The organism is Streptomyces sp. NPDC001617 (assembly GCF_053596855.1).
Window position 1 is genome coordinate 1 of the sequence record NZ_JBSFHA010000034.1, and the last position, 57,671, is coordinate 57,671.

The window sequence follows — 57,671 nt, forward strand, 5'->3', positions numbered from 1 at the left end:
GCAGCTGTCCGTCTGACGTGATCCAGTCGACCCCTGCTGCTCGGGCTCGTCTACACGCTCAAGGTCTTCGACATCATCTGGATCATGACCAAGGGCGGCCCGGCCGACTCCTCCACCACCTTCGCCACCTGGTCCTACCAGCTCGGCTTCGGCAACCTGCTGCCCGCCTTCGGCCCCGGAGCGGCCGTCGGCAACCTGCTCGTCGTCGCCGCCCTCGTCTTCGGACTGGTCTACGTCCGAGTCCAGCGAAAGCAGGCACTGGCATGACGAGTGCACAGACAGTCCTGAACCGACGCCGCCGGACCTGGGGGAAGACGGCCACCGGCCTCCTGCTGACCGCGATCATGCTCTTCCCGGTCTACTGGATGCTCAACGTGTCCTTCACCCGCGACCAGGACATGCGCAAGAGTCCGCCGGACCTGTTCCCCGCCCACGCCACCCTGGAGGGCTACCGGGCCGTAGTCGACCAGCAGTTGCCCTTCCTCGGCACCAGCCTCGTCATCGGCCTGGGCACCGTCGCCCTCACGGTGGCGCTGGCCGCACCCGCCGGCTACGCGCTGGCCAAGCTGCGCCCACGCGGCGGCGGCATCCTGAGCTTCATCCTGCTGGCCGCCCAGATGATCCCCGGCATCATCATGGCGATGGGCTTCTACGCCATCTACCTCCAACTCGGCCTGCTCCAGTCCGTGCCCGGACTGATCGTCGCCGACTCCACCCTGGCCGTCCCCTTCGCCGTCCTCATCTTCACCGCGTTCATGTCCGGCATCCCCGGCGAACTGCTCCAGGCCGCCCAGATGGACGGCGCCGGACCCGCACGCACCTTCCGGTCGATCGTGCTGCCGATGAGCCGCAACGCCGTCGTCACCGTCTCCCTGTTCGCCTTCCTGTGGTCCTGGTCCGACTTCGTCCTCGCCAACACCCTCGCCAACGGCGGAACCCACGAGCCGATCACCCTCGGCATCTACCACTACATCGGCAACAACAACCAGCAGTGGAACGCCATCATGGCCACCGCCGTCGTCGCCTCCCTGCCCGCCACGGTGATCCTCGTCCTCGCCCAGCGCTATGTCGCCGCCGGCGTGAGCGCCGGTGCCGTCAAGGACTGACACCGGACCGCCCGCACGCAGCCGCGCTCTCCATGAGCCGCCGCGCGAGCGCCGTCGACCCGCCCGGCAGACCGCCGACCGCCCCCGCTCAAGAAATGAGTCCCGCTTCATGACCGCCGCCCCAACCGGCCCGCCCTTCTCCGTTCACGACATCCCCTTCAGCGCGCACGGATCCTGGTTCGGCATCTCTCCCGTGCTGGCGGAGAAGACACGCGCCGAGGACCTCCACCTCGTCTCGCACCAGAACGGCATGCACGCCGTCCTGCGCCTGGTCCCCCTGGACCCGGCGACGCGCGACCGCGCCGAGACCCGCGTCGAGGCGACCCCGGGCCTGCTCAGCTGGACCGGCACGGACGGGCGCATCGACCTGGCCTACGAGTCGCCGGACACCGTACGCGTGCACGGCACCGGTCTCGGGTTCGGTATCACCGCGACGGCACACGCCCTGACCCCCTTCAGCGGGACGTATTTCTACCGCGACCCGGTGGACGACGCGCATGTGTTCACTTCCTACGAGACCGGGCGCCGCTACCGGATCACCGTGCTGTCCGGCACGGTTTCCGAGGTGTCCGGCGCCCAGGCCCTGGGCCCCGTTGACCGCGGTCTCACGGTCACCGCCGGGGCCAACGGCTCGTGGGAGGTCGCGGTCGAGGAACTCGACAGTGCGCGACTGCCCTTCCGCTCGTCGTCGACGTTCGGCGAGGTCATGGAGGCCGCGCGGCAGTCGTTCGCCGAGTGCGTCGACACGGTCGCCCCGTGGCGCTCGACCGCCACCCCGGCCGCCCAACTCGCCGCCTATGTGGTGTGGTCAGCGACCGTGCGCCCGGCGGGACTGGTCCCCCGGCCCGCCGTGCTGATGTCCAAGCACTGGATGGACAAGGTCTGGAGCTGGGACCACTGCTTCAACGCCCTCGCCCTGGCGCCCGGCTGCCCCGGCCTTGCGTGGGACCAGTTCTCGCTGCCCTTCGACCACCAGGACGACAGCGGCGCGCTGCCCGACTCCGTCACCCACTCCGAGGTCCTCTACAACTTCGTCAAACCACCCATCCACGGCTGGGCCTTCGGCCAGCTGCGCCGACGGCTCCCCGAGCCGCTCACGCCGGCGCAACTGACCGAGGCGTACGACAGGCTGACCCGCTGGACGGACTTCTGGCTCACCGCGCGGCGCGCACCCGGCGCCGCCCTGCCCCACTACCAGCACGGCAACGACAGCGGCTGGGACAACGCCACCACCTTCGACCCCGGCCGCCTCGCCGTCACCGCCGACCTCGCCGCGATACTGATTCTCCAGCTCGACGAACTGGCCCGGCTGGCCGGCGAACTGGGCTTCCCGGACGACGCCCGGCGCCGCACCGAGACAGCCGACGCCATCCAGGCCGCTCTGCTGGACGAGCTGTGGGACGGCGAACGGTTCCTGAGCCGCCCGGCGCACGGCGGCGCCCTCTCCCCGAGCGCGAGCCTGCTCGACCTGATGCCGATCGTGCTCGGCGCCCGCCTGCCCGCCAAGGTCCGCGACCGGCTGGCCGAACGGATCGAGACCCACCTCACCGCGTTCGGCCTGGCGACCGAACACCCCGGCTCCCCTCACTACGAGCCCGACGGCTACTGGCGCGGCCCGATCTGGGCCCCCGCCACCGTCCTCGTCGAGGACGGCCTGCGCCGCGCCGGACACGAACACCTCGCGGACGAGATCAGCGCCCGCTTCCGCGCCCTGTGCGAAACCTCCGGCTTCGCCGAGAACTTCGACGCCCTGACCGGTCAAGGGCTACGCGACCGCGCCTACACCTGGACCGCCAGCAGCTATCTGCTGCTCGCCCGCGACCACCTTCACCGCGCGGACACCGGGGCGAGACACCACCGCCCGCCGGCCCGCGGGCAACACCCCATCCAGACGTCCGGCACGGGGGCCGGCGCAGCAACAACCAGCCTTATCCCTGAAGGGAGATAAGCACATGCCAAGACTCGGGCAAAGACGCTCGACCACGAGACACCTTCTCCACGGCATCGCCAAGTCGCTGCTCTCGCTGACCGTCATAGCGGGCGTCACCACCGTGATGGCGACGCCTGCCTCCGCCGCCACCCCCGCCCTCACCGTCGACCTGGGCACCACCACCGGAGCCTTCCGGGGCGGCGCCTCAGGGGCGCTGTACGGCCTCTACGGTCAGGACGTGCCGACCAACAACCTCATCGAGGGGATGGGGCTGAAGACCACCAACACCAAGTACCAGGACGGTCAGCAGCACCCCGGCTCGGACGCCCTGGAGATCGCCAAGCCCTTCGTGGACAGCGGCGGCGGGGACGAGTTCATCTACATGACGGACGTGTACCGCGCGAACTACGAACGCACGAGCTACGCGGCCTACCAGGACACCATGAGGACCCAGGTCCAGCAGGCGATGGCCAGCCCGTACGCGAGCCACATCGTCTTCATCCCCTACAACGAGCCTGACCTCAACTGGTTCAGCGGCATGCGCAGCAACTCGACCACGCTGGCCAACTTCAACTCCGAGTGGCGCCAGACCTACAACTTCATCAAGGGCATCTGGCCCGCGGCGCGGCTGGCAGGGCCCAACCTCTCCAGCTACAGCTCCTTCGCCTTCAACGGCTTCCTCAGTTACTGCAAGGCCAACAACTGCCTGCCCGACGTCACGACCTGGCACACCCTGGGCAGTCCGGCGGACGTGCGCAGCACCGTCGACACCTACCGTGCCGCGGAGACCGCCGCGGGGATCACCTCCCCGATCCCCGTCAACCTCAACGAGTACGCCCACCGCTACCACCTGACCGACCCCGGCCAGATGGTCCAGTGGATCGGGGCGATCGAGGACGAGAAGGTCGACGGCAACCTGCCGTACTGGAACATCAACGGCAACCTGGGTGACTCCGCAGCCGCCCAGAACACGCCCAACGCCCAGTGGTGGCTGTACAACTGGTACAGCTCCATGAAGGGCGGCAACACCGTCAAGGTCACCAGCACCGGGGCCAACGCCGCCTACACCCTGCAGGGCCTGGCGAGTCTGGACACGGCCAAGAAGCAGGCCCGTGTCATCCTCGCCGGCGGGGGCACCAGCGGTGCCTCCGACACGGTCATCAAGAACATCGACCCGGCCGTCTTCGGAAGCACCGTGCACGTCAGCGTCTTCCAGGACCGCTACAGCGGCTACATCGGCGCGGCATCCACCCCGACCCGGCTCTCCGACGCCGACGTCACCGTGGGCTCGGACGGCTCGATCACCGTGCCCATCACCCTCGACGCGATGTCCGCGTACGAGGTGATCGTCTCCCCGGGCGGCACCGGCAGCAGCACCGCCTCCGACAGCACCTGGCGGGCCACGTACGAGGCCGAGACTGCCACGCTCAGCGGCAGCGGCTACAACATCAACACCGAGGGCACGACCGGCAACGTCGGCAAGTTCGCCACCTCGGGCACCAAGGACGTCGGGGGCCTGCGGACCGGCTCGACCACGGTGATCTCCTTCAACGTCTCCGTCCCCACCACTGGCGACTACAACCTGTCGGTGTTCGGCAACAGCTACGCCAAGGACGCCGACGTCACGGGCCCGACGAACATCTACGCGCGGGTCGACGGCGGCGCCTCCACCAGGATCGACATCCCGGTGGGCTTCCAGTGGGTGGTGTGGGGACATGATGACGCCACCGTGCACCTCACCGCGGGCAGCCACACCATCAGCCTGGCCACCACCGGTGACAACGGCGCGACGACCGTCGGCGACGCGATCATCGACAAGATCGACCTGCAGTACAAGGACGCCTCCGTCCAGGGCACCACGCTCTACGAGGCCGAGCAGGCCAACCTCTCCGACAGCGCCACCGCCACCTACACCGCCCAGGGCCAGTCCGGCGCCGGCGCGGTGAACCTCACCTCCGGCAAGTCCGCCACCTTCTGGGTCTACTCCGCACGGGACGGCTACGCGGACCTGACCGCCCGCTTCCGCAACACCGGCCAGGCCGACCTCACCGTCAACGGCAAGACCGTCAACGACCAGACCCTCTCCGGCGCGACGACCGGCGCCTGGTCCACCTCCACCAACCGGGTGTACCTGAACGGCGGCATCAACAAGGTCAAGGTGACCGGCACCAGCGGCACCCTCGCCCTGGACGACCTGGCCGTCACCCCGTTCAGCGCCACCGACCCCATCACCACCGGCAACGTCGTCACCTACCAGGCCGAGAACGGCACCCTCACCGGTACCGCGGCCGTGGACAACACCTACACCCAGGCCAACGGTGGCGTCGTCAAGGGCATCGGCAACGGAACCGCCAACTCCCTCACCCTCAACGTCAACGCGCCCACGGCCGGCACCTACGCCATGACCATGCGCTACGCCAACGCCGAGGAACTGCCCTCCAACCACTACAACCCCGACCTGTACGCCGAGCACGCAGACGTCAGCGTCAACGGCGGCACCGCCACCCGCGTCAACTTCGCCAGCACCCTGCACTGGAACCAGTTCCAGAACTACACCGTCCCCGTGACCCTCACCAAGGGCGCCAACACCGTTAAGTTCACCGCCTCACAGCTGTACAACTGGGACGGCACCACCATCGGCGTGGTCTACTCGGGCGGCGGCAGCGACATCGGACAGCCCATGCGGTCCAGCTCCGCGCCCCACCTCGACCAGGTCTCCCTCGCACCGACGAGCCTGCACATCGGTGCCTCGACCGGGTTCTCCTCCACGGCCGTCGCCCAGCACAGCGGGCTCTGCCTCGAAGACCCCGGTCAGTCGACCGCCAACGGCACCCAGTACCAGCAGAACACCTGCGGCAGCGGCCAGGAGCAGGTCTTCGACTTCCACCCCGTCACCGGCACGACCGACACCTACACCGTCGTCAACCACTTCAGCGGCAAGTGCCTGGACGTCGCGAATCTCTCGACGGCCGACGGCGCCATCGTCGAGCAGTGGACCTGCAACGACGGCAACAACCAGCGGTTCACCCTGCGCGCGGTGACCGCGCTCGGCAACAGCCACGACTACCAGCTCGTCGCCGTCCACAGCGGCAAGTGCGTCGACGTCAGCGACATCTCCACCGCACCGGGCGCCCTCGTCCACCAATGGACGTGCGACACCGGCAGCACGCTGACCACCAAGAAGAACCAGATCTGGCGGCTCACCGGAAAGGACTGACCAGCAGCGGATCCCCCTGAGCCTTCCGGCCAGGCCGGCAGAGACAGACCGCGCTCCCCTGCAGGACCCCGTGAGAGGGCCACGCCCCCCAGTCGTGGCCCTCTCCACGTGCGGACCAGAGCCCCCAGCCCGAGGGGACTGTCCAGCAGCATCTGGCGCGGTGCCCTTACTGCCGGGTCGCCGCCGACCAACTCGAGCATTTCGAAGGCGGGTTGGGAGTCCTGCTCGCCGACGCGGTCCTCGGCCGGGGAGGCCGCCGCCATCTGGCTACGCGCCCCGGCCGGGGCGGCCCCGAGGAATGGGCACCCCCACAGGAACGGGGGACGACGGGTCCGACCGCAGGCGTCCGGCACCGCACCGCTACCGAGAAGAGGCATCGCGCAGCCGCCGCCGTGGCTCTGACCTCTCTCGCCCTGCTGGTGGCCGTCCTGGCCGCCCACAACTGGTCCGACGACAGCGGTCAGCCCGGCTCGGTCACCCCCACCTGGGGTATTCCCGCCAACAGTTCCTCCAGCCCCACCACGCCACCCGGCACCGCGTCCGGGCCCTCCGCCTCACCGGGTGAGCCCGGCACCCATGCCCAGGGCGTCATACGAGTTCGACGGTCTGCTGCGCAGCGATGCCGCCCCCTCCCTCTGCCTGACCGCCGATCCCCAGACCCGGAACGTCCAGCTCGCGCTGTGCGTCGTGCACTCCCGCGAAGTGTCGTACACCCATCGCGGGGCGTGGGGAACTCCTGCTCCGCGGCCGCCAGGACCTCGCTCTGGCGCCGGGCCGGGGCGGCAGGTCCACGGAGGTGGTCGTGGCGGACCGTGACGAGTCGGACAGACAGCGATGGACGCTTGAGGCTGCGGAAACGGGGCGTGCGCGGCGCCATCCAGGCGGTGCCGGCGTTGCATGTGGCGACAGTCCCACGCCTCAGCGCAGGGTGAAGAAGACCATGGGGTTGTCCCTGCTGTCCCGGGGAGGGTGGCCCCCCGTGCGCACGGATTGCACCAATGATGTTCCAGGTGATTGACGCGCGCATGGCCACGCCCTACCTTCTGACCGATTCACCGAACCATGTTCGGTATATCGATCGACGCTTGCTGAATTTATGGGCCGCACACCCCCCTTGGAGCACGCATGACCACCTCCCGCCGCCAATTCCTCGGCATGGCCGCAGCAACCCCCCTGGCCATGTCCGGCGCACTGGCCCTCGGTGCCGGGACCGCCTACGCCGCCGACTCGGCCTACGTGATGTGCTACTTCACCGAGTCGACCAACCTCGGCGACGGCACCGACTACGGCCTGCACCTGGCCGTCAGCCCCGACGCGCTCGAGTGGACGCCGCTCAACCAGAACAACCCGGTGGTCACCCCCACCGCGGGCGACCTCGGCCTGCGTGACCCCTTCATCCTGCGCAAGCAGGACGGCACCTTCGTGGTGCTCGCCACGGACCTCAAGGGCACCGACTGGACCTACGTCAGTCAGTACATCCACGTCTGGGACTCCCCCGACCTGCGCACGTTCACCGGTTACCGGCGGATGAAGCTGCACGACATGAACACCCACAGCTGGGCGCCCGAGGCCTTCTGGGACGCGGGCCGCGGTCAGTACGGCGTGATCTACTCGGCCGTGAACAGCAGCGGGCACAACGTAATCATGATCAACTACACCAGCGACTTCGTCACGGCCTCCGCCCCGCAGGTGTTCTTCGACCCCGGCTACGACGTCATCGACGGCGACCTGGCCGTGGGCGTCGACGGCTACAACTACCTCTACTTCAAGGGGAGCCAGACGCTGAGGGGGGCCAGATCCACCTCCCTGAACCCGGGCAGCTTCACCGAGTACAGCACCGGCGTGTCGCACGGCGGCACCGAGGCACCGACGCTGGTCAAGTCCCTGAACTCCGGCACCTGGTGGCTCTGGGGCGACACCTACACTCCCAACGGCGTCTTCTACGCCTGGCAGACCGGCAGTCTCGCCTCCGGGACCTGGACGGCCCTCGACCAGAGGACCTATACCCAGCCGGTCAACTCCAAGCACTGCGGCATCACGACGATCACCACGACCGAGTACAACAACCTCCTCGCGAAGTGGGGAACCCCGGCCTGGAACCGGCTCAAGTCGTACAACTTCCCGGCCCGTTACGTCCGCCACTCCGACTATGTGGGCCGGATCGACACGTACCCGATCGAGCCGTACAAGGACTCCCTGTGGACCCTGGTCCCCGGGCTCGCCGACAGCTCCGGGGTCTCCTTCCGGTCGGTCAACTACCCGACCCGCTACCTGCGGCACTACAACTACGCGCTCCAACTGGACGTGAACGACGGCACGTCGACGTTCGCCGCCGACGCGACCTTCTACCGCACACCGGGCCTCGCGGACGCGAGCTGGGCGTCGTTCCGGTCGTACAACTACCCGACCCGCTACATCCGCCACTCGAACTACGTGCTGCGCATCGACCCGATCTCCACGACGACGGACCGGCAGGACGCGACCTTCCGGGTCGGGTACTGACCATGGAAGGCACCCGTATGTCCCACACCTCCGCGCGTGGCTGGGCCAGACGCGTCACCGTGCGCGTCCTCGCCCTCGCCCTCGGTCTGGCCGGTCTGACGGCCGTGGCCGACCGCGAGTCACCGGCGTCGCTGCACGCCGAGCCGGCCGCGGTCAGCACCACGCAGACGGCCGTCACCCCTCCCCCGCTGGGCTGGGCGTCCTGGAACAGCTTCGCCAGCAGCATCGACTCCGGCGTCATCAAGCAGCAGACGGACGCCCTGGTCTCCTCCGGGATGGCGGCAGCCGGTTACCAGTACGTCAACCTCGACGACGGCTGGTGGCAGGGCGCCCGCAACTCCGACGGCACCATCGCCGTCGACGCCGGCCTGTGGCCGAGCGGCATGAAGGCCGTCGCCGACTACATCCACAGCAAGGGCCTCAAGGCCGGCATCTACACCGACGCCGGCAAGAACGGCTGCGGCTACTACTACCCCACCACCCGTGCCGCCGCCCCCAACACCGGTATGGAGGGCCACTACCAGCAGGACCTGGAGACCTTCCAGAACTGGGGCTTCGACTACGTCAAGATCGACTGGTGCGGCGGCCGGGTGGAGGGCCTCGACCAGGAGGCCACGTACAAGGCCATCGCCGCCGCCAACGAGGCCGCCACCGCCGTCACCGGCCACAAGCTCGCACTGTCCTTCTGCGAGTGGGGCAGCGGACTGCCGTGGAACTGGGCCACCGGCTACGGCGACCTGTGGCGCACCAGCACCGACGTCATCCTGTGGGGCCAGACCCCCACGACAGCCATGATGCTCACCAACTTCGACCGGGCCCTGCACCCGGCCGCCCAGCACACCGGCTACTACGACGACCCCGACATGATGATGACCGGCATGAGCGGCCTGACCGCCGCCCAGAACCGGCTGCACATGAGCCTGTGGTCGATCCTGGGCGCCCCGCTGCTCGCCGGCAACAACCTGGCCACGATGAGCACCACCACCCGCGACATCCTCACCAACCGCGAGGTCCTCGCCATCGACCAGGACCCGCGCGGGCTGCAGGGCGTCAAGGTCGCCGAGGACACCCGCAATCTGCAGGTGTACGGCAAGGTCCTCGCCGGCACGGGCAAGCGCGCGGTGCTGCTGCTCAACCGCACCGGCTCCGCGGCGTCCATGACGGTCCGCTGGGCCGACCTGGGCCTCACCTCGGCCGCCGCCTCCGTACGCGACGTGTGGAGCGCCACCAACGCCGGTTCGTTCACCACGGGTTACACCACCACTGTGCCCGCGAACGACGCCGTCCTGCTCACCGTCTCCGGCACCGAGGCGTCCGGAGCCACGTACGAGGACACCACCACGGCCACCACGCCCGCCTTCACCGGCGTCACCGCTTCCTCGGCCGGCACCAAGCTGATCGACGTCACCTACGCCAACGGCGGCAGCACGGCCGGCAAGGCGACCATCCAGGTGGGCGGCCAGTACACGTACGTGGTCTCCTTCCCGCCAACCGGCTCGTCCTCGACCTACCGGACCGTGTCCGTGCTCGCCCACCTCGCCAAGGGCACCAACACCGTGCGCTTCGCGGCCGTCTCCGGCAGCATCACGCCCGACATCGACGCCATCCGCGTCCAGGACATCCCCGGCACCGACGGCACCGCCCTCGTCGGCGCGGCCTCCAACCGCTGCGTGGACCTCGCCAAGAACACCATCACCGACGCCACCCAGGCGGAGATCTGGGACTGTGCAGGCGGACAGAACCAGACCTTCACCCACACCACACGCGACGAACTCGTCGTCTACGGCAACAAGTGCCTGGACGCCGACAACAGCGGCACCACCAACGGCACCAAGGTCATCATCTGGGACTGCACCGGCGGCACCAACCAGAAATGGACCGTCCACTCCGACGGCACCGTCACCAACAACCTGTCCGGCCTCTGCCTGGACGCCTCGGAGGCGGCGACCGCCAACGGCACCAAGCTGATCCTGTGGACCTGCAACGGCCAGACCAACCAGAAATGGACCCTCAACTGACCAACGGCGCTCCGCCGGTCAGGAAGCAGCGGACAGATCGAGCCGTACGGGTTCGTCGCGGTCGCAGCGCAAGCTGCCGTCGACGACCCGTGCGGCGGCGACCTGGAGCGAGGAGCGGCGGGTGGTGTAGGTGCCGTCGTCGTCGGTGACAGGGGCGACGCGACCCGGGTGGGTGAAGTAGAAGACGTACGCGGTCTCACCCTGGACGACCACGTCGGCGTGGAGGCCGATGGTCCCGTCGTCGGGGCGGCTGCCGGGCTTGTCGAGGATCAGGCCCCGGTGTTCCCAGATGGTCAGGTCGTCCGACCGCAGAACGCCCTGGCCGCGCCACTCGTCGACGAGCATCCAGTAATAGCCGCCGAGTTCGAAGACATTGGGGCCCTCGTGCGGGCGATGGCCGATCGCCAGGCCGATGGGCCGCCAGTGGTACAGGTCGGGGCTGTCGGCGGCGCAGGTGAGCGAGCCGTGGGTGTCGTCCTTGAACCACATGCGCCATCCGCCGTCCGGCAGCGGGAACACGCAGGCGTCGATGACCCGGTCGGAGCCGAGATCCAGAGCACCGTGATGGGTCCAGTCGATCAGGTCGGGGCTGGTGTAGTGGCGGATGGAGGCGGCGCCATTCCAGTCGTCGCGCACGCCGCGGATGTAGCTGACGTACATGTGGTACAGCCCGTCGTGCCAGATGATCTCCGGCGCCCAGAAGGTGTTGCGGCCCCATTCGGTCTCCAGGCCGGTCAGGGTGCCGCGATAGGTCCAGGTGCGGCCGGCGTCCGCGGATGCGGCCACGCCCAGGTCGGTGCCGTAGACCCAGGAGACGCCTGGGCCGGGGGCGGTGGTGCGGCGGTTGGTGTAGACGAGCCACCATTCGCCGGCCTGGTGGTTCCAGATGGCCACCGGGTCGGCGGCGCCGTCGTATACCGGGTCGCGGAAGAGTGGCGCGTCGGCCACGGGGTTCACAGGGCTCTCCCTTGTTCGTGCTCGTGGTTCCTGCTCGTGCGGCGCGGCGTGTTCAGCCGCCCGTCGACTCCCGGACCACCAGGGCGAAGTCGCCGACGTAGTCCTGGTGCCGCGTCGAGGGCCCGGTCTGCTCGATGTGCCGGACCAGGAGCTCGACCGCACGCTCGGCCATGCCGTCGTGGTCCGGGTCCACGGTGGAGAGGGAGGGGATGAAGAACTCGCTCTCCGAGACGTTGTCGAAGCCGATCACCTTGACCTGGTCGGGCACCCGGATGCCGACGTCGGCCAGCCCCCGCAGCACGCCCATGGCCAGGGAGTCGGTGATGCAGAACACTCCGTCGAAGTCGAGCCCGCTCTCCGTCATCTCCCGGGCGCGCTGTGCGCCTTCGCGCATGCCGAGCCGGTCCACCTGCTGGATCAGGGCGCGGTCCACGGGAAGGCCCGCACCCTCGAGCGCCTGCCGGTAGCCCGTGAGGCGGAAGCTGGAGGTGTCGACCTCCTCCAGCGCCCCGCACAGGAACGCGATGCGCCTGCAGCCCCGCTCGATCAGATGGCTGGTGGCCGCCCGGGCCGCCTCCAGGTTGGGCATGGCGACGTGGTCGACGGGACCGCCGAAGATCCGGTCGCCGAGGACGACCACCGGGTGCTCCACCTTGAGCCGCTCGGCGTCGGCCTGGCTCATGCCGGCGGCGGTGAGGATGAGCCCGTCGTACAGGTGGTTGCGGGACAGGGAGAGCGCGTCCAGTTCGTTCTCCCGGGAAGCGGTCTGCTCGATGCTCACCCGCAGGCCGCGCCGTTCGGCGGCGGCGACGATGGCGGCCGCGAGCCGTCCGTAGTAGGGACTGTTGACCTCGGGAACGGCGAGACCGATGATCCCGGTGCGGCCCTTGCGCAGGTTGCGGGCGGCGACGTTGACCCGGTAGTCGAGCCGGGCCATCGCCTCCAGGACTTTCTCGCGCGTCGACGGGCGGACGTTCGGATGGTCGTTGATGACGTTCGACACGGTCATCGGCGAGACTCCGGCCGCCTTCGCCACGTCCTGGATCGTTACCACGCTCGCCCCTGGTCTGTGGTCCGGGAACCCACTGGCATGTTAAGCCGCGCGTCCGTACGCAGAACGGTGAAGGAGTGCCCCGGCACGGCGCAGACCGGGCCGGTCAGCCGGTCGTGGGCGGGCGTGGCCGGGGCGGGCCCGTATCGGCTGGTGGCGTCCGGGGTGACGGTGAGGGTCGTGCGGTCGTAGCCAGTGGTGCCCTCCGCTCCGGACAGGCGGAGGCGGACGGTGACCGGGTCGGGGGTGGTGTTGGCGATCTTGACGATGACCTCGCCGGTGCCGCTGTCGCGGACGGCCGAGACGGCGAACACCTCCGGGTCCGGCCGGACGTCCTCGACGTCGTGCAGCAGCGCGCCGTCGCGGAAGCAGCGCAGGCGCAGTCCGTCCACCTCCACCCGCAGGTCGTACCAACGCCCGCTCTGCACACCTTCGAGCACCCGCTCGCCGAGGTCCTCCCCCACGCCGTCGTCCACTCGCTGGAGCCAGGTCGCCCGGTTGTCCCAGCCGCCGAGCCGCCACTGGTACCGGCGGTCGGCCGTCGTCCCGGTGAAGCAGAGGACGAACCCCTCGGCGCCGTCCGTCCTCCTCGCCCGCACGGAGAAGGCGTACGACGCTCCCCGCACCGCGTCCGTGAGCAGCAAACCGGCGCCCGATCCGGCCGCGGTCTCGCCGCTCAGATCCCAAGTACCGTCCCGCGTATCCCAGGTGCGGAAATCGGGGGCCGGTGCGGGCTGTTCGCCCAGGGGGGCGCAGAGGACGTCGGTGAACTCGGCGCGGGTGTCGGATCCGGTGCCGATGCGGATGTCGTGCCGGTCGCTCACCTGGACGGCCGGTGCTTCGGGCGCTCCGGTGGCCGTGACGGGCAGCGCGGTGTCGCCCGAGTTCAGCGAATGCATCTGCTGGACGTGGTAGTTGAGGGTGGTCCAGACGTGCGTGTTGTCGAAGTAGATCAGGTCGGGCAGCCACTGGGTGTGCTCGCGTTTGGCGAGCAGCGGGGCGTAGGAGGCCATCCGGACGACATCGCCGTTGCGCTCCATGGCGATCATGTAGAGGGCCTCGGCGAGGGCGCTACGGCCGTCGTTGCGCCAGCTGCCGTACTCGCCGATGTACAGGTGCGGGCCCTCGCGGTCCATGCGATCGAAGCGGCGGGAGTTCTCCAGGAGCCAGCGCGGCGATTTGTAGGAGTGTTCGTCGACGACGGGGAGGTTCCGCTCACGGGCGAACGCCCAGCCCTTCTCCCAGTCTTCGCCGAAGGTCGCCGGGCCGAGGGTGCCGATGACCGTGATCTCGGGATGGTGCTCGCGCAGGGCGTCATGGATGCGGGAGAAGCGGTCGCGGAAGGTGTCGGTGATGGCGTCCTCATTGCCGACGCCCAGGTATTCGAGGCCGAACGGCTCGGGGTGTCCGGCGGCGGCACGCAGGGCGCCCCAGCAGGAGTCGGTGGGGCCGTTGGCCCACTCCACCAACGCCAGCACCTCGGCGACGTAGGCGTCCATCTCCTCGTCGGGGATACCGACCTGTCCGGGCACGTCGCTGTTCTGGCAGCAGACCCCGGCCGGGACCACGGGCACCGGCTTGGCCCCGATGTCCTCGCAGAACTGGAAGTACTCGTAGTAGCCGAGGCCCATCGACTGGTGGTAGCGCCAGATGTTGAACTGCTGCCTGCGCTCATGCAGCGGGCCGACGGTCTCCGACCAGCGGTACATGTTGCCGAGTCCTTGTCCGTGGGCGAGGCAACCACCGGGAAAGCGCAGGAACTTCGGTCTCAGGTCGGCGATCGCCTGCGCCAGGTCGGCGCGCAGGCCGCCCGGACGGCCCTTGAAGGTGTTCTGCGGGAAGAGTGAGACCAGGTCCAGGTGGACGGTGCCGGGGCCGGTGGCCGTGAGGGTGAAGCGGGCGTCCGGGTCGGTGACTTCAGAGGTGATGAGCACCGTGCGGCGCCTCCAGGAGCCGTCCAGCGGGCCCAACTCCGCCTGCCCGTGCACATGTTTGCCGTCCCGGCTCTCGATCCGCGCGACCAGCCGGACGGCGGTGCCCCCGGCCAGGCGGGCGAAGACGCTCACGTCGTACGTCTCCCCCGCCCGGACCGGGATGCCGTCGAACCCCTCGTTGCGCAGCCCCGCACCGGCAGTGGTGCTGGTGCTGGTCAGCACGGCGTAGTGCGGGTTGGCCGGGTGCAGCGGGTCGTCGGTGGAGACTGTGAGTGATCCGGCGGCGCCTTCCCGCTCCAGCAGCTCCCAGGCGGTGAGGGAGTGCCAATCGGGACGGTCGGCCGGACCGTACTCGAAGGACCGGTTCTGCACCAGCTCGGCATACAGCCCGCCGTCCGCCGCATGGTTGAGGTCCTCGAAGAACGCGCCGAACAGATCGGGGGAGATGGCGGTGCCCGGGGCGCGGGTGTCCACCTCGACGACCGTCTCGGCAGGGGGGCTGGCGTCGGGCACGGAGATACTCCTGCGTGGGTGTGGCGTTGCGTGCACGGTGTGACGGGGCGGACCCGCGGGGGAGCGCGGGGCCGCCCGGGACTACTTGGCGTACATCAGGGTGCCGAAGCCGAGGTGGTCGTAGCCGCCGCTGGTGGAGCCGTAGTCACCGCCGCCGCCCTCGATTCCGACGAAGTCGTAGTACATGGACGCGAGATACTCGTCGCTCCAGCCCATGCGTCCGTGGTAGTGGAAGTGGAGCATCGCCCACACCGGACGGATCTGCCCGCGGCCGGATTCGGAGATCACGGTCTGCTCGTTGTACGCGCAGTTCTGGCCGCTGCCCCAGCTGTAGGTGGTGAACGGTACGTCCTGGCCGATGTTGTACTTGGCGACGTACTGGGCCCCTTGGAAGAACCTCCTGCTGTCGTCGCTGTACAGGTCGACGCCCTGGTTCCAGGCCATCTCGCAGAGCGTGCCCATCTGGCCGACCCCCATGATGCTGTGGGCCTGGTCGCGGCCGGCCTCCTGCCACTGGCCCAGCCCGTAGCCGTTGTCGTCGGTGTACAGGTACGGCACGGCGTGTTCGATGGAGCCGTTGCCCGCGCCGCTCTGGAAGTAGGTGATGGCCTCGTCGAACTTGGCGCCGTCCTCGCAGAGGACGGCGATGGCCATGATGGACGCCATGTTGCACAGGTCCCAGTTGGCCCAGTAGTTGGTGATGCAGGCGAAGTTGTGGTCTCTCAGGTAGCCGTGGTTGATCGGGTAGAACACGTTCAGCATCATCTGCTGGAAGGCCTCGAGGTCGAAACCGCTGTAGTCGCGCAGCAGTTCGCCCACGTTGGCGAACTGCCAGCCCTGGATGCCGGCGACCAGCTCCGCGTCGGTGGTGCCCTGGATCGAGGTCAGCGTGCTCGACCATGCGTTGCAGATCGCGGCCGCGCAGTCCGCGTGTGCTGTGTCACCGCTGATCAGCCAGCGCAGTGCGTTCTGGTAGGCGGCGGCGATGTCGTTATAGAGGACCGGATAGTTGTTCGAGGTCCCGCTTCCCCGGTAGATGATGGACTGGGGGTTGGCCGTCCAGGTGGACGCGGAGTGGGAGTTGTTGACCAGGCGCTGCCAGCCCGAGTACCACGGGTCGGCACCCGCGGCCACTCTGACCTTGGCGCGGTTGATGTCGCCGGCGTTGTGCAGCCCGCCGGGGTGGGCCCAGACAGACGGCGCGGCGATGGCGGGCCGTACGGCGGCGGCACCGAGCGCGCCGGCGAGAGCGACTCCGCCGGCGGCGCGCAGGATGCCTCGTCGGCTCAGCAGCTCGGTAGGGAGGAGTTGGGGTGTGTCATGACCATGTGGGGGGCGATCGTTGCGGCTCATGGGATGTGCGACTCCCATCGGACGGGCCCGAACGGCTCTGATCGGGGGCGAGGTCGATTCGGTCGAACTGTGGGGGGGTGCCTGAGGGGTGAACCGGCCGGTGGACGCGGCTCGGTGATCACCTGCCGGGGATCTCCGACAACGTGACGCTGAGAGTGGCGGACCGGGCGGTCAGCTGGTGGATCGGCAGGACGCGGGGGCCGCACGCGGCGGACCCCAGTCCGTGCTGGGCGAGGTCGATGTTGACGTGTACGGCGTCTGTGGGCCGGAGTTCGTCGGTGTGCCGGGCGGTGTCGAGGTCCTCGCTGGTCCAGCGGCGGGCGGTCAGGTGGTGGGTCGGGTCACCGGTGACGCGTAGTCCCCCGCGCGGGCCGGTGAGCTCCGCCCAGCGGACGTCGGCCCGGCTGCCGTTCTCCTGGGGGAAGACGTACGGAGTCTGCAGCGCGTCCACGGTGCCGCTGTACCGGCCCAGGCGTGCGGCGCGGCGACTGTCCGGATACGCCTCCCCGGGGCCCAGCCCATACCAGGTCACGTGGTCGATCCAGACGGGCAGGGCCAGCCGTAGTCCGAGCCTGGGCAGCGGGACGTCCTGCCAGCCTTCGTCCGGTTCGATCTCGGTGGTGAGGCACAGTCCCTCGTCGGTGTCCTGCCAGTAGTAGGTGGCGTACATGCCGAGGTCGGTGCCGGCGGGGGCGACCCTGGTACGTACGACCAGCGTGTCGTCCTCGGTGTCCATGCCGAGCAGGCGGTGGTGCAGACGGTCCAGGCCGAAGCGCCGCCAGGTGTCCGCCACCGGATCGTGGCCGAGCCGGTCGTTGTCGATCGGCGCCCGCCACAGGTCGAGTCGGGGGCCAGTGACGGGCAGGTCGCCGAGCCGGGTCAGCCGACCGGTGCGGGTGTCGAACAGGCCGGGGTCGGGCCTGGTCCCGCGGGTCGGTCGGCGCGCGAAAATCGGCTCGGGGACACGTTGGGCCCAGGCGATCTCATGGCCGGCCGCGGCCCAGCGCTCGTCCTTGGCGAGGCGGGCGCTGACGGTGAGTGTGCCGGTGGTGTCCGTCGTGGGGTACGGCAACCGGGCCGGAGGGCTGCCCGCGGGAATCGCCGGAAGCGGCAGGTCGCCGGAGGCGGTCTTCTCCCCTTCGTGTTCCACACACCAGGTCAGGACCAGATGGGAGAGGTCTCGGAAATCGTGGAGGTTGGCGATCTCGATGCCGTCCGGTGCCATCGTGATGCGCACCGGTTCCACGACCTTCTTGTACTCGGCCAGGCCCGGCGAGGGGGTGCGGTCGGGGAACACCAGGCCGTCGCAGACGAAGTTGCCGTCGTGCAGTTCCTCGCCGAAGTCGCCGCCGTAGGCGAAGTGACCGTCCTGGCGCAGGCCGTGGTCGATCCATTCCCAGACGAAGCCACCCATGCATCGTTCGTACTTCTCGAACAGGCGCTGGTATTCGGCGAGTCCGCCGGGACCGTTGCCCATGGCGTGGGCGTACTCGACGACGACGGCCGGCATCCCGCGCCGCCGCGCGTCGGCGACCGGGTCGGCGAGCGGCTCCTCCGCGCGTCGCCCGATGGCGTCGAGCTCCTCGTGGGAGGTGTACATACGGCTGTACACGTCGGTGTAGCGACTGCCCCAGTCGTGCTCGTAGTGCAGCGGCCGGTCCGGGTCGCGCCGCTTGGCCCACTCCGCCATGGCCTGGAGATTGCAGCCGTCACCGGCCTCGTTGCCCAGCGACCACATGACGACACTGGGGTGGTTCTTGTCCCGCTCGACCGTCCGCTGCATACGGTCCAGGTACGCCTCGCGCCAGCGTGGGTCGTCGCTGGGATTGCCGCGCCAGTCGCCCAGCAGGGAGAAGCCGTGCGTCTCCAGATCGCACTCCAGCATCACCCACAGGCCCAACTCGTCGCACAGTTCCAGGAACCGGCTGTCCGGCGGATAGTGGCTGGTGCGGACCGCGTTGATGTTGTGGCGCTTCATCAGCACGATGTCCTCGCGCATGGTCTCCTCGTCGAGGACGCGCCCGTGGTCGGGGTGGAACTCGTGCCGGTTGACGCCCCGCAGCAGGACGGGTCGGCCGTTGACCTTCAGCAGCCCGTCCTCGACCGCAACGGTACGGAAGCCGAACCGCAGGGGAATCGTCTCTCCCCCGGCCCGCAGCTCACCTGCGTACAGCCGGGGAGTCTCGGCCGTCCACGGCTCGACCGCCTCGACGTCGTACGGCCCCTGGGCGGGTACGTCCCGCAGGCCGAGCTCCTCGACGGTCAGCCGGGCGGGTGCGGAGGTGTCGACGCGCAGGGTGCCGCGGCCTGTGGTGTGGTCGAAGTCCGCGTGCACGAAGAAGTCGTCGAGCGCTCCCAGAGGACGCGCGAGAAGCGTGACCGAGCGGAAGATGCCGGAGAGCCACCACATGTCCTGGTCTTCCAGGTAGCTGCCGGGAGACCACTGGTGGACACGGACCGCGAGGACGTTGCGGCCCGGCCGGGCGATCCCGGTGACGTCGAACTCGGTGGGCAGCCGGCTGCCGGTGGACCACCCCAGTTCCCGCCCGTTGAGCCAGGCGGTGAAGCAGGAGTCCACCCCGTCGAAGCGCAGGACCGCCCCCGGACCGCCCCACTCCTCGGGAAGGTCGAAGGCCCGGCGGTAGTCACCGGTGGGGTTGCAGTCCGGGACGTACGGAGGATCCAGGGGGAAGGGATAGGCGATGTTCGTGTAGATCGGGGCACCGTGACCGTGCAACTGCCAGTGGGCGGGGACGGGCAGCTCGTCCCATCCGGAGTCGTCGAAGTCCGGCCGTTCGATGCCCGTCGGCGCCTCGGCGGTGGACGGCGACAGCCGGAACCTCCAGTCGCCGTCCAGAATCAGCCGGGGAGCGTCCGAGCGGAATGCGGCCCTCGGGGGCCTTCGGCCCTCACCCGGGCTGAAGGTCGTCAGCGGATCGGTCATACGGGTTCCGGCTCCTCTTGACGTGGCGGTGAACTTCGGCCTGGTCACGCAGGACCCACCGCGTGCTGGGCGGGAGGGATGGAGCAGGCCGGACACGGGCGGTTCTGCGGCACTCCGCGCGGGGAGCACGGTCCAGGGCGCTCAGGACGCGGCGGCCGCCTGGGCCTCGGCGGTGGTGAGGAACTTCAGGTTCGTCACATGCTCGTTGGCGTACCACTGCACGGTGTCGGTGGTGTAGTACCAGCCGGGCTTGCGCATCGTGTCGGCGATGACGACGCCGTTGACCACGAGGTTCTCGAAGGTGACGTTCTTGATGGCGTGGTCGGCGTCGTAGCCGAGAAACAGCGACGGGTTGGCGTGGGTGCCCGTGTAGGTGAGGTTCTTGAGGTAGACGTCCTCGATACCGCGGCCGACCGAGGTGTTGTACTTCGTGTTGAACATGACCCGGAAGTTGAGGAGTTGGCCCCAGCGGAAGTCCTCGACCCGGACGTCCTCGACGCGCACGTTCCTGATCAGGTTGGAGTCGCCTGCGTTGAGGGAGATGCAGCCCTGGTAGTTCATCTGGGGTTCGCGGTGGTCGAGGATGTCGACGTTCTTGATCAGCAGGTTCTCGATGACGTCGGGGTTGTCGGTGTCGCCGTGCGTGCCGACCTGGATCGGGTGGGCGACATCCGCCCACAGGGTGCAGTTCTTGATGGTGAGGTCGCTGGTGTCGCCGTAGAAGTCGTTGCGGTGGGCGTAGATGGAGAAGCTGTCGTCGGAGGTGCGGGCGAAGCAGCCGTCGAAAGTGAGGTTCTTGGAGCAGTAGATGGGGTAGCCGTCGCCCCACGTTCCCCAGGTGAACACGCGGGTCTTGTGGACGTGGACGTTCTCGGCCTGCCCGAAGCCGATGCCGCTCGCCAGGAAGATGACGCCGTCGACCCGGCAGTTCTTGCTGTTCTCGATGCGCAGACCGCCGACCGAGGAGGTCGGGGCGAGCAGGACGCCGTGGCCCTTGACGGTCACCTTCTCGACGCCCTTGACGTCGAGCTGCGCCTTGAGGACGGCTCCGCCGGCCAGGTAGACGGTCTTGCCGCTGGGGACGGTGAGGATGTTGCCGGGGACGGTGTGCAGGCCGGGGCCGTAGTAGAGGACGTCCGGATCGTCGGCGGACGGCGCGTGCTTCTCGACCAGGTTGGTGATGATGTGCAGGCAGTCGAAGATCTCGTCGTTGATCTGGACGATGACGTCCTTCGGCTCGTCGAGCGTGAACACCACGGTGTCTCCGCCGACTTCGGGCGTGATGCCGTACGAGTTCGGCCGCACCCGGGCCTTGGTGGTGCCACCCTTGAGGTAGGTGACCTCCACCTCGACCGGCCCGCAGAAGTCGAAGTACACCATCGAGGAGCCCCAGACCTTGCCGGAGCCGGTGGTGGGGTTGATCTCCTTGGTACCCGGCGCGTAGCAGGAGAGGGTCTGCCACTCGCCGTCGGGGGCGGTGCGCACCCTCACCTTGAAGCTCGCCTGGATCCCCACGCCGGACGGTATCGGGTAGGTGACCAGCTGCGGCTCGGGGGTGGTGTCGTCGTCCGCGTGGGCCGCCGTGGCGGTCAGGGAGGTCAGGCCGGCGGCCAGGGCAGCGGCTCCCGCGGCCTGAAGGGTTCTGCGACGGGACAGGTTCGTGTTCATGTGCGGCTCCTTGTCGGGGTGAAGTGCGGCTGCGGGAAACGAAACTGATGTTGCGTCAGTCCAGTTGGGCGTGGACCGTGACGAACGAATGGGGCGGCAGCGTGAGGGAGAGGCCCTGGTCGGTCGTCTTGAGGTCGTCGAAGGGGCGCGGGCTGACCGTGTCCGGGGTGCAGGGGGTGTTGTGGTCCTGAAGCCGGTCGGCGGTCAGGATGCGGGCGCTCGGTTCACTGACGGACCGGCCGCGTAGGTCCAGGGTCAGTTCGGCGGGTTCTTCGGCGTCGAGGTTGGACAGCGAGATGAGCACCGTCCGGTCCTTGACGCTGGCGGAGGCGGACAGGGTCTCCAGCTCCGTGTCACCAACGGTGCGTCGGGCGCCGTTTCCTGTCAGATGGACGGCGAGCGAGGTGGCGTCCTGGTGTCCCTTGTTCATCTCGAAGACGTGGTAGGTCGGGGTCAGTACGAGTGCGTCGCCGTCGGTGAGGAGCATCGCCTGCAGGACGTTGACGGTCTGGGCGATGTTGGCCATGTGCAGGCGTGCTGCGTGCTTGTGGAAGATGTCGAAGTGGGTGCTCGCCACGAGTGCGTCGCGCAAAGTGTTCTGCTGGAACAGGAAACCGGGGTTGGTGTCCGGTTCGACGTCCCACCATGTGCCCCACTCGTCCAGAACCAGGCCGACGGTACGGCCGGGGTCGTAGACGTCCATGACTGTGGAGTGGCCGGTGAGGATCCGGTCGGTCCTGCGGGCGGCGACCATCGTGCGGTAATAGTCGGCGGTGTCGAAGTCGGTGGCGCTGCCCTTCGCCTCCCAGGGGCCGGCGATCGTGTAGTAGTGCACGGACAGGCCCTGGAAGAAGTTCTTCGGGGTGGCCTCGCAGCCGAAACAGCTGATCTGCTGCATCAGCGTCTCGGTCCACTTGTAGTCGTCGTCGGAGGCGCCGGAGGCGATGCGGTAGAGCTTGTTGTCGCCGTGGTCGCGGCAGTAGGTGGCGTACTGGCGGGCCAGGTCGGCGGAGTACTCGGCGCGCATGTTGCCGCCGCAGCCCCAGGTCTCGTTGCCGATGCCCCAGTACGTCACTCGCCAGGGCTCGTCGCGGCCATTGACCCGGCGCAGCCTGGCCATGGGGCTGTCGCCGTCGCGGGTGAGGTACTCGACCCACTCGCTCATCTCCTGGACGGTGCCGGAGCCGACGTTGCCGCTGATGTAGGGCTCGGCTCCGAGGAGTTCACACAGGGCCATGAACTCGTGGGTGCCGAAGTGGTTGTTCTCCTCGACGTCGCCCCAGTGCGTGTTGACCATCCGGGGGCGCTGGTCGCGGGGGCCGATGCCGTCCCTCCAGTGGTACTCGTCGGCGAAACAGCCGCCCGGCCAGCGCAGGTTGGGGATGTTCAGGGCCCGCAGCGCCTGGACGACGTCGAGCCGGATGCCTCCTTCGTTGGGTATCGGCGAGTCCTCCCCGACCCAGAAGCCGCCGTAGACGCAGCGGCCGAGGTGCTCGGCGAAGTGGCCGTAGAGATGGCGGCTGATCGTCGGGCCCTCGATGTCGAGGTTGATGACCGCGGTGGCGTGGGACACGGAGGTGCTCCTGCGTCGATGAAGAGGTGCGTGGGGGCGCGATGGATGCGGGGCGTTGCGGCGGGGTGTCATTGCGGGACGCGAGCAGGGGTGGCGCGGCGATCCCGACCGCGGCTGCCCTGTTCGAGGTGTCGAAAGTGTTAGCAACCGGTTTCTTGTAGCGATACAAGAAATTGCCACCGCCGCGTCGGATGAGTCAAGAGGCTTGCGCCAAGCTCCTGTCGTCGGACATGAACACCCGGTCGGACCGATGCTTTTGGGATGTTCCGAACTCTTGACACCACTCGGAGACGCACCTAGCGTTCGCGGCAAGTTTTCACAACCGGTTTCTCGTGGCAGGCGTTTCGGGGCGTGACGCCGCACAGACGAAGCACCGGTCCATCAACTCTCGGCCGGCACCCGTGCATTCGGTGGTAGCCGACAAGGCCGTACACCACACCTGGGCGCACGACAGCGCTTCCTTCTCCCTGCCCTGATGTCCTCCCCGCGCGTCCTCCCCCGCGCGGCAGCGCCGTTCCCGCACGCCCCTGCCCTCAACCCGCGCGAAAGGCTTCACCGTCATGCCCGTTTCATCCAGAGGCTCCCTCGACCGGCGCCGTTTCCTGACCGCCTCCGCCGGTGCCGCTCTCTCGACCGCCGCCCTGCCCGGCTGTGCCGCCTCCGTCGACTCGGGGAGCGGCGCCAAAGGCGCCAAGGAGACGCTCACCATCATGGACACCGCCTGGACCAAGAAGGACAGGCAGAACGCCGAGCGCGAGCTCGGTATGAACCTTGAGATCGTCACGTACGACGTCACCAAGCTCAACGCCATGCTGGCCGGCAAGAACCCGCCGGATGTGGTCCGCAGTATCGGCGCGACGGACGTGCCCTACTTCGCCGCGCGGGGGCTGATGGCCGACCTGGACCAGTACTTCGCCAAGAGCGACGCGCTCAAGCCCTCCGACCTCGCCCCGGCCAACGACGTGTGGCGCTACGACGGCACGACCAAGAAGCAGGGCACGGGCCCCCGCTACGGCATGGCCAAGGACTATTCGCAGGACTGCATGTTCTGGTATCGCACCGACATGTTCGAGGCGGCCAAGCTGGAACTCCCCAGCGACACCGAACCGTTGTCCTGCGACGAGTGGCTGGACCTCGGCAAGCGCCTGGCCAAGCGCCGGCTCGGCAAGGTGAAGGTGTACGGCCTCAGTGGCACACCTCTGGGCGGCCCCCTCACCCAGGTCATGTGGATGGCCGCGTCGGCCGGCGGGAGCCTGTTCGCCGAGGACCTGGCGACGGTGGACTTCTCCTCACCCGAAGCGCTCAAGGCACTGCGGTGGTACCTGGACTACGCGAAGGCCGACATCGGCCCGAGCGTCGTCAACCCCAACCCGGACGGCTGGGACTGGCCCACCTACCAGGCCAACCGTATGGCGATGGCCACCGACGGCTACTGGTTCGGCGGGACGATCGGCGGCGACGCCAAGATCGCCGAGGTCTCGCGGTTCGCCCCCGCACCACAGCTCGGCAGCCACCGCATCAGCCCCTGTTTCAGCGGCACCGGCTACTGGGTCCCCAAGGAGGCCAAGAACAAGGACGCCGCCTGGAAGTACTTCGAGTGGTACTTCGGCGGCAAGCCCGCCCAGGACCGCGCGACCACCGGCTGGGGCATCCCCTCACTGAACTCGCTGCGCTCGAAGATGCCGCGGGACACCGCGTTCCACAAACAGTCCTACGAGGTCCAGCAACGGGAGCTGGCCTACTTCTCGGTGCTGCCCGTCAGCCCGTACGCCCAGGTGGACGCCCTCAACGCGGTGCTGACCAAGGTGCTGCCGGACGCGATCAAGGGCGGCGCATCCGCCGGGAAGATCGCCGACACGCTCAACTCCCGGATCAACGAACAGCTCGCGCGGGGCAAGGAGCTGGTGGGGTGAGCACCGATCAACTCGCCGGTCCGGACGCGCGTTCGTCGATGCGGGCGGCCGTCACCCGGCCCGGCTCGACGCGAACGCGCCGCCCCCGCTCGCTGCGGGCCCGCCGCACCGGGGCCTTCTACGTGTTCGCCGGCCCCTGGCTGCTGGGTTTCCTCGGCATGACGGTGTTCCCGCTGGGCTACGCGCTGTGGCTGAGCTTCACCAACTCCGACGGGCTGTCCCCGAACACCCGCTATGTGGGGCTGGCCAACTACCGGGAGGTCTTCTCCGACCCGGACACCCTGGCCTCCCTGGCCCGCACCGGACTGTTCGCCGCGATCACGGTGCCGCTGACCATCGCGGCGGGACTGTTCCTCGCGGTGCTGCTGAACCAGCCGATCCGCGGCCGGGGCGTGTTCCGCACACTGGTCTATCTGCCCGCCGTGGTGCCACCGGTCGGTGCCGCCCTCACCTTCAAGCTGATCTTCGACCGTGACTCGGGCTCCGCCAACGGCCTGCTGGACATCTTCGACGTCAACGGGCTGGCCTGGCTGCAGGATCCGTACGCCCGCTGGGTGCTGATCACGCTGACCGTGTGGGGCTGCGGGAACGTCATGATCATCTCGCTGGCCGGCCTCCAGGACATCCCCGCCGAACTGCTCGACGCGGCGCGGGTGGACGGGGCGAACTGGTGGCAGTCCTTCACCCGGATCACACTGCCCCTCCTCTCCCCTGTGCTGTTCTTCCAGCTGGTCACCCAGATCATCGCGACCCTTCAGAGTTTCCTGCCACTCCTCATCGCGGTCGATCCCACGCCCAAAGGAGTGGGGGCCGTGCCCGAGAGCAACCAGCTGATCATGATCGACGTCTTCGCCCAGTACTTCTCCAACGGCCGCTACGGCTACGCCTCCGCCCTGCTCTGGGTACTCTTCGCGTTCGTCATGGCCGTCACCTTCCTCGTCTTCAGGCTGAGCAAGGGAGTGGTCTTCTACTCCGTGGATCCCGAGCAGAAACAGACCAAGCCCCGGACGATCGGAGACAGCTGATGGTCCTGGCCCGACGCAAAGTCGTCTACATGCTCCTGGTCGCGCTCCTGGCGCTCATGCTCAGCCCCTTCGGCTGGCTTCTGATCAGCGCGTTCAAGGACCCCTCCGAACTGCGCGCGGTGCCCATCCACTGGTGGCCGCACCACCCCACCCTGGAGAACTTCCACCTCGCCCTGACCCTCTTCGACTTCTTCGGCTACGCCCGCAACTCGCTGACGATCGCCGGTATCTACTCGGTGCTGATCACTCTGGCCTCGGCCTGGGCCGGCTACGGCTTCGCCCGGCTGAGCGGGCCGGGCAAGCGGATCATCTTCGGCCTGGTGCTGTCCACGATGATGACGCCGCAGATCATCACCCTCATCCCGACCTACCTGCTGTTCGCCAAGGCCGGGCTGACCAACACCTATGTGCCGTGGGTGCTGTGGGGGCTGGCGGGAGCGCCGTACCTGATCTTCCTCTTCCGGCAGTTCTTCACCAACATGCCCAAGGAACTGGAGGAGGCGGCGATCATCGACGGCTGCGGCCAGATCCGCATCTTCTGGCGGATCTTCCTCCCGCAGTCCTGGCCCGTCATCGCCACCAGCCTGGTCCTGTCCTTCAGCTGGAGCTGGGGCGACTACATCTCCCCCGCCCTGCTGCTGGACGACGACCGGACCACGCTCGCCGTGAAGATGGCCACCGGCTACGTCAACGAGCACGGAGCCGGCCTGTACACCGTCGTCGGAGCGGGCGCCATCCTGTACATCCTGCCCTCGCTGGTCCTGTTCCTGGTCCTGCAGCGCGGCTTCGTCGCCGGCACCGCCACGTCCGGACTCAAGTGACCACGTCTGCCCATCCCGGAGCCACACAGTGACCACGAAACCCGTCCTCTCCGTCCCCGGCATCGCCTACGGCGGCGACTACAACCCAGAACAGTGGCCCGAGGAGGTGTGGGCCGAGGACATGCGTCTCATGCGCGAGGCCGGTGTCACCTTCGTCAGCGTCGGCATCTTCTCCTGGGCCCTGCTGGAGCCCTCGGAGGGCGTGTACGACTTCTCGCGGATGGACAGGATTCTGGACCTGCTGCACGAGAACGGCATCGCCGCCGACCTCGCGACCCCGACCGCGGCGCCCCCGGCGTGGTTCTACCGTGCCCACCCGGAGGCGTTGCCGGTCGACAAGGAGGGCCGCCGGCTGTCGTACGGCAGCCGCCAGACGCTCTGCCCGTCGAGCCCCGCCTACCGCGAGGCCGCTCTGCGCATCACGCGCGCGCTCGCCGAGCGGTACGCGGGCCACCCGGCGCCGGCGATGTGGCACATCCACAACGAGTACGGCTGCCACAACAACGCCTGCTACTGCGACACCAGCGCGGCGGCGTTCCGGGCCTGGCTGCGTGCGAGGTACGCCGACGACCTGACGGCGCTGAACGACGCCTGGGGCACCACCTTCTGGGGCCAGTGGTACTACGACTGGGACGAGATCCTGCCCCCGCGGGCAAGCGGCGCCGGCCCCAACCCGTCCCATCTCCTGGATTGGCGCCGCTTCAGCTCGGACGAACTGCTGTCTCTCTACAAGGCGGAGCGTGACGTGGTGCGGGAGGCGACGCCCACCACTCCCGTCACCACCAACTTCATGGCGATCACCGACGCGCTGGATTACTGGCGCTGGGCCCCCGAGCTGGACGTGGTGGCGAATGACCACTACACGATGTCCACCGACCGCGAGCCGGAGATCGAGATCGCGCTGAGCAGCGATCTGATGCGGTCGCTGGCGGGCGGCCCCTGGTTCCTGATGGAGCACTCCACCGGCGCGCTGAACTGGCACACCGTCAACCGACCCAAGCGGCACGGTGAGTTGCGCCGCAACGCCCTCGCACACGTGGCCCACGGCGCGGACGGCATCGCCTTCTTCCAGTGGCGGGCGTCGAAGGCCGGCGCCGAACAGTGGCACTCGGCGATGGTTCCGCACGCCGGCACCGACAGCCAGATCTGGCGGGACGTGGTCCGACTGGGCACCGACCTCGGGGCGCTGGCCGAGGTGCGTGGCAGTACCGGCACGGCCGAGGTCGCCATCACCTGGGACTGGAACGCCCGTTGGGCCCTGGAATTCCCCGCCCAGCCCAACAGCGAACTGCGCTATGTGGACCTGGTGCGCTCCTGGTACGAGCCGCTGTGGCGGGCGGGCGTCGCCGTGGACTTCGTACGCCCCGACGCGGACCTGTCGTCGTACCGACTGGTCCTGGTTCCGAGCCTGTACCTGGTCGACGACGAGGGCGCGGCGAACCTGGCGGGCTTCACGGAGCGGGGCGGAACCCTCGCGGTCGGCTTCCACAGCGGGGTCGTCGACCAGAACTGCCATGTCCGGCTGGGGGGTTACCCCGGAGCGTTCCGCGAAGTGCTGGGCGTCCGTTCGGACGAGTACTTCCCGCTCCAACCCGGCGAGACGATCGGACTGAGCGGGGGCGGTACGGGTTCACTGTGGTCGGAACGCCTGCGCCTGGCAGGAGCGGAGGCGGTGACGACGTACACCGACGGGCTGATGGCGGGCGTACCCGCCGCGACCCGGAACACATACGGCGAGGGCAGGGCCTGGTACCTGGCCACGCACCCGGACCCGGCCACCCTCGCGTCCCTCCTCGCCTCGGTGTACACCGAGGCCGGAGTGGAGCCGGTCCACACGGCACCGGAGGGCGTCGAGGTGGTGCGCCGCCGATCGCCGTCCGCGGACTACCTGTTCCTCATCGACCACGCGGGCTACGGCGCGAAGGTGACCGTCGCCGAGGACGCGGTCGAACTCCTCACCGGCAAGCCGGTACCCGGCTCGGTGACGGTGGCACCGGGAGAGATCGCCGTGGTACGCGAGCCACAGCACGGCTGACGAGACGATCCCGGTGCGGGACCGCTGTTCGGAGAAGAGACCTCAGGTGGACCGTCTCCCTGCACCGACGGCTTCATGCCGCCGCGGGGTCACTCGGGCGGACCTCCTGGTGGTGCGGCACCCAGGCAGCCTCGCCACGACAGGAAGCCGGCACCACGCCGGCCGTGTGTGTGGCGGAGTAGCCCCGCCAGGCCTGGCGGCTTCCGCGCTGATTCCCTCGTCCTCCCGGCGCCCGAGCGAGGAGTCCGCGGTCCGCGTCCCTCGCCGGGCGCAACCGGATGTCGCCGGCGGTGCTGCTCAGTGCTGGTGGTGAAGGCCTCGGCGGAGGGCGGCGATCACATCCGTGTTCATCCGGGTGGCCACGGTGGCCTGGCTGCCCTGGTTGGCGCCGTGGAACGTGCCGGGGTACAGGTGCAGTTCAGTGAGTACGGCGGCCTGCGCGAGCCGCTGGGCGTAGGCGATGGCCTCGTCCCGCAGCGGGTCGAACTGGGCGGCGCCGACGAACGCGGGCGGCAGTCCGGACAGGTCCTCGGCGCGGGCGGGCGCCGCGTAGGAGGACACGCCGTCCCCTCCCCGTACGCCCTCTCCGAGAAGGTGGTCCCAGCTGAGTTCGGCGTCGGGCCGCCTCCAGCCGGGGGTGTCGGTGTAGGCGCGCATCGACTCGGTGAGCAGGCGGTCGTCGAGCACGGGGGTGAGCAGGCACTGGAAGCAGAGGTCCGGGCCGCCCCGGTCCCGGGTGAGGAGGGTCAGCGCGGCGGCCAGGGCCCCGCCCGCGCTCTCCCCGAAGACCCCGATCCGGTTCTCGTCGATGCCAAGACCGGCCGCGTTCTTGGCGACCCACTCCAGGGCGGCGTAGCAGTCCTCCATCGCGGCGGGGTGGGGATGCTCGGGCGCGAGACGGTACTCCACCAGCACGACTGCCGCTCCCGTCTCCGCTGCCAGGCGGCGGGCGTCGGCGTCCGAGGTGGCGATGCCACCGAGGACGAATCCGCCGCCGTGGAGGTACAGCAGCCCCGGGACTTCGCCCGGGCCCGCGGGACGGATGACGCGCACCGCGACGGGCGGGGCGTCCGCGGACCCGGGCACCCGCTCGTCCTGGACGGTCAGCGGCACGGGCGGCTCGTACGGGGGCTGGTAGGCCAGCCCCCGGGTCATGCCGGCGCGTGCGGCCTCGTAGTCGCCGAAGTCGAACAGGGCGACGAACTCCAGACGGGGTGCGAGTTCGGGGTCGATGGGGTAGGACGGGTCGGTCATCGGAGGTCCTCTGCGGTGGTGGGCCAGGGGATGCGGAAGGTGTGCCCGCCGGGGCCGACTTCGGCGGGCGCGCTGCCGGGCAGCTCCACGGTGGCTGTGGCGCCGTCCGGGACGAGGACGTCCAGCCGAAGTTGACCGTTCGCGATCCGCCAGGAGGACTCCGCGCGGCCGTACGGCGTCTCGTGTGCCGTGTCGGCCCAGGTGATGCTGCCCCCGGGAAGCGGGCGGAACCGGATCCGGCGGTAGCCGGGCTCGGCGGGTGCCAGTCCCGCGACGGTGCGGTGGAGCCAGTCGGCGACCGCCCCGGGGGCGTAGTGGTTGAGGGAGTTCAGGGGCGTGGAGTTGAGGCCGCCATCGGGCAGTACGGCGTCCCAGCGTTCCCAGATCGTGGTGGCGCCGCTGTCCACCTGGTACAGCCAGGAGGGGCACTCGCGTTGGGTCAGAAGCCGGTAGGCGGAGTCGGCGTGGCCGGTGTCGGTGAGCGCGTCGCAGATCAGCGGGGTGCCGAGGAAGCCGGTGCCGATGCGGTGGCCGCGTGCGGCGACCAGCGCGGCCAACTGCTCACCGGCTCGCGCGCGTTCGGCGTCGTCGTCGATCAGCCGGAAGCACAGAGCCAGCGCGTACGCGGTCTGGGTCTCCTCGTGGAGCAGGCCACCGCCCCGATGGAAACGGTCCCGGAACGCCTCGCGCACCGCGTCGGCCAGCGCGTGATAGCGCACGGCGTCGTCCTTCTCCTCCAGAACCTCCGCGGTACGGGCCAGCAGCCGGGCCGAGTGCGCGAAGTAGGCGGTGGCGACCAGCGGTCCGGAGGTGCTCGACCTCGGGGGCATCGACGGTGGCGCGGTCGGGTCGAGCCAGTCGCCGAACTGGAAGCCCTCGCCCCACACATGGCCCGGTCCGGCGACCGCGTCGACGGTGTCGACCCAACCGCGCATGGACGGGTACTGGGCACGGAGCACCTCGGCGTCGCCGTAACGCTCGTACAGGGTCCACGGGACGACGACGGTCGCGTCGCCCCATCCGGCCATGGGCCGGTTGCTGCTCGGCGGCGGGGAGCTCTGGAAACGCAGCGGAACCGCGGGGCTCATCAGCGGCGGCACACCGCCCTCGTCCGCGGCTTGTTCGGCGGCCAGGTCGCGCAGCCAAGAGGCGAGGAAGTCCCGGACGTCATAGAGGAAGGCGGCGGTGGGGGCGAAGACCTGGGCGTCCCCGGTCCAGCCCAGACGCTCGTCGCGCTGCGGGCAGTCGGTGGGCACGTCGAGGAAGTTGCCGCGCATGCTCCACACGACGTTCTCGTGCAGCCGCTCCAGGGAGGGGTCGGAGCAGGCGAACCAGCCGGTGCGGCGCAGGTCGCTGTGCAGGACCACGGCGGCGATGTCACCGGGCCCCAACTCACCCGGCCAGCCTTCGAGTTCGGCGTAACGGAAGCCGTGGAAGGTGAAGCGGGGCTCCCACTCCTCCGCCTCCGCGTCGCCCCGCAGGACATAGCGGTCGGTGGCCTCGGCGCCCCCCAGCGAGCGAGCGGACGGCGTCCCGTTCTCCAGGACCTCCGCGTGGCGCAGCGTGACGGTGTGGCCGGCCTCGCCGCGGACCCGGATGCGCAACCGGCCGACCAGGTTCTGCCCGAAGTCGACCACGATGCGCCCCTGGTCGTTCCTGCTCACGCAGACCGGCCCGAACTCGTCGACCCGGCGGACCGGCGGGCTGTCGGCGGGGAACAGGACGGACGGGTCGAAGCCACCGAGGACCTGCGCCGGCGGCCAGGCGGAGTCGTCGAATCCCGGTGCGCTCCAACCGGGCTGTTCGAGGCGGGCGTCGTACGTCTCGCCCTCGTACAGCCCGGTCACGACGACCGGTCCGCTGCCGGCGCGCCAGCCGGGTCCGGTGGTGACGGTCTGGGTGGTCCCGTCGGCGTAGGTGATGTGGAGTTCCGCGAGCAGGCCGGTGCGCGAGCCGTACAGGTTGCGAGTGCCGCCGTTGAATCCGAGCAGCCCCCGGTACCAGCCATCGGCCAGGTGGGCGCCCCAGGCGTTGGGGCCCGTCCGCAGCAGACCGGTGACGTCGAACGTCTGGTAGCGGTGCCGATGGTGATAGCTCGTCCAGCCGGGGGCCAGCACTACGTCGCTGACGACCGTGCCGTTCAGCTCCGTCTCGTACACGCCCAGCGCTGTGATCAGCATGCGGGCGCTGCGCACCGGCCCACGCACGGTGAAACCGGTGCGCAGCAGTATGCCGGGTCCCGGCGCATCAGAGGGGGCGGCTGCCGGGGAAGCCGCTGAGGCGGCGATGACCTGTGCGGTCCACTCGTGCTGAGGCATGTCGTCTTTCTGACGGGGCGGGACGCGGCCGTCCGGTACACCCCTCGGAGGTACTGCCGGTACGGCCGCTGTACGGAAGGGTGATGCTCGGTGAGCCGAGGGGGCCCAAGACGCGGCGGCGGCGACCCGGCGCCTCCGGCTCTGCCTCCGACAGCTTCAGAGCCGGTGTCAGCGGGCGGAAAAGTGCGCCGGAGCTGCGGTGAGCTCGTACGCCACTCTCCGGCCCTGAGGTGGCCGACCTCCGAGGTCCTGGAGAAACGTGACGATCAAGCGGAGGGACCTCGGGGGCGAGACGGATGGTCTGTCCTGAGGCTCCGGCGACACACCTTGCCCATGTGGGTCCTCGCTCTCTCATGGCAACGGCGCGCGAAGGTCGGGTGTGATGGCCGAGTCGACCGGAATGAACCGCCGGTCCGTCGTCGGCTGGATCAGGGTAGGCCGTAAAAACCATCAGGGCAATGGTTTTTACGGCTGGGTACGATGCCGCCATGCCGAGGCAGAGAAGAACCGGAAGCTACGCGGTGGGCCGCGCCCGGCAGGACGCCATCCTGGACACCGCCACCGAGCGTTTCGCCCAGGCCGGCTATCACCGCACGTCGATGGGCCAGATCGCGGCCGACGTCGGCCTCAGCGAGCCCGGGCTGCGGCATCACTTCCCCACGAAGAAGCACCTGCTCGTCGCAGTGGCAGGCCGCCGCTTCGACCTGCTCGCCACCTGGGCCAGGGAGGCGCCTCGGCCCGATGACGACACCCGCCCCTTCCGTGTGATGCTCAGCATCACGGAACGCATGGTCACTCAACCAGGACTCATCGAGCTGTTCGTCCTGATGTCGGCCGAGGCCGCCGGCCCCGCCAGCCCGGCTCACGTCCTGTACGCCACCCACTACGACCAAGTGGTGCGGGCGATCGCCGGGGAGTTCCGCAGCACCGCCGAGCAGGGCTTCCTCAGGGCCGACATCGACTACGAGGCCGTCGCCCGGCGCTACATCGCCATGAGCGACGGACTGCAGCTCCAGTGGGTACTGAGCGGTGGTGCGCTCGACCTCGTCGGACTCATGCGCGGCTATCTCGAGCAGCTCGCTCTCACCTTGCAGGCCTCGCCCGGCCCTCTCGATCTGACTCCTGCTGAATAAAGCCGCCTGACGGGCTCGACCCTCTGGGGGCCGAGCGGGCTCTCACGCGCGGGCACATGGGCAAGGAGAGCCTCGGCCTCGACCTGCGCGGTGAGTGGGTGTCGAGCACCACCAGTGTCGGGTCCGCCTTCCGCCGCGCCTTCTTCCCGCACCTGCCACCGCAGCAAGTCGTGGACGGTCTGGTCGGTGCCGTCATCGCGCCACTTGGTGAAGTGGACATCACCGCGCCGCGGAGGAAACGGGCATGTCCGCCAGCGTGTCGCAGCCCGAGACCTGGTCCCTGGGCCACGCCGTCACCGCCGGCATCGCCCTCAAGGGCATCGTCAGGCCCGGCGAGACGGGCGGGTACTCATTCGCGCCGTGCCGGCGGCCTTCCATGGCTGGAGCGCGGCCCCCTACGGCAAGCGGAAGCACGGTTACTACCTGGGCGGGGGCTCCAGGACGTGCCCGTCGAGAAGCCTGTGCCGCCCCACCGCCGTCAGCCGGCCGGTGGGGCGGGTAGTCAGCATGCGGAAACGGTGAATCTGACGATCATGGAACGGGGGTCGCAAACCGTTGACGGTTTAGGCCGACGGCCAGGACCTGCCGCAGGCGCGGTGCCGGAACTCCCGTCACCAGGAAAGGGATCCGCTCGTGCCGGAGCTGTCCAGCAGTGTCCGCGGGCCCAGCGCCGGAATTCGGCAGCCGGGCCTGGGGAGATCACGCCGACGCGCGGGCGACGATCCGGCCGGGCGGGGGCGCCAGAGCGCCCGGGTCGAGGCCGAGGGCGTTGCGGGCCGCGATCCGTCCGAGGATTTCGGCGTCGATGTGGACAGTGGTGAGTGCGGGGGTCGACAGGGAACCGTACTCGGTCTCGTCGAAGCCGATCACTGCCACGTCCTCGGGCACCCGTAGCTCCAGGTCGCGCAGGGCCGTCAGGGCACGCAGCGCGATGTCGTCGTCGAAGGCGGCCAGGGCGGTCACGTCGGCATGGGCGGCCAGGAATGTCTCGACGGCGGTAGCGCCGGCCTGACGGGGCCGCGGAACGACGAAGCGCTCCAAGGGCGGAAGCCCCAGCCGTCGGGCAGCCTCCTGGGCGAATCCGAGCCGGGTCTCGGTCAGCGGATAGTCGCGGTCGGTCATGCTCATCGCGATCCGGCTGTGGCCCTGTTCGGCAAGGTAGCGGATCTGCAGCGCGGCGTTGGCGGCGAACCCGCTCTCCCAGTCCTCCTCGGTCGGCTCGTGTCCCTGCAGGTAGGCCTCGCCGAGCCGCAGCACCGCTCTCGGCGCGATGGTGTCCAGCATCTGCTGCGTGGCCTCGGGGATCGCGTGACCGTGCCGGACCAGGAGGATGTGGCCGTGCTCGGCCAGTTCCTCGTCCAGGCCCCGGACGTAGCTCCGGGAGAAGTTGCCCTCCATGCCCCAGTCGACGTTGAGCACGACGATGCGCGACGAGCCCTCGCGCAGCGCGCGGGCGATGCCGTGCGCGACGTATCCCAGGTCCTGGGCGGCCTCCATGACCCGCTCGCGGGTCGCCGCCGAGATCGTCTGGCGCGGATCGTCGTTCAGCACGAAACTCACGGTGGCCCGCGACACGCCGGACGCCTTGGCCACGTCGGTCAACGTCACTCGGCCAGAACGGCCCATGCCGGCACACTTCCTCTCCCTCGGGCTGGGCTCCCCCGGCCCATGTGGTGTCGCCAAGAAGGTGGCATCCCACCTCTAGAACGATTAAGCGCTGGAGTTCAGTCTACGTGCCTAGATCGTTTCAGTTCTTCACGCTCCGAACCGGAACGACAGCGCGCCTGAACGCGGCTTACCTCAGGATTCCCGCATCTGCCGTCAGCGCCAACCCTTGCTCAGGGGGTCTGTGCCGACGGATGGCCCGAAGGCCGCTCCGCCCGAAGGCCGCGCCGTGAAGACGTGCTCGGATGTTCCGCTGACGCGAGGGAAAGCAGCCGCCGCGCCTTCAGTTCGGTTTCCTGCCACTCCCGTTCTGGCTCCGAACCCCAGGTGATCCCTGCTCCCGTGCCGAATCTCAGGAGTCCTGTGGACCGGTCGATCCAGAAGGTGCGGATGCCGACGGCCAGTTCTCCGCGACCGCGGTCGGCGTCGACCCAGCCGAGTCCGCCGCAGTAGGGGCCGCGCGCCGACGTCTCCAGTGCCGCGATGATCCGCAGGGCGCTCGCTTTGGGAGCCCCTGTGACCGATCCGGGCGGGAACGTCGCCGCCAGCAGTTCGGGCCAACCCGCACCGTCGCGCAGTCGCCCGCTCACCGTGGACACGAGGTGGACGAGCCCTGGATGCTTTTCCACGGCGCACAGATCGGGGACGGTCACGGAACCGGGAACACAGACCCGGCCGAGGTCGTTGCGGACCAGGTCGACGATCATCACGTTCTCCGCGTAGTCCTTTTCCAGCAGGTCCGCCTCGGTCCGGCCGGTTCCCTTGATCGGGCCCGAGGCGATGTCCCTGCCGACGCGCCGCACAAAGAGTTCCGGGGAGGCGGTGGCCACCTCGATGCCGTACCGCGGGATGCGGATGACGCCGGCGTAGGGTGCCGGGTTGTGGCGCGCCAGCAGTCCGGCCAGCGCTGCGACATCGGCGTCCGGCGCGACCGGTGCGGACAGGACCCTGCAGAGGTTCGCCTGGTAGACCTCACCCGCGGCGATGTGCTCGCGGATACGCGTCACCCCGTTCGTGTACGCGACGCGGTCGAGCGAGGTGGACCATGTCCTGGCACCCGGCCCGCGCCACGGCGGCGCCGGCAGACCGTGGCACTCGGCCTGTCGCACGTCGCGGAACCGGGCGCACGTCAGGTGACCCTCGAAAGTCGCCGCGACAGCCCAGAAGCCCTCGGAGTCAAGCGCCGAGGGATCGCTGGTGACGTCCATGAGACCGGTTGCGAGATGGCCGCCGAGAAGCGCCATGGGAGGGAACCGCTCCATTCCGCACCTCCTGTGATGTGGCCTGCCGTGCAACGAGCGGTGGGGGTTTCGCCGTACGGTGCGCTCAGACCACGACGGCCTCGCGTTCGGCGCCCCATTGCGCCGCGCGCAGGGTGTTGACCATGAGCATGGCGATGGTCATGGGACCCACACCGCCGGGGACCGGAGTGACGCGACCGGCGATGCCGTCGAGTTCGGCGGAACGGACGTCGCCGCTCAGACCGGAGGGAGTGCGGTGGATGCCCACGTCGATGACGACCGCGCCGGGCCCGACGTGTTCGGGACCGATGAGGCCACGGACGCCGGTGGCGACCACGACGATGTCGGCGGGCCGGGTGACGGCCGCGAGGTCGGTGGTGAATTCGTGGGCGACCGTCACGGTCGCTCCGCGCCGCAGCAGCAGGTGGGTCAAAGGCTTGCCGACGAGTTCGCCCCAGCCGACCACGGCGACGCGGGCGCCCTTGAGGGGAACCTTCTCGGCGTCGAGGAGTTCGATGACGCCGCTGGGTGTGCAGGGACGCAGGCCACGTTCTCCTCGGGCCAGCAGGCCCGCGCTGGCGGTGGTGAGGCCGTCGACGTCCTTGGTGACGGGTATGCGGTCGATCAGCGCGTCCGCGTCGAGCTGCCGTGGCAAAGGGAGTTGGAGCAGGATGCCGGACACCTGCGGGTCGGCGGCCAGTTCGTCGATCACCGTGGCTACGTCGTCCTGGGTGGCGTGCTGGGGCAGGAGACGGTGAAAGTCGCGCATGCCGGCTTCCTTGATGGCGCGCCGTTTGGCGGCGACGTACACGGCGCTGGCCGGATCGTCGCCGACGAGGATGGTCGCCAGCCCGGGAATCCTCCCCGAACGCGCAGCCGTGGCGACCTCCTCTGCGACTTGTGAACGGATCCGCTGGGCGATGCTGGTGCCGTTGATCGTGGTGGTCATGGTGGCGAACCGCTTTCTTGTGATGAGGAACGATTCGCCCGGGTGAAAGGGGTGCTGTGTGCGGTCACCGTGGCCGCGGCTGTACGACGCCGTGACCGGTCGGCCGTCGGAACGGCCGGCTCGGTCGCATGGGGTGCGCCGCACGACAAGACCGCCTGCTCCCTGCACCGGGCGGTTTCCCTGTCCGTGGGATGTGCCGCGTCCCGCCGTCAGGCGAAGACGATGGTGTGGTTGCCGTTGCGGATGACGCGGTCCTCGGCGTGCCACAACACGGCGCGGGAGAGCACCGCGCGTTCCACGTCGGCGCCGCGACGCGCGAGGTCGGCCGCGGTGTGGGCGTGGGTGACCCGGACGACGTCCTGCTCGATGATCGGCCCCTCGTCGAGGTCCTGGGTGACGTAGTGGGCGGTGGCTCCCACGAGTTTCACTCCCCGCTGCCTGGCCTTGGCGTAGGGGCCGGCGCCGATGAAGGCGGGCAGGAAGGAATGGTGGATGTTGATGATCGGGACGCCGACGCTGTCGATGAAGTCGGCGGAGAGGATCTGCATGTAGCGGGCGAGGACGACGAAGTCGACGTTGCCCTGAAGCAGCCGCAGATGCTCGGCCTCTGCGGCGGACTTGTCCGCGCCCTGGCAGGGGACGTGGAAGAAGGGGATGCCGAAACTGCGGACGTCCTCGGCCACATCGGGGTGGTTGGAGACCACCATGGCGACGGTGACGGGGAGTTGACCCTGCCGGTGGCGCCAGAGCAGGTCGAGGAGGCAGTGGTCGGACTTCGAGGCGAAGATCGCGACCCGCTTGGGCACCGACAGATCGCGCAGCGTGTAGCTCAGCCCGAACGTGTTCACGAGGTGCTGGTCGAGGTCCGTCCGCAGAGCGGGCAGCGCGACCCGGAGGCTGTCCAGGCCGAAGACGGTGCGCTGGAAGAAGGCGCCGCCCTGCGGGTTGTCGGAGTACTGGTCGAGGGAGACGATGTTGGCGCCATGGGCGCCCAGGACCGACGTCACGGCGGCGACGATGCCCGTGGCGTCGGCGCCCTGCACGATGAGCGAGGCCTGCTGGGCGGGCGGCTTGCTCGGGTCGGTGCGGGCCGGGGTGTCTTGCGTGAGGGTCATGCCAGGCTTTCCTTCCGGAAGCGGGCGGCCCAGTCGGAGGTGGCCTTGAGCCCGCCGAACGTGTAGAAGTGGATCTTCAGTTCGCCGTGGCGGCCGGGATCGTGGGCCGCGGCGAGGTCGAGCAGGAATCGGTCCGGCCCCGCGGTACCCATGAGGTTGGTCAGGGAGAAGCCGTACTTCTTGACGACCGAGGCGCTGGTGCCGACCCCGAAACGGGCTGCGTACCCCATGAGCCGGCGCACTCCGGCGGGACCGGGCACCCCGATCCTGATCGGCACCCCGATACCGCGGCTCCGGACCTCTTCCACCCAGGCGAGCACCGGGTCGACGTCGAACCCGAACTGCGTGATGATGCCGCTCTCGAGGGACTGCGCGGCGAGTGCCGCGTACTTGGCACACAGCGCGGCCCACAGCGTGGTGCCGTCGATCTCGGGGTGCCCTTCGGGGTATCCGCTGACGCTGACGTGCCGGACTCCGTACTCCTGCAACAGACCGGTGTCGATCAGGGACAGGGAGTCGGCGTAGGGGCCCTCGGGATGTGCCGGGTCTCCGCCGACGACGAACACGTGGTCGGACGTTCCGTCGGCGTGCAGCGCGGCCAGGAAGCGCTCGAAGTCGTCGCGCGATCCGAGGCGGCGGGCGGATATGTGCGGTACGGGCACGAACCCGAGCCGCTTGACCGCCCGGGCCGCGTCCAGGCGCATCTGCAGGTCCTCGTTGCCGAGGAAGGTGACGTTGATGCGAGTGCCCTGGGGAATGGCGTCACTGGCTTCCTCCAGTCTGGAGACGTCCTTACCCGTCATCTCCAGGGAGAAGTCCTCAAGTAGTGATGTGCTGACCGCTGTTCGTGCCGTGCTGGCGGGAGTCATCGTCTTTCGTCTCGCTTTCTGGTCCGAGGTGCCGTCTCCTGGACACCCGGGGCACCGCTGAGGCAGAAGTGAGGGACCTGCGCCGCCCTCGGGCCACCACAAGGGCGCGGAGGGCCGGCGCGATGCGTGGGCGATCGGCTGTCGTCAGCGGTCGCGGCGGTAGAGGGTGCGCGCGTGCTCGTTGAACGGGGAGGGCTGCACGGTGGCACGGACGCGGGGGAATCCGAGGTCGGCCTCGGGGTCGGTGCCGGGACCGGGGTGCTCGCCCCAGACCACCGTCACCTCGGTGCCCGGTGCGGCGTGCTCGGAGTCGATCAGGGTCTGGGCCAGGACGGTGCCCACCGGGTCGACCGACGCGGTCTGCATCGTCATACCGACCAGACCGGCAGCGGTCTCCACCCGGTGGCGGGCGTAGGTGAGCACGAAGCCGGGATCCTCGCCCTGCCCGATCACGGTGCGGACGTCGTCCGGTTCGAGGACGAGGGTGACCTTGGTGCGCAGCGGCTCGTCCTTGGCTTTGAGCAGGGCGTCGCGCCCGAGGAAGTCGTGGTTGAAGGAGATCATCTTCCCGTAACCGAGTTCGTACGGGGAGACGTAGTAGTCCTCTATGTCCTCGCGGAAGTAGCTGCCGTTCAGCGGACGCTTGCCCTCGATGCCGAACAGGGGCAGGTACTTGCGGTACTCCAGCAGATCGGGGTCGGTGTAGATGCCGGGCACCGGCGAGGGGATCCAGCCGCTCTCCACACTGGCCGAGGTGTACGCCAGGGCCCCGATCTGGATCAGGCCGAGCGGCTCGCCCGCCGTCAGGAACTGCTCGTGGACGTACGCGGCATGCTCCCAGGGACCGATGAACTCGAAGCCGACCTGGCCGGCCATGCCGTGGCGCAGGGCGCGCATCGGGCGTCCGTCCAGGGTGACCGCGGTGGAGTGGAAGAACTTCGTCTCCGGCAGCGGCCCGCCGAAGGCGCGCCCGACGAGTTCCGCGGCCAGCGGGCCCTGTATCTGATAGCGGAACAGCTTCGGGTCGCCGCCACCCTGGCGGAAGGCGGAGGACGGGTCGGTGACGAAGCCGACGTCGTAGCCGCCCTTCTCCGCGTGGTACTGCACCCAGTGCTGCGCGGCGGGGATCCCGCTGAGCAGGTACTTGTTCTCGCCCTCGCGGGCGAGGATCCCGTCAGTGACGATGTGGCCGCTGCGGGTGACCGGCACGTACTGCTTCGCCTGGCCTATCGCGAACTTCTCGAAGTTGTTGGCGCCGTGGTCGGCCAGCGCCTGCGTTGCGTCAGGGCCCTCGATCCACATGTCGTACATGTGGTGGGAGAGGTTGAGCAGGGCCACGCCCTCGTGCCACGCGGCCTGCTCCTGACGCCAGCCGGAGTACTCGCGGTCGACGACCTCGGGGGTCCACGGCGCCGCGTCCGGCTTCCACAGCAGTTTGACCGCCGATCCGGCCTCGTCGATGCCGTCCTGGAGGGAGGGAATGGTCATGTGCGGCTCCTTTTCGGAATACCCGAAGGCAACTAGATCGATTTAGCACGCTAGCGCAGCACTCCTGTTCAGGTGACTACGGCGTTACGAATGCATTGCGTGCGCCACATGCACCCTGCGGGCGCTCATGGGCACCACGGACAGGCCGTCACAGTCGGGGCGCCGCGTAAGCTGCGGCCATACGCACCGCGTCGAGGCTCGCGCGTACGTCGTGCACACGGACGCAGAACGCGCCCGCCGCGGCAGCGAGCGCGGAGACGGCGGCCGTCGCCGAGTCCCGCTCTCCGGGCGGCACCTCGCCGGCGCCTCCGCTCGCGAGGGCCGCGCCGATGAACCGCTTCCTCGACGCGCCGACGAGCAGCGGGAAGCCCAGTCGCCGCAGAGTCCCCAGGCCGGCCAAGAGAGTCCAGTCGTGCTCGGTTCGCTTGGAGAAGCCGAGTCCCGGGTCGAGGACGATGCGGGCCGGGTCGACCCCCTGATCCTTCAACTGCCGTACGCGCAGATCGAGTTCGGCCGCGACTTCGGCGACGACGTCACGGTAGTCGGCATGGCGGTCCATCTCCCGGCTGGGCGCACGCCAGTGTGTGGCGACATACGGGACACCCACCGCGGCGACCGTCGGCACCATGTCCGGGTCGGCCAGGCCGCCGCTGACGTCGTTGACCAGACACGCTCCCACCTCGACAGCGGCTCGGGCCACGGGCGCGTGCATGGTGTCGATGCTCACGCACACCCCGGCACGGGCGAGTTCCCGCACCACCGGGACCGTCCGGGCCAGTTCTTCGGCCTGGGCCACGGGCCGCGCCCCCGGCCGGGTGGACTCACCGCCCACGTCGACGATGTCCGCGCCTTGGGCGGCCAGATCCAGCCCGCGGTCGATAGCCTGCCGCGTCCGCGCGTACAGGCCGCCGTCGGAGAAGGAGTCGGGCGTCACGTTGAGAATGCCCATCACCAGACATCGGTCCGGCCGGGGCAGGCCCTCCGGCCGTGGGGATGTCCTCGACCGCCGGGCGGCGGCGCTCTCCGTGGTCGACATCGGCGGCAAACCTCCTTGATCCCGCACCCTGTTGCGGGAACGGGACGCTAAATCGATTTTGTGGGAGGGTACAAGAGTGTACTAAATCGTTCTAGCGCGATCCGGCGGACACCGGCAGCGGGCCTGAGCCGACAGCACACTGCGACTGAACCCGTCATCGGAGCTCTGGTCAGCGGCGCGGCGGAGGCGTGTGGATCCCGCTGTGAAAGGGCGTGGAATGGAGTCTCGCCGCGCTCGAGTCAGTCACAAGCCGCGTCGGAGTACGACCGTACCGAGCTGCTGATCGTGCTGTCGCTCCCTGGGAGGTCGGGGTTGACCTGGCACCCCGCGCCCGGCCGCATCGCTCTCCCCATCGGTGCGACGTCCGGCGAGCCGACGCCGATCCAGCCCATCGGCGGTCAGGTCGGTCTGGCCGGGTTCCAGCGCGCCCATGGACTGGCGGGGCAGCCAAGAGAAGGCCGGTGAGGCGGTCGCCGGGCTGCTCGACCGGCGGGTGCGGGGCAAGGTCGTTCTCACGGTGGGTGGGTGCCGGTCCCTGGGCGACCGCGGCGCCATGCGGGCATGGTCGTGGGCGGGTCAGGCCGGCGATGCATGGCCTGACCCGCCCACAGGTCAGCGGGTCAGCGGGTCAGCGGGTCAGGAGACCTTGACCAGGGTCCACTGCTGGTTGGTGGCGCCGTTGGTGGGCCACTCGTCGATGGCTGCGCCGTCGGCGGTCGAGTTCTTGGCGACGTCGAGCATGTAGCCGTCCGCGCGTGACTCGATGGTGTAGCTGCCGTTGCCCGAAGGGGCTATCACCCACTGCTGGTTGGCGCCGCCGTTGGGTGTGAACAGCTGCAGCTGGGTGCCGGTCCAGGTGCTGAAATAGGGGATGTCGAGCGCCTTGCCGCTGCCGACGCCGGTGATGGTGTAGTACCCGGCGCTGTTCCGGGCCAGCGTCCACTGCTGGTTGGTGCCGCCGTTGTAGGTCCACTGGTCGATCAGGGTGCCATCGGCGGTACCGCGCCCGACGGCGTCGAGGGCCTTGCCGCTATTGACGCTGAGGATCTTGTAGGTGCCGGAGAGGTCGGGCACCGTGCCCGGGGTGATGGACAGGTTGGAGTACTGGACGGGGTAGTACCCCATGGTGCCGAGGCCGACCTGGCCGCCGCCGTAGCTGGTGTCGGTGACCGTGTCGACGGTGGTGCCGTCGATCTTGGCGGTGATCGTGCTGTCCTGGAAGGACAGGGCGAGGTGGTGCCAGGTGTTCGTGCCGGGGGCGGTCACCGTGCCGCTGGCCAGGGTGGTCCAGGTCCACGAGGTGTCGCTCTTCAGCAGCGACCAGGCGCCGGTGTCGCTCAGCCGCAGGTGGTACGCGTTCAGACCGTCGTTGCCCCTCGCCTGGGTGCCGGCCCGGCCGAGGATCTCGGCGGCGCTTGAGCTCTTCTCGAGCAGTACGTCGGAGCTGACCGTGTAGTTGCTCCAGCTCAGGTCGCCCATGAGGGTGTAAGGCTGAGTACTGGACGTGGTGACCCAGGGGATCGGCGTGACCGGCGCCATCTGGCGCAGGCACTCGCCGCTCCGGCCGCCGCCGCAGGAGGCCGCCTGGAACGCGCCGTTCATCGAGGAGAGGTACTTGGCCTCCTGCCCGGTGCTGTATCCGGCGAAGCTGTCGGAGTACGGCAGCGCGAGCTGGGTGCGCTGGGGAGGCGTGGTGGTGCCCGCGCCCTGACCGGTGGTGGTGGTCACGGTGTAGATGTGGCCGGGGGCCAGGGTCAGCGTGTATGTCCCGCCGCTGGCCGTCAGGTCGGCGTTGCGGACCATGCGCGGGGTCGCGGTCCCCGGGGCGGACAGGTCGGTGGACCACACGTGCAGGGTGCCGCCGGGCAGGCCGCCGGCGACGTTCATCGTGACCGTCTGGGACGCGGAGGCGTCCATCGTCTCGAAGGCGCTGCTCCAGGCGCTCTTGTCGGCTGCGGCGTAGCTGACGTAGCTGCCGTTGGCGCGGTCGCCGCCGAGGTAACCGCTGGCCGTGTCGAGGTACTTCCAGCCGGGCGAGGTGAACTGCGTGGTCTGGGCGATGGCCCATGTGGTGCGGCCCACGAAGTAGTTACCCGACCACGGCTGGTTGGCGGTGATCAGGCCCTGGTCGTGGAAGATGAGGTTCTGGTAGGTGGACGCGACGATGGGCCAGTTGATGTAGGCGGTCATCTTGGCGTCGATGTAACCGCGGTTGAGGCCGCGGGCGACGGGGGCCGCGCCGTTCTCGGTGTTCTCGGAGCCGCTCTCGCTGGCCCAGATCGGCTTGCCGAGTGTCTGGGCGTCGGAGGTGGAGGAGCAGCTCTTCATCGCCGGGAAGACGCACGGGTAGTGGGCGCCGACGATGTCCACGGCGTTGTAGAGGTTGGTGTCGCTCTTCATGCTGGTGGCGATGTTCCAGTTAGCAAGGTCGCCACCGACCAGCTGCGTCGAGGTGTAGCCGTTCGAAACCAGGGCCGACTTCAGGTTCTCGAGCCAGGTCGCGTTGAAGTTCCTCTCGTTCCAGCCGCCGATGTAGTCGATGCTCAGGCCGTGCTGCTTGGCGCAGCCGAGCCAGGACATCAGGTAGTCGATCATGTCCTGGGAGTAGAAGGTGCCGCTCCCGATCCAGCCGGGCGCGCCCCAGGACAGTGCGGAGAGCTTGATGTTCGGGTTGCGTGCCTTGGCCTGCTCCATCAGCCACCACTCGTAGCCCGCGTTGCAGTCGATGGTGCCCTTGGTGTGCTCGATGCTGGCCTCGGCGCCGTCGGTGGAGTTGGTGTCACCGCCGACCTCGACCTTGAGTATCTGCAGGTCGGCTCCGTAGCCCGGCTTGAAGAGGTAGTCGAGGATCTGGTTGCGCTGGGTGGCCGGGTAGTCGTACAGCAGACGGGTGTTGCCGCCTCCGCCGCTGACCGCCCCGATGCCGTCGAAGGTGCGCCCGCTGCTCGTGCCGTCCACCGTGACCGCGGTGTTCGTGACGGCGTACGCCGGGGTCGGGAGACGCCCGTTGAGCAGTGCGAGAGCGAGGAGCAGGACGGCCACGACGGCCGTCGGTCTGATGCGTCTGCTACGCAGACTCAGGACGTTGCACACGGTGGTTCTCCTGGGGTGGGTGTACCGCTGTACTGGCCGCGCCCGTGCAGCCCAGGCCGGTGCCCCGGCATCGAGTCCGGGCACCGGCGCAGGCACAGCACGGGGGAACAGGTATGGGAGCGCACGCCTCCGCGCCGCGGATCCGGGGCGTGCAGGCGTGCCGGGCCCTTGCGCCGGGGTAGGCCGGACCGCGAATGGTGCAGCCGGGCGCCCCGCACAGAAGGGGGTTCGGTGACTACGCGGATCCGGCGTCGGCCGAGGGCCTGGTCCGGCGGACGGGCGTACCTAAGAAGCCACCTGTTCCGCCAGGGGAAAGCCAGGGGGCAGTCGCGGGCACGGCGCGACGGGGGGAAATCGACGCCCGGCCGGGGCCGACTGCGTACATGACGCCGCCGCCCCCGGCCGCAACGGCGGCCAGGGACGCGCGCCTTGGTGTCGCGCCCGACGCCGACACCGCGAAACCAGAGGCCGAATGTTTGATCCTGTTCGGATTTACGTCACATACCACGACAATCGGCCTCTCCATTGAGCCAAAGCCGCAACAGATCGAAAAGATTCGATCAGAACCGCAACCTATGGTCGAAGGGTCGGACGGACAACGGCTCTGACGCAACGAAATTCGCAACCATAAGTTGCACGAGGAGCCGCCTTCATATCCGGGCGACCGGAAGATCACCCAGCCGGGAACCCTCGTTCGACCGGCAGGCGAGTCACTCGGTACGACAACGGCTACCGACGTTGCCCGCCGAACACGCACGGGCCAGGCGTCTGGTCCAGGGCAGCGGCTGCGCATACGTGCGGCAGGCGGACCAGGGCAGTACGAGAAGCGCAATCTTTAGTTGCCTCCGACGCCCTTTCGCGTACCTGCCCATGTGCCCAGACTTCCCGCAATCGATCCCGCATCGGCCCACGAACGGGGCCTGTGCAGCGCGGCAGGCGTGGGCGGTGGACATCGTGACACCTGCCCACCCGACATCACGCACGGCAGCCCGACGAGGCCCGAACTTCCCCTCGAAACTCGTCCCCGCACGAGCAGTCGCCCTTGACGGCTCCCGGCAGTGACGAGCGCCCGCTCAAGGCGGCACGGACTCTCGACAACGGAGGCATAAGCAATGGCGCTTATCAGAAGACGGTGGCCGCTCTCGGCCACGGCCCTGCTCGTCGCGTCGGCGGCGCTGGCAGGATGCGGCTCCGACGACGGCAAAGGTTCGTCGGACAAGACCGCCTCCGTCCCGGGCCTCACCACGGCCGAGAAGAAGGTGGCGGCCCTCCAGGCCGCGGTCACCGACTACCCCGTCCCCACCACAAGCGTGCGGGGCGTCGCCAAGTTCAAGGGCCGCAAGGTCTACTACATCCCGTTCCTCCAGCAGATCCCCGCCTTTGCGGACGCAGCACGGTCGATGCGCGAGGCGCTTGCCAAGGCGGGGCTCTCACAGCAGGTGTGTGACGGCAAGGCCCAACCCAGCGCGATCGCCGCGTGTGTCCAGCAGGCGATGGCGGCGAACGCAGCCGGAATCGTCCTGGACGCCATCCCTTACGGCATGGCCCAGAACGCTCTCGACGCGGCCAAGGCGAAGGGCATCCCGATCGTCGTCGCGGACCAGGACCCCCCGTCCGGTTTCACCAACAGCAATCAGGTGGCCTACGTGCCGGGGGCGACCACCCAACCGAGCGCCATCGCCTGGTGGGTCATCGCCGACTCCAAGGGCAAGGCCAATTTGATCATCACGGAGTCGGCCGACAACCCGTCGGCTACGAAGTACGTGACCGACTCGCTGCCGATCTACAAGAAGTACTGCCCCGGCTGCACCGTCAAGGTCAAGGTGATCACCGCTTCGACGCCGGCGCTGCTGGCCTCGAACGCGAGTTCCAACATCCTGGCCAACCCGAAGGCCACCTACTACTTCACCCAGTTCGAAGACAGCCTCCAGCCCACCATCCAGGGCATCCAGCAGTCGGGGCGCGCTTCCGGCATCTCCCTGTCTGTGACAGCGGGTTCGGTGAACGGCCTGGGCCTGCTCAAGGGCAACTCGGCCGTCAAGGCGGTCGTGGCCGTGGACGAGGCCTATGCCGCATATGCCCTCACCGACGAGATCCTGCGCATGATGACCAAGTCCGGACCCGTCGAGGAGCCCTTCCCGACGCGGCTGTTCACCAAGCAGAACATCGGCGACATCAAGGTGACGGCCGCGACCCAGGCCTCCGGTGAGTGGTTCGGGAACGACTCGTTCCACGAGGACTTCGCCACGCTCTGGGGCGTCGGGTGACGAAGGAGTGCACGCCGTGAACGCTGTTTCGCAGGCCCACCCACCGGACACGACGCGGCGCCAGCGTCTGGAAGTGGCCGGGCTGTCCAAGACATTCGGCTCGACGCGGGCACTCAGCGATGTCCGTCTGCAGGTCGCTCACGGAGAGCTGCACGGGCTCGTGGGCCAGAACGGATGCGGAAAGTCCACGCTCGTCAAGATCCTGACGGGGATGTACTCACCCGATCCGGGAGCGTCCGTCGCGGTGGACGGGCTGCGTCTGGACCTGCCGATCCGCCCAATGCGGCAGCGGGCTGCGGGAGTCTCGGTCGTCCACCAGAATCTCGGCTTGGTGGACGACCTGACGGTCTGGGAAAACGTACGGCTTGGCCACTACCGCGCGGGCCGGCTCTCCCGGCGGATCAGCCGCCGGGCGGAACAGCAGGCCGCCGAGCAGGTCCTCGCCCGGCTGGGCCGGCCGCTCGATGCCGGCCAGAAGGTCGGTTCGCTCTCGGCACAGGATCGCGCCGTGGTCGCCATCGCCCGGGCGGTGCAGGACCACCCGCCCGGCAGCGGACTGATCATCTTCGATGAGTCGACGCGGGCCCTGGGCAGGTCGGCGCGGGCCCGCTTCTTCCAGACGGTCCGGTCCCTCGTCGAGGAGGGCACCTCGGTGCTGCTCATCTCACACCAGTTGGAGGAGATCGTCGAAGTGACCGACCGGGTCACCGTCCTGCGCGACGGCGCGGTGATCGAGGCGGGCCTGTCCACCCGCGAGGTGAACGAGGCTTCACTCACCCGCATGATGCTCGGACGCCACCTCGTCACGCACAGCCGTCGAGAGAGCCACGCCCAGGACCGGCCTGTCGCGTCCGTGCGGGGCCTCGCGGTCGGCGCGGTGACCGGCCTCGACCTCGAGGTCCGGCGCGGCGAGGTCCTCGGAATGACCGGGCTGGTCGGCTCGGGTTTCGTCGAGGCGGCCGAGGCACTGACGGGCGCACGCACGGCCCGCGCCGGCACGCTGTCGGTCCAGGGGCGCGAACTCGCCCTGGACCGTCGGCGCGGCAGTACCAAGGAGTTTGTGCGCGCGGGGGTGGCGTTCGTACCCGAACGCCGACTGGAGGCGGGAGTGGCCGGTGTGCTTACGGTGTCCGACAACCTGACGCTGCCTCGCGTGCGGAGCCGCGGCGGCCGACTGCGGATCGGCGCGGCGTGGCAGGCCGAGGAGACCACCGCGATGATCGAGAAACTCGACATCCGGCCGCCTGACCCGCACGCGCCGATCCACACGCTCAGCGGCGGCAACCAGCAGAAAGTCCTGCTGGCCAAGTGGCTGGCCGACGCGCCCCACTTGCTCGTGCTGCACGAACCGACGCAGGCAGTCGACGTCGGCGCCCGCCACGACATCATCGAGGCGATCCGGGCAGCCTCGCGCGACGGCTGCGCGGTCGTCATCGCCTCGATCGACCCCGCCGACCTCGCGGTGCTGTGCGACCGGGTGATGGTCTTCCGCGACGGGCAGGTCACCAGGGAGCTCACCGGTGACCTGGAACAGGACGCCATCGTGCGCGCCGTCTTCGACGACGACACAAGGCCTCAGGGAAAGGAACAGGCCGACTGATGGACGTCACCCGCCAGAAAGATCCGGACACTCCCCCGCCTGCGCCGCAGGCGGCGCGCGACGCAAAACCGATATCGGTCTCCGTCAGGGCCGGGCACGTCGCATCGCGTTACGCGGTGATCGGCGTCTGGGCAGCCATGATCGCGGTATATACGGTCGCGGAGCCGGGGCTGTTCCTGACCGAGGGGACCTTCCAGACCATCTTCGGCTCCCAGCAGTCACTGGTGTTCCTCACCATGGCGCTGCTGTGCACCATCTGTGTCGGCGAGTTCGTGGACCTGTCCGTTCCGGCGACCTTCGGATTCTCCGCCACCATCCTGCCCGTTCTGGTCGTCGACCACGGGTGGGGAGTGTGGCCCGCGGCGGCCGTCGCCGTCCTGGGCGCGATCACCGTCGGCGTGGTCAACGGGCTGCTCGTCGTCATGGTCGGGGTCAACACCATCGTGGCGACGCTGGGAATGAGCACCTTCCTCGGGGGCATCAGCCTCTGGATGTCCCACCTCAACACGGTCAGCGGCCTTCCGACCGGCTTCGGCAGGTTCGCGCTGTACCCCGTGGCCGGCCTGCCGATCTCGTTCTTCTACGGCGTGGCCCTGGTGGCAGCGTTCGCGTACGTCCTCGCCTTCACGCCGCTGGGCCGCCACATCCGGTTCGTCGGAGCCAACCGCGAGGTCAGCCGGCTCTCGGGCATCCACGTGAACCGGATCCGCCTCGGTTCCTTCGTAGCCTCCAGCGCCCTGTGCGGCATCGGTGCGATCATCGCCGTCGCGGCCCTGGGCGGTTACAACCCGACCACGTCCGACACCCTGCTCCTCCCCACGTTCGCCTCGGTCTTCCTCGGCACCGCGATCCTCCAGCCGGGGCGCTTCAACCCGATCGGCACCTTCGTCGGCATCTATTTCCTGGAGACCGGGATCCTCGGGCTCCAACTCCTGGGCCTGGAAGCCTGGGTCTCCTCCGTCTTCTACGGAGGTGTCCTGATAGCGGCGGTCACCATCGCGACGGTGCTGCGCCGCCGAAGCACGTGATCGCCTCGCGCTGCGGGTCGACCGGCTCCGACGTCGATCAGGGGCCGGGCAGCGGGCCTGCGGGTCCGGTGAGCCTGTGTGCCGCCCACGGCGGTTTCGCCGCGAGCGGCACGCAGGCCTACGGGTTCCCGCCCCGCGAGGCGCGCCCGTCACGACGTGGTGCCGGCCAGCGGCCACATCGCGGCATCGGCCGGGTCCTCGCCTTCCAGCGCGACGGTCAGCTCCCGAAGCCGTCCGACGAGTTCGTCCTTACCGTCGCCCAGCATCTCTGTCAGGACGCGGTCGACCTCGGCCATGCGCGCGCGGCCGTCCACGACGCCGGCGAGGCCGGTCTCGGTGAGCTCGTGGAGGATGACGCGCTTGTGCACGGGATGCGGCAGCCGCCGGACCCACCCGATGCGCTCGAGCTGTGAGAGTGCCGTGGTCACGCTCTGCGGCGTGATGTGGAAGCGGCGAGCGAGGTCCGAGGCGGACAGCAGGCCGAGTTCGTCGAGGTGGACGGCGAGGCCGAGCTGGGTCACCGTGACGCCGAGCCCGTCGAGTGCGGTATGGACGCGGCGGTGCACCGCCTGCTGGGCCCGCCAGAGCACATGAGGCACCCCGTGCTCCCACGCGAAGCCCGCTTCGCCCGTTGCCAACGACATGGTCGCCCTCCGTTCCGAGTGAAGCCATTATCCGCGCGGAATATTACTTCAGCTGTCTTCAAACTTTTCAGACGTCTGATATAGCCTCACGATCACACGGCGACGAGGCCGTGTGCGGCGCAGAGTGGAAGGAATGCCATGCCCAGTCTCGAAGAAGAGATCAACAAGGCGGGAGGGGCGCTCGCCCTGCTCCGGCAGGGGCGCTCCGGGGCGTACCCGTTCCCGATCAAGGCCGAGTTCACCAACTGGCGCGACGAGCAGGAGGCGTGGCGCAACAGCGCGGCACTGATGGACCTGTCGCACCACATGCCGGACCTCGTCCTGCAGGGGCTGGACACGTACCGGCTGCTCGAACACCTCGGGGCGAACAGCTTCCAGGGCTTCGGCCCCGGCAGCGCGAAGCAGCTCATCACGGTCCGCCCTGACGGCTACATGATCGGCGACTGCATCCTGTTCTGCATCGACGACCACCACGTCCGGATCGTGGGCCGTCCGCCCGCCCTCAACTGGGTCGAGTTCAACGCGGCCACCGGCGGCTGGGACGTCACCGTCCGCCGGGACGAGCGCACCGTGAACAACCCGAAGGGCCGGGAGCTGTTCCGGCTCCAGTTGCAGGGCCCGCACGCCGCGGCGATCTTCGAGAAGGTCAACGGCGGCCCGATGCCCGACATCCCGTTCTTCACCATGGGGAGCTTCAAGGTCGGCCCACACCAGGTCACCGCGCTCAACCACCGGATGTCCGGCTTCCCTGGCTACGAGTTCACCGGGCCGTACGCGGACATCGAGTCGGTGCGCGACATCATCCTGGAGGCCGGCGCCGAGTACGGCGTGCGCCAGGTCGGCGCCCGCGCGTACGCCTCGGTCGCCACCGAGTCCGGCTGGATCGCCAACACGCTGCCGGCGACCTACACCGGCGAGGACATGAAGGCGTTCCGCGAGTGGCACTCGGCGCGTTCGTTCGAGGGCAACCTCGCGCTCGGCGGCAGTTGGGTCACCGACCGGATCGAGGACTACTACACCACCCCGTGGGATCTCGGATACGGCCACATCCTCAAGTTCGACCACGACTTCGTCGGGCGCGAGGGACTCGAGGCGATCAAGGACCAGCCGCACCGCCGCAAGGCCTGGGTGCTCTGGGACCGCGACGATGTCGCGAAGATCTTCGCGAGCATGTACGAGAAGGGCGACCAGCGCTTCAAGTACATCGAGATGCCTGCGGCGTTCTACACCGCCTGCCAGTTCGACCGGGTGGAAAAGGACGGCGAACTCGTCGGAGCGGCGATGCTCACCTCGTACTCCGCGAACGTGCGCGGCTGGATCTCGCTCGGCACGATCGACCCGGCCGCCGCAGCCGGCGACCAGGTGGAGGTCGTATGGGGCGAACCGAACGGCGGCTCGCCGAACCCGGCCGTCGAGCGCCACTCCCAGACCCGCGTGCGCGGAACGGTCATGGCACGCCCGTTCCCGGCAAAGAAGCGCTGACCGAGTGGAGCGCCTTCATGGATGACTTGACTCTGCAGGACGCGATCGACCGCGGGCGCTCGCCCCTCACACTGCTGTCGCGGCGCACGAAGGCCAGAACCCCCTGAACGTCTCGCCAGCGGAGTTGGTTCGAGTACGAATGCCATCGCGTGGTGGCGACGCCGACGCAGGGAAGGGCTGCCGGAGAACCAGCCGTGACCGGCGAGGTCAGCCCCCCGAGGAGGCCAATCCTGCCGGCAGGGGCACCGGCGCGGCGATCGAACCCACGGTGCGGGGACCGCACTTCGGGTCGGGCGAGGGCCCCTGCGGCAATGCAGCGGAAGGCCCAGCGTGCTCGATATTTGGGACATACCAACCTCTCGCAGGAAGCAGAAGCCTCTGCTACCCTCCGACTAAATCGTTCTAGCTGCACCAAGCACATCTCATGTAGGACACGGCCGGAGGCAGGCCTCAGCCGTGTCCTACTGGAGGATCCCCATGGACCGCATGCTCCTGATGCGCAGCTTCGTCACCGTCGCGCAGCTCGGCAGTTTCAATGGAGCCGCCCGAACGCTCAACTCGTCCGGCTCCCTCGTCTCACGACACGTGGCGGAACTGGAACGGCAGATCGGTGTCCGGCTCGTCAACCGCACCGCCCGTTCCGTGAGCCTGACCGAACAGGGGCTGCGCTACTGCGAGTTCGCAGCCCGGATCCTTGCCGAGATCGAGGCGGAAGAGGCCCAGATCGGGCAGCAGCACGACCGGGCGGAAGGCCAGCTGAGCGTCGTCTGCCCCAAGTGGATCGGGGGCCTGGACGTCGGCGACGCCATCGCCGCGTTCGCCGCCGCGCATCCGAAGATCTCCGTACGGTTCGAACTGGGAGGCCTGTCGGAGCGCACCTACGACTTCCTGGACAGCGGTTTTGACGTCGCCCTGCACACGCGGGACCTGCGGGATTCCCGGGTGCACCTCAAGAAGATCGCGTCTCTCCCCTTCACCCTGTGCGCGTCCGAGGCGTACGTCAAACGCAACGGCTCCCTCGACCACCCCAACGACCTGACCGCTCATGACTGCCTAGTGCATGTCAACGAGCCGGTCTGGCGTCTCGGAGAGGGGGCCACCTCCAGCCTGCACAAGATCCGTAATGTGGCCTTCTCGTCGAACTCGTACATCGCCCTGCAGAAGGCCGCCGTCCAGGGCCTCGGCATCGCCCTGCTCCCCCAGCGGTCGGCTTACGAGGACCTGGTCTCCGGGGCACTCCTGGCCCAGCTCCCCTCACTCCCCGTTCCCGACCGCCCGCTGTTCGCGGTCTATGGGCCCGGCCAGACCGTGCCGCGGAAGATCGTCGCCCTGCTGGAGTTCCTCACCCGGTGGTTCAGGGAGAACCCGATTCCCGTGCTCGGAACCTGACGGAACGTCCGGCGTGGAAGCCCGCTCGGAGACGATCAGCCGACAAGCCGTCGAGCAGGCCGGAGTCGGCGCGGACCAGGCAGTCCAGCCCTGCCTGATGGATGTTGAGCAGAGGGCTCGGCCGCACGTTCGCCAGAGCCGCGGCAGGCGGCAGGCTCGCACGGAGCGGCCGAGGCAGGTGTGCTCGCAGCCGCCGAAGCGGGAGCCGACCGCGCCGGCGGCGAGCCGTACCGCGCGTCCGACGTCCCTCAGCCACACCGTCGCAGTCGCGCCGGCACCTGGGCGCTGCTCGTGACATCTCGGGCGCAGGTGAAGACGAGTGGTCCGTCAACGCCCGCCGATCCCGTCGTGATGGCGTCATGCCTGATCAGCCTGAGGCTGTCGTCGTCCGCCGACTGGGCCGGGACTCATCCTCCGAGGAGGGCCCGGCCGCCGCGTTGCCGGCGTCCTGCCCTATGCACGGAGGCCGATCAGGGCAGGGCGGAGCCGCGCCGGAGAATGCGGCCAGAAGGCGGCGTCGATTCGCCGGCGGCTCCGTGCGACGGTGCGCTGGACGTATTGAAGTATGTTCACGGAGCCCGCGAGCGACGGCATGATGACCGGCTGCGTGGCCTACGCCGAAACTCCCGCGACCGTCCCCAGCACGGTCTCCCGTCGGAGGCAAAGGGACCAGCGTCTCAGGTCGTTTTCGCAGCCCGATCGCCTCAGGCGATCGGGCAGGGAAGACGACTGGGACGACCGGGATCAACTTGTGCCCACACGGCGCGCCGTGGGAGGGGCCACGGCGACGCGCGTCCAGGGACCTCGGCTACAGCGCGGAGACGTCCGTTCGCCGCCTGTCGGGCTTGAAGGGCAGTGCCGCCACTGTCGCCCGGATCTCACGCTGCGCGGTTCCCGGCTTCCCCCACAGCACCACCACCTCCGTCCCGGGCCCGGCATGGGCCGGGTCGATCACGCAGAGAGAGATGGTCGATCGCAGGTTCACGCTGACCGTCCGGCCCGTAGAGGCGCCGACACACCGTCCGCCGACCAGAACCTGGTCGAAGACCGGGCCGCGGCCCCGGGGCAGTTCCATGGCGTCGGGCAGGTCGCCTTCGCCCAGCGTCGCGGCGAGGATGGCGGCCACGTCGGAGGCGTTCCAGCGCAGACCGACGAGCTTCCGGTACGGCTCCCCCTTGGCGGCGTCGGCGACCAGCGCGTCGCGTCCCAGGAAGTCGCGGTCGGGGACGCCCTTGCGGAAGCCCCAACCCAGTTCTGCGGGCTTGCGGAAGTAGTCGGTGACGCCGTTCTCCGGTACGAAGCTGCCTCCGGGGAAGGCCATCCTGAACTGCCTGGGCACGGCGGGGGTGACGACGGACGAGGAAATGTAGTCGAGGCCGTTGGTGGCGATGCCCGCCTCAATGTGCTGGACGGGCTGGGAGCGGAAGCCGAGCTGTCGGATCCCGAACTGGCCGCCGCTCTCGACCGCTGCCGACCAGATCTCGTTGGCATGTCCGACCGGGCCGTGCAGCTCATAGCCGAGTTCGCCGGAGATGCCCGTACGGAGAACACGTACGGGGACGCCGTTGATGCTGGACATCCGGCTCCGGCAGAAGGCGATGTCCCGCAGGCTCTCCCCGGTCAACTTCTCCATCGTGTCCAGGGCCGCCGGACCCTGGATGCCGAAGATGAACTGCTCGGGGCTGACGTCCTCGATCTCCGCGTCCCAGCTCCCCTGGCTCAACCGCCACAGCAGCCAGTCCCCGCTTCCGGCCGTGTAGAGGAACTCCTCCTCGCCCAGGCGGCACAGGACCCCTTCGGACGCCACCCAGCCGTTCTCGTCGAGCTGGACGTGATGCTTGATCTGTCCGACCTCGAAGCGGGACAGGTCCCTCATGCCGTGCCAGGCGAGGAAGGCCCGCGCCTGGCTCCCCCGGACGACGAGCTTGTGCAGCGGCGACCAGTCGCCGATGTAGCAGGAAGCGACGTGCGCACTGCACTCGTCGATCCAGCCGGTGTACTCAAGAGGCAGCAGGGTCTGGGCGAAGTGACCGTAGGCCTGAAGGTTGTTGCTCTCGGCCTGGGCTGCCGCGGCAGGGCTGAAGTACGCCGGCCGCTGCGCGATGAAGGGGGCGTCCTTCAGTCGCAGCACTGCTTCATACGTGGCGCGCTGGGCTTCGGTGATGTCCACGGGTCATCCTCCCGCTCATGGGGCTATGGGCTGTGGGGCTATGGGGCTGTCCAGACCAACTGAAACGTGCGGCTACGTCGGCCCCGTCACGCGTCCGGCGTGGTCTCCGGCGGGGTGACGCCCAACTTGGCCGCGTTCTCCGCCAGTTCGCGCCAGACCTTCGGCGCCACCGGTACCCCCTGCGCGGCCCGCAGCTCGGCCACGCCTGCGCTGCGTTCGCCGGGGTAGTACACGCCGCCCGCGCCCTCGGAGACCGGGAGCCCCTTGAGGGTGCTCAGAGTGCCGTCGACTGCCGCGGTGAAGGCGTTCAGGTCGCCGAAGGCCGCCGGGTCGAGGGCGATGAGTAGGGCGTTCTGGCGGTGTTTGCGGCCCTTCGGGTCGTCCGAGTGGAACGCGGAGAAGATCGGCGCGCCGACCAGCACGCTGGTGAGCAGCTCGAACGCCAGGGACATACCGGAGCCCTTGGCACCGCCCAGGGGAAGGGGCATGACCGCCTTCTCCGGGTCGGTGGTGGGTGTGCCGTCCTCCGTCGCGGCGGCACCCTCGGGCAGCGGGGTGCCGCTCGCCCTGGCCTGGCGGATCTTGCCCAGCGCGATGGTGGCGGTGGCCATGTCGAGCAGCAGCGGGGCGTGGTCCTGGGCGGGTACGGCGACGGCGAGCGGGCTGGTGGCCACGGCGGCGCCCTTGACGCCGGTGTAGCCCATGTTGGGCATGCCGGCGACGAAGCCGAGGCCGACCAGGCCCTGTTCGGCGATCTTCGAGACGTAGTAGCCGATGGCGCCGGTGTGCACGGTCTGCCGTACGCCCACGGAGGCGATGCCGGTCTCCCGGGCCCGCCGCACCGCCTCGTGGGCAGCCGCGGTGAGGGCAACCGGGCCGGGTGCCCGGTCCGCGTCGACGACCGCGGCGGCCGGAGTGGTCGACTCGATCGTGATCTCGGGCCGCGCGTTGGCGACGCCCTGGGCGAGCAACTCCAGGTAGGCGGGGACGCGGGCGATGCCATGGGAGTCGACGCCGCGCAGGGCGGCCCAGACGAACACGGCGGCGGTGGTGGCGGCGTGCTCGGCGCTCAGGCCGCCCTTCTCCAGGAGGGCTGCGGAGAAGGTACGCAGGTCCTCGGCGGGGACCAGCACCTTGGACGGTGCGTGGGACATGGGTGCCTCCTGGATCAGCGGGTGACGAGGACGTCGACGACGGCGGTGGTGCCCTCGGCCACGGCCTTGAGGGCGCGCTCCAGCGCGGGCCCGAGCGCGTCCGCGGTGTCGACGGTCTCGGCGTGCATGCCGAACGGCTCGGCGAACGCGGCCAGTCGGGGCAGGCGGTGCAGGTCGGTGCCCAGCCACTCCCCCGTCTCGGCGGCCGCGCCCTCGGGGTAGAAGCGACGGTGGTTGAGGTTCATGGATTTGTAGACGCGGTTGTTGAACACCACGATCAGCAGCGGCAGTTGGTACGCCGTAGAGGCGTCGTACGACGGGATGACCGGGTTGTACGCGAAGGCTCCGTCGCCGATGGTGAGCACCACGGGGCGCTCCTGGGCGGCGAGTTTGACGCCGAGGGCGACCGCGATGCCCTGGCCCAGGCCGCCCTGTACGTAGAAGTAGGAGTCGGGGGCATCGGTCCGGACATGGCGCTTGACGACGCGGCTGTGGGTGATGGTCTCGTCGACGACGATGCCGTCCTGCCCGTCGAGGAGCCTGCGCAGGGTCGCGGCGACGAGCACCGGGTCGATGCCCTCGCCCTGCGCCGCTCTCGCCTCGGCGGCGGCGATCGCGGCCTGCTCGTCGGCGTGCCGCTCCTCCTGTGCCGAGCGCCGCGCGGTGACGGCGGCCACGTCGAGGCCTGTGGCGCGCTTGGTGAGCTGGCGCAGCGTGTTGGCGACGTTGCCCTCCAGGTACCGGTCGGCGAACAGCACCTGGTAGACGACGTGCGGGCGCTGCGGGACCTCGTCGATGACGACGACCTGTGCCTTCGCGGGGCGCCTGCTGGGCGGGTAGAACGGGGCCCGGCAGTTGACCAGGAGGATCAGGTCCGCCTCGTCCAGCCAGGGCCCGATCTCGCTGCCCGCGTGCAGCGGGTGGTCGCGGGGGAAGTTGCCGCAGACCGCCGAGTCGGGTTCGACGACCGGGATGTTCCAGGCCTCGGCGAAGGCGAGAAGGGCCTCGAAGCCACCGGCCTCGCGGCCTGCGGTCTCCGTGACGATCACGGGGTTGGCGGCCTCGCGGATCATCTGGGCGACGGGGTCGACCTCTTCGGGTGAGCTGTGGGTGGAGCCCGGCGCGACGATGGGCTTGGCCTCGCGGCCGTCCCACTCCTCGAGGAGGATCTCCAGAGGGATGTTCAGGTACGCCGGTCCCGCCGGGGCCCGCCAGG

General features: G+C 69.2%; 38 protein-coding genes and 1 pseudogene (1 of these 39 running past the window's edge). 17 read left to right on the forward strand and 22 right to left on the reverse strand.

The window, feature by feature from the left end:
• Positions 1 to 21: 21 nt before the first annotated feature.
• The 4 genes and pseudogenes from ACWC09_RS24875 to ACWC09_RS24890 form a co-directional block, all read left to right on the forward strand.
• Positions 22 to 267 (forward strand): annotated as a pseudogene (locus ACWC09_RS24875) (sugar ABC transporter permease); the annotation flags it as partial.
• Entirely contained in the window at positions 264 to 1,106 is an 843-nt protein-coding gene (locus tag ACWC09_RS24880; protein ID WP_450852790.1) for a carbohydrate ABC transporter permease, read from the forward strand. The pseudogene ACWC09_RS24875 and the gene ACWC09_RS24880, both read left to right, overlap by 4 nt.
• A 109-nt stretch (positions 1,107 to 1,215) precedes the next feature.
• Complete coding sequence (locus ACWC09_RS24885) at positions 1,216 to 3,054, forward strand: amylo-alpha-1,6-glucosidase (RefSeq protein ID WP_450852791.1); 1,839 nt, start codon at positions 1,216 to 1,218, stop codon at positions 3,052 to 3,054.
• 4 nt (positions 3,055 to 3,058) lie between these two features.
• On the forward strand, positions 3,059 to 6,253 hold the full coding sequence (locus ACWC09_RS24890) for an RICIN domain-containing protein (protein WP_450852792.1): 3,195 nt from the start codon (positions 3,059 to 3,061) through the stop codon (positions 6,251 to 6,253).
• A gap of 460 nt (positions 6,254 to 6,713) precedes the next feature.
• Here the strand turns inward: ACWC09_RS24890 and ACWC09_RS24895 are convergent, their stop codons facing one another.
• Complete coding sequence (locus ACWC09_RS24895; RefSeq protein ID WP_450852793.1) at positions 6,714 to 6,845, reverse strand: hypothetical protein; 132 nt, start codon at positions 6,843 to 6,845, stop codon at positions 6,714 to 6,716.
• 533 nt (positions 6,846 to 7,378) lie between these two features.
• Between ACWC09_RS24895 and ACWC09_RS24900 the strand changes: the two genes are divergently transcribed.
• Positions 7,379 to 8,755 (forward strand): glycoside hydrolase family 43 protein, encoded by a 1,377-nt coding sequence (locus ACWC09_RS24900; protein ID WP_450852794.1) that lies wholly within the window; start codon positions 7,379 to 7,381, stop codon positions 8,753 to 8,755.
• Positions 8,756 to 8,772: 17 nt separating this feature from the next.
• Positions 8,773 to 10,773, forward strand: coding sequence for an RICIN domain-containing protein (locus ACWC09_RS24905; RefSeq protein WP_450852795.1), 2,001 nt, complete (start codon positions 8,773 to 8,775; stop codon positions 10,771 to 10,773).
• Positions 10,774 to 10,791: 18 nt separating this feature from the next.
• Here the strand turns inward: ACWC09_RS24905 and ACWC09_RS24910 are convergent, their stop codons facing one another.
• The 7 genes from ACWC09_RS24910 to ACWC09_RS24940 form a co-directional block, all read right to left on the reverse strand.
• Complete coding sequence (locus ACWC09_RS24910; protein ID WP_450852796.1) at positions 10,792 to 11,730, reverse strand: glycosyl hydrolase; 939 nt, start codon at positions 11,728 to 11,730, stop codon at positions 10,792 to 10,794.
• Between the two features lie 52 nt (positions 11,731 to 11,782).
• Complete coding sequence (locus ACWC09_RS24915; protein ID WP_450852797.1) at positions 11,783 to 12,784, reverse strand: LacI family DNA-binding transcriptional regulator; 1,002 nt, start codon at positions 12,782 to 12,784, stop codon at positions 11,783 to 11,785.
• Positions 12,778 to 15,228: an alpha-L-arabinofuranosidase C-terminal domain-containing protein gene (locus ACWC09_RS24920; protein WP_450852798.1), complete on the reverse strand. Its 2,451-nt coding sequence runs from the start codon at positions 15,226 to 15,228 to the stop codon at positions 12,778 to 12,780. Before ACWC09_RS24920 ends, ACWC09_RS24915 begins: the two co-directional genes overlap by 7 nt.
• A gap of 81 nt (positions 15,229 to 15,309) precedes the next feature.
• Complete coding sequence (locus ACWC09_RS24925; protein ID WP_450852799.1) at positions 15,310 to 16,581, reverse strand: alginate lyase family protein; 1,272 nt, start codon at positions 16,579 to 16,581, stop codon at positions 15,310 to 15,312.
• Positions 16,582 to 16,699: 118 nt separating this feature from the next.
• The gene (locus ACWC09_RS24930; RefSeq protein ID WP_450852800.1) at positions 16,700 to 19,525 is read right to left on the reverse strand and encodes a glycoside hydrolase family 2 TIM barrel-domain containing protein; all 2,826 of its coding nucleotides are present in this window, start codon (positions 19,523 to 19,525) and stop codon (positions 16,700 to 16,702) included.
• 141 nt (positions 19,526 to 19,666) lie between these two features.
• The gene (locus ACWC09_RS24935; protein ID WP_450852801.1) at positions 19,667 to 21,193 is read right to left on the reverse strand and encodes an endo-polygalacturonase; all 1,527 of its coding nucleotides are present in this window, start codon (positions 21,191 to 21,193) and stop codon (positions 19,667 to 19,669) included.
• 55 nt (positions 21,194 to 21,248) lie between these two features.
• Positions 21,249 to 22,766, reverse strand: coding sequence for an alpha-N-arabinofuranosidase (locus ACWC09_RS24940; RefSeq protein ID WP_450852802.1), 1,518 nt, complete (start codon positions 22,764 to 22,766; stop codon positions 21,249 to 21,251).
• 560 nt (positions 22,767 to 23,326) lie between these two features.
• On the opposite strand from ACWC09_RS24940, the gene ACWC09_RS24945 reads away from it, so the two are divergent.
• Genes ACWC09_RS24945 through ACWC09_RS24960 form a run of 4 tightly spaced genes read left to right on the forward strand, consistent with a single transcriptional unit; the run spans position 23,327 to position 28,560 of the window.
• The gene (locus ACWC09_RS24945; RefSeq protein WP_450852803.1) at positions 23,327 to 24,679 is read left to right on the forward strand and encodes an extracellular solute-binding protein; all 1,353 of its coding nucleotides are present in this window, start codon (positions 23,327 to 23,329) and stop codon (positions 24,677 to 24,679) included.
• The gene (locus tag ACWC09_RS24950) at positions 24,676 to 25,704 is read left to right on the forward strand and encodes a carbohydrate ABC transporter permease (RefSeq protein ID WP_450852804.1); all 1,029 of its coding nucleotides are present in this window, start codon (positions 24,676 to 24,678) and stop codon (positions 25,702 to 25,704) included. Before ACWC09_RS24945 ends, ACWC09_RS24950 begins: the two co-directional genes overlap by 4 nt.
• Positions 25,704 to 26,525, forward strand: a complete 822-nt coding sequence (locus ACWC09_RS24955) for a carbohydrate ABC transporter permease (protein ID WP_450852805.1) — start codon at positions 25,704 to 25,706, stop codon at positions 26,523 to 26,525. Before ACWC09_RS24950 ends, ACWC09_RS24955 begins: the two co-directional genes overlap by 1 nt.
• Before the next feature lie 28 nt (positions 26,526 to 26,553).
• Positions 26,554 to 28,560, forward strand: a complete 2,007-nt coding sequence (locus tag ACWC09_RS24960; protein WP_450852806.1) for a beta-galactosidase — start codon at positions 26,554 to 26,556, stop codon at positions 28,558 to 28,560.
• 297 nt (positions 28,561 to 28,857) lie between these two features.
• On the opposite strand, the gene ACWC09_RS24965 is transcribed toward ACWC09_RS24960, so the two are convergent.
• Complete coding sequence (locus tag ACWC09_RS24965; RefSeq protein WP_450852807.1) at positions 28,858 to 29,814, reverse strand: alpha/beta hydrolase; 957 nt, start codon at positions 29,812 to 29,814, stop codon at positions 28,858 to 28,860.
• Positions 29,811 to 32,132 (reverse strand): family 78 glycoside hydrolase catalytic domain, encoded by a 2,322-nt coding sequence (locus ACWC09_RS24970; protein ID WP_450852808.1) that lies wholly within the window; start codon positions 32,130 to 32,132, stop codon positions 29,811 to 29,813. The genes ACWC09_RS24965 and ACWC09_RS24970 overlap by 4 nt, the downstream gene beginning before the upstream one ends.
• 488 nt (positions 32,133 to 32,620) lie before the next feature.
• On the opposite strand from ACWC09_RS24970, the gene ACWC09_RS24975 reads away from it, so the two are divergent.
• Positions 32,621 to 33,265 (forward strand): TetR/AcrR family transcriptional regulator, encoded by a 645-nt coding sequence (locus ACWC09_RS24975; protein ID WP_450852809.1) that lies wholly within the window; start codon positions 32,621 to 32,623, stop codon positions 33,263 to 33,265.
• A gap of 699 nt (positions 33,266 to 33,964) precedes the next feature.
• Here ACWC09_RS24975 and ACWC09_RS24980 read toward each other — a convergent pair.
• The 7 genes from ACWC09_RS24980 to folP form a co-directional block, all read right to left on the reverse strand.
• Complete coding sequence (locus ACWC09_RS24980) at positions 33,965 to 34,873, reverse strand: LacI family DNA-binding transcriptional regulator (RefSeq protein WP_450852810.1); 909 nt, start codon at positions 34,871 to 34,873, stop codon at positions 33,965 to 33,967.
• A gap of 230 nt (positions 34,874 to 35,103) precedes the next feature.
• The gene (locus tag ACWC09_RS24985) at positions 35,104 to 36,192 is read right to left on the reverse strand and encodes a chorismate-binding protein (protein ID WP_450852811.1); all 1,089 of its coding nucleotides are present in this window, start codon (positions 36,190 to 36,192) and stop codon (positions 35,104 to 35,106) included.
• 64 nt (positions 36,193 to 36,256) lie between these two features.
• Positions 36,257 to 37,120, reverse strand: a complete 864-nt coding sequence (locus ACWC09_RS24990) for a bifunctional 5,10-methylenetetrahydrofolate dehydrogenase/5,10-methenyltetrahydrofolate cyclohydrolase (protein ID WP_450852812.1) — start codon at positions 37,118 to 37,120, stop codon at positions 36,257 to 36,259.
• A 209-nt stretch (positions 37,121 to 37,329) separates the two neighbouring features.
• Complete coding sequence (purU, locus tag ACWC09_RS24995) at positions 37,330 to 38,235, reverse strand: formyltetrahydrofolate deformylase (RefSeq protein WP_450852813.1); 906 nt, start codon at positions 38,233 to 38,235, stop codon at positions 37,330 to 37,332.
• Entirely contained in the window at positions 38,232 to 39,104 is an 873-nt protein-coding gene (locus tag ACWC09_RS25000) for a methylenetetrahydrofolate reductase (RefSeq protein ID WP_450852814.1), read from the reverse strand. Before ACWC09_RS25000 ends, purU begins: the two co-directional genes overlap by 4 nt.
• A gap of 144 nt (positions 39,105 to 39,248) precedes the next feature.
• A complete protein-coding gene (locus tag ACWC09_RS25005) occupies positions 39,249 to 40,592 on the reverse strand; it encodes an aminomethyl transferase family protein (RefSeq protein ID WP_450852815.1) in 1,344 nt (447 codons plus the stop codon).
• A gap of 148 nt (positions 40,593 to 40,740) precedes the next feature.
• On the reverse strand, positions 40,741 to 41,628 hold the full coding sequence (gene folP, locus ACWC09_RS25010; protein ID WP_450852816.1) for a dihydropteroate synthase: 888 nt from the start codon (positions 41,626 to 41,628) through the stop codon (positions 40,741 to 40,743).
• Positions 41,629 to 41,940: 312 nt separating this feature from the next.
• Between folP and ACWC09_RS25015 the strand changes: the two genes are divergently transcribed.
• Complete coding sequence (locus ACWC09_RS25015) at positions 41,941 to 42,093, forward strand: hypothetical protein (protein ID WP_450852817.1); 153 nt, start codon at positions 41,941 to 41,943, stop codon at positions 42,091 to 42,093.
• A 171-nt stretch (positions 42,094 to 42,264) separates the two neighbouring features.
• Here ACWC09_RS25015 and ACWC09_RS25020 read toward each other — a convergent pair whose 3' ends face one another.
• A complete protein-coding gene (locus ACWC09_RS25020; RefSeq protein ID WP_450852818.1) occupies positions 42,265 to 44,721 on the reverse strand; it encodes an RICIN domain-containing protein in 2,457 nt (818 codons plus the stop codon).
• A 1,112-nt stretch (positions 44,722 to 45,833) separates the two neighbouring features.
• Between ACWC09_RS25020 and ACWC09_RS25025 the strand changes: the two genes are divergently transcribed.
• From ACWC09_RS25025 to ACWC09_RS25035, 3 genes are read left to right on the forward strand one after another with little or no spacing between them, the layout of a single operon-like run.
• Positions 45,834 to 46,988, forward strand: a complete 1,155-nt coding sequence (locus tag ACWC09_RS25025; RefSeq protein WP_450852819.1) for a sugar ABC transporter substrate-binding protein — start codon at positions 45,834 to 45,836, stop codon at positions 46,986 to 46,988.
• A gap of 16 nt (positions 46,989 to 47,004) precedes the next feature.
• A complete protein-coding gene (locus ACWC09_RS25030; RefSeq protein ID WP_450852820.1) occupies positions 47,005 to 48,588 on the forward strand; it encodes a sugar ABC transporter ATP-binding protein in 1,584 nt (527 codons plus the stop codon).
• A complete protein-coding gene (locus ACWC09_RS25035; protein WP_450852821.1) occupies positions 48,588 to 49,616 on the forward strand; it encodes an ABC transporter permease in 1,029 nt (342 codons plus the stop codon). Before ACWC09_RS25030 ends, ACWC09_RS25035 begins: the two co-directional genes overlap by 1 nt.
• Positions 49,617 to 49,765: 149 nt before the next feature.
• Here ACWC09_RS25035 and ACWC09_RS25040 read toward each other — a convergent pair whose 3' ends face one another.
• Positions 49,766 to 50,260 (reverse strand): MarR family winged helix-turn-helix transcriptional regulator, encoded by a 495-nt coding sequence (locus ACWC09_RS25040; protein WP_450852822.1) that lies wholly within the window; start codon positions 50,258 to 50,260, stop codon positions 49,766 to 49,768.
• Between the two features lie 138 nt (positions 50,261 to 50,398).
• On the opposite strand from ACWC09_RS25040, the gene ACWC09_RS25045 reads away from it, so the two are divergent.
• Together ACWC09_RS25045 and ACWC09_RS25050 are read left to right on the forward strand one after the other, a co-directional pair.
• A complete protein-coding gene (locus tag ACWC09_RS25045; RefSeq protein ID WP_450852823.1) occupies positions 50,399 to 51,742 on the forward strand; it encodes an aminomethyl transferase family protein in 1,344 nt (447 codons plus the stop codon).
• A gap of 477 nt (positions 51,743 to 52,219) precedes the next feature.
• Positions 52,220 to 53,131: a LysR family transcriptional regulator gene (locus ACWC09_RS25050; RefSeq protein WP_450852824.1), complete on the forward strand. Its 912-nt coding sequence runs from the start codon at positions 52,220 to 52,222 to the stop codon at positions 53,129 to 53,131.
• Between the two features lie 808 nt (positions 53,132 to 53,939).
• On the opposite strand, the gene ACWC09_RS25055 is transcribed toward ACWC09_RS25050, so the two are convergent.
• The 3 genes from ACWC09_RS25055 to ACWC09_RS25065 form a co-directional block, all read right to left on the reverse strand.
• Positions 53,940 to 55,301, reverse strand: a complete 1,362-nt coding sequence (locus tag ACWC09_RS25055; RefSeq protein WP_450852825.1) for an aminomethyl transferase family protein — start codon at positions 55,299 to 55,301, stop codon at positions 53,940 to 53,942.
• A gap of 86 nt (positions 55,302 to 55,387) precedes the next feature.
• Positions 55,388 to 56,455 (reverse strand): Ldh family oxidoreductase, encoded by a 1,068-nt coding sequence (locus ACWC09_RS25060; protein ID WP_450852826.1) that lies wholly within the window; start codon positions 56,453 to 56,455, stop codon positions 55,388 to 55,390.
• A 14-nt stretch (positions 56,456 to 56,469) separates the two neighbouring features.
• Positions 56,470 to 57,671, reverse strand: partial view of a thiamine pyrophosphate-dependent enzyme gene (locus ACWC09_RS25065; RefSeq protein WP_450852827.1) — the 3' portion only. Its footprint extends 508 nt past the window's final position; 1,202 of the gene's 1,710 nt are visible here — the last part of the coding sequence; its start codon lies beyond the right edge, outside the window; its stop codon occupies positions 56,470 to 56,472.

Bases quoted from the DNA above. Each gene is read 5' to 3' on its own strand.
- ACWC09_RS24925 (WP_450852799.1), bottom strand. From the start codon at position 16,581: ATGAGCCGCAACGATCGCCCCCCACATGGTCATGACACACCCCAACTC.
- ACWC09_RS24985 (WP_450852811.1), bottom strand. From the start codon at position 36,192: ATGGAGCGGTTCCCTCCCATGGCGCTTCTCGGCGGCCATCTCGCAACC.
- ACWC09_RS24900 (WP_450852794.1), top strand. From the start codon at position 7,379: ATGACCACCTCCCGCCGCCAATTCCTCGGCATGGCCGCAGCAACCCCC.
- ACWC09_RS24990 (WP_450852812.1), bottom strand. From the start codon at position 37,120: ATGACCACCACGATCAACGGCACCAGCATCGCCCAGCGGATCCGTTCA.
- ACWC09_RS25050 (WP_450852824.1), top strand. From the start codon at position 52,220: ATGGACCGCATGCTCCTGATGCGCAGCTTCGTCACCGTCGCGCAGCTC.
- ACWC09_RS24945 (WP_450852803.1), top strand. From the start codon at position 23,327: ATGCCCGTTTCATCCAGAGGCTCCCTCGACCGGCGCCGTTTCCTGACC.
- ACWC09_RS24895 (WP_450852793.1), bottom strand. From the start codon at position 6,845: ATGACGCCCTGGGCATGGGTGCCGGGCTCACCCGGTGAGGCGGAGGGC.
- ACWC09_RS25060 (WP_450852826.1), bottom strand. From the start codon at position 56,455: ATGTCCCACGCACCGTCCAAGGTGCTGGTCCCCGCCGAGGACCTGCGT.
- folP (WP_450852816.1), bottom strand. From the start codon at position 41,628: ATGTCGACCACGGAGAGCGCCGCCGCCCGGCGGTCGAGGACATCCCCA.
- purU (WP_450852813.1), bottom strand. From the start codon at position 38,235: ATGACCCTCACGCAAGACACCCCGGCCCGCACCGACCCGAGCAAGCCG.
- ACWC09_RS24970 (WP_450852808.1), bottom strand. From the start codon at position 32,132: ATGCCTCAGCACGAGTGGACCGCACAGGTCATCGCCGCCTCAGCGGCT.
- ACWC09_RS25005 (WP_450852815.1), bottom strand. From the start codon at position 40,592: ATGACCATTCCCTCCCTCCAGGACGGCATCGACGAGGCCGGATCGGCG.
- ACWC09_RS24880 (WP_450852790.1), top strand. From the start codon at position 264: ATGACGAGTGCACAGACAGTCCTGAACCGACGCCGCCGGACCTGGGGG.
- ACWC09_RS24930 (WP_450852800.1), bottom strand. From the start codon at position 19,525: ATGACCGATCCGCTGACGACCTTCAGCCCGGGTGAGGGCCGAAGGCCC.
- ACWC09_RS24975 (WP_450852809.1), top strand. From the start codon at position 32,621: ATGCCGAGGCAGAGAAGAACCGGAAGCTACGCGGTGGGCCGCGCCCGG.
- ACWC09_RS24935 (WP_450852801.1), bottom strand. From the start codon at position 21,193: ATGAACACGAACCTGTCCCGTCGCAGAACCCTTCAGGCCGCGGGAGCC.
- ACWC09_RS25025 (WP_450852819.1), top strand. From the start codon at position 45,834: ATGGCGCTTATCAGAAGACGGTGGCCGCTCTCGGCCACGGCCCTGCTC.
- ACWC09_RS25035 (WP_450852821.1), top strand. From the start codon at position 48,588: ATGGACGTCACCCGCCAGAAAGATCCGGACACTCCCCCGCCTGCGCCG.
- ACWC09_RS25045 (WP_450852823.1), top strand. From the start codon at position 50,399: ATGCCCAGTCTCGAAGAAGAGATCAACAAGGCGGGAGGGGCGCTCGCC.
- ACWC09_RS24905 (WP_450852795.1), top strand. From the start codon at position 8,773: ATGTCCCACACCTCCGCGCGTGGCTGGGCCAGACGCGTCACCGTGCGC.
- ACWC09_RS24890 (WP_450852792.1), top strand. From the start codon at position 3,059: ATGCCAAGACTCGGGCAAAGACGCTCGACCACGAGACACCTTCTCCAC.
- ACWC09_RS24965 (WP_450852807.1), bottom strand. From the start codon at position 29,814: ATGACCGACCCGTCCTACCCCATCGACCCCGAACTCGCACCCCGTCTG.
- ACWC09_RS24885 (WP_450852791.1), top strand. From the start codon at position 1,216: ATGACCGCCGCCCCAACCGGCCCGCCCTTCTCCGTTCACGACATCCCC.
- ACWC09_RS24955 (WP_450852805.1), top strand. From the start codon at position 25,704: ATGGTCCTGGCCCGACGCAAAGTCGTCTACATGCTCCTGGTCGCGCTC.
- ACWC09_RS25040 (WP_450852822.1), bottom strand. From the start codon at position 50,260: ATGTCGTTGGCAACGGGCGAAGCGGGCTTCGCGTGGGAGCACGGGGTG.
- ACWC09_RS25000 (WP_450852814.1), bottom strand. From the start codon at position 39,104: ATGACTCCCGCCAGCACGGCACGAACAGCGGTCAGCACATCACTACTT.